The organism is Streptomyces sp. KL109B (assembly GCF_030766935.1).
Taxonomy (GTDB): domain Bacteria; phylum Actinomycetota; class Actinomycetes; order Streptomycetales; family Streptomycetaceae; genus Streptomyces.
Map to the genome: position 1 here is coordinate 744,403 of NZ_JASERL010000002.1, position 57,671 is coordinate 802,073.

A 57,671-nucleotide genomic window follows, 5' to 3' on the forward strand; every position below is an offset into this window, starting at 1 on the left:
CGGCGACGAGCGCCGCGCCATGACCGACCTGGAGGCACTGCTCCCCGGGTCCACGAAGCCGTACGTCGGGAAGGCCGCGTTCCGCGAACTGACCGGCCCCGACGGGGAGTCGCTGCCCACGCGCGACCGCGCGAGCTGCTGCATGTTCTACACGCTGCGCCCCGAGGACACCTGCGTGACCTGCCCGCGCACCTGCGACGCGGACCGCATCGCGAAGCTCACCGCGACCACCGCGGCCTGAACCACCCTTTCGGGTGAGGTAATTCGAACTCAACTCCCGCTTTTCCAGCGGGAGTTCGAGCGTACGGCCGCTTCGCGCGCCCCCGCCCACTCCAATGGCGTTCTCTTGCCCCGAAACCCCCTGCGGGACCGGACGACTGGGCCAATATTGCGCCCGTTCGCCGTATCGCGATGCAAGGGACCCCAGATGAGACTGACCGACATATCGCTGGACTGGCTGCTTCCGGGCGCCGTACTGCTCCTGGGCATGCTGGCGGCGGTCGCAGTGCTCGCGCGCGGCAGGCGCGCCGGGGGCGCCAAGAAGGCCGCGGGATCGTCGTTCTCCGACGAATCCTGGGAGCGCAGCGAGGAGCGCCGCAGGCGCAAGGAGGCCGTCTACGGCACCGCCTCGTACGTGCTGCTGTTCTGCTGCGCGGCGGTCGCCGCCGCACTCTCCTTCCACGGGCTCGTCGGCTTCGGCAAGCAGAACCTGAACCTGTCCGGGGGCTGGGAGTACCTCGTCCCGTTCGGGCTCGACGGCGCCGCGATGTTCTGCTCGGTGCTCGCGGTGCGCGAGGCCAGCCACGGCGACGCCGCCCTCGGCTCCCGGATACTCGTGTGGACGTTCGCCGGCGCCGCCGCCTGGTTCAACTGGGTGCACGCGCCGAGGGGATTGGGCCACGCGGGCGCCCCGCACTTCTTCGCGGGGATGTCCCTCTCGGCCGCCGTCCTCTTCGACCGCGCCCTGAAGCAGACGCGCCGCGCGGCGCTGCGCGAACAGGGCCTGGTGCCACGGCCGTTGCCGCAGATCCGGATCGTACGGTGGCTGCGCGCGCCCCTGGAGACGTACAACGCCTGGTCGTTGATGCTGCTCGAAGGCGTGCGCACGCTGGACGAGGCGGTGGACGAGGTCCGCGAGGACAAGCGGGTCAAGGCGCAGGACCGGATGCGGCAGCGCGAGCACCAGAAGCTGGAGCGGGCCCAACTGAAGGCGCTGAGCCGGGGTTTCGCGCCGCGCGGCGGCCGCCAGGTGGAGGTGGAGGCCGGGTCCTCGGCCGCCGGTTCCGGGCAGGGCGGCGCGGAGTCCGCCATATCGTCGGCGACCCCGCCTTCGGAACTGCCGCAGGGGGCACCGGCACCGGAGCAGCTTCCGGTGCGCGCCCGGCCCTCGCTCCAGGCCGTCAAAGGGATCCGCAGGTCCCGTGACTCCCGTGATCAGCAGGCGCCCGTCACCGTCGATCTGACGGCGGAGGACGACACGCAGGCGCTGCCCCGGCTCGACTCTCTGGAGCAGAAGCTCAAGGACCTTGAGCAGCAGCTCGGTTGAGCCCGTCCGTGGTACGGCGGCGCCGCGTCCTCACACGGCGCCGCCGTCCAGTTCGAACCAGACGACCTTCCCCGTGGCGTCCGGTCCGAGGGCCGCGACGCCCCAGGCGTCCGCGAGCGACTGCACCAGGATCAGTCCGCGCCCACTGGTGCCGTGCGTACCGTCGTCGGCGTGCGGTACGCGGGGCGTCGGCCTGCGGGAGACGAAGTCACGGACCTCGACCCTCAGCGACCGCGGCCCCACGGTCGCCGTGAGCTCCGCCTCGCAGTCCGTGTGCACCAGCGCGTTCGTCACGAGTTCGCTGGTGAGCAGCTCCGCAACCTCCGATCTGCCCGGCCTGCCCCAGTGATGGAGGAGTTCGCGCAGCGCGCGCCTGACCTCCGGGACGGCCCGCAGGTCCGCCTTGCCCAGCTTGCGCTTGAGTTGTCGCGGCGGCCCGTCCGCCGGATCCGCTCTCTCTGCCGCCGCCCCCTCCTCGTACGTCATTGAGCCCCTGTCGCCCATTCGGGCGCCCCCTCGTGACTGCCGCTTCATGACCCCCGCCCACACGCCGATCTCCGATGCCTTCCTGGCTTGACCCCTGCTTGCCACTCGGCCTGTTCTTCGAACGCGTACACGGGGATGGATGCCCCGCTGCCTGATCGACACGCTTGTTGATTGCTCCACCATTTACTGGGGGTGCCCGGCATCGTGTCGGGGAAGGAAGCGTGGGGACGACGCCGGGGACAAGCACTGGAGGAGCCGCCGTGCACGACGACCGACACCTCGTGGAAGGCCGACTCGACCGGGCGATGCGCCAGTTCGTGCGGCCCGCGCAGTACGGGGCGCGGGTGCCGCTGAGCATGAGCGTGTGGCACGCGCCGGGCGAACCGGTGCCCGTGGCCGAGGCCCTGGAGGGCACGTACGAGCCGTTCGAACCCGGCACCGCGTGGGGAAAGCCGTGGTCCACCAGCTGGTTCCGCCTTCAGGGACGGGTGCCCGAGGAGTGGGCGGGGCGGCACGTCGAGGTGGTCGTCGACCCCGGGTTCAGTGGGCAGGGTCCCGGGTTCCAGGCGGAGGGGCTGCTGTACGACGCGTCCGGTGTCCCCCTCAAGGGCATCCATCCGCGCAACCGGCATCTGACGGTCGCCGCGCGTGCCACCGGTGGGGAGCCGGTGAGTCTGCTGCTCGAAGCGGCGGCCAATCCGACGGTGCTGCGGGACTTCGAACCGACCCTTCTCGGTGACGTACTGACCGCAGGGGATCGCCCCAACTACCGATTCCGCGCTGCCGACTTGGCCGTACTCGACGAGGAGGTCTGGCACCTCGTGCTCGACGTCGAGGTGCTCTCGGAGTTGATGGGCGAGCTGGAGGGCGACCGGGGCAGGCGGCACGACATCCTGCGCGCCCTTGAGCGGATGCTGGACGCGCTCGATCTGCACGACGTGTCCGGTACGGCGTCGGCGGGCCGCGCCGAGCTGGCCGAGGCCCTCGCCCGGCCCGCGCACGCGAGCGCGCACCGGGTGTCGGCGGCCGGGCACGCGCACATCGACTCGGCGTGGCTGTGGCCGCTGCGCGAGACGGTCCGCAAGGCGTCCAGGACCTTCGCGAACGTCACGGCGCTCGCCCGCGACTATCCGGAGCTGGTCTTCGCGTGCTCGCAGGCGCAGCAGTACGCCTGGGTGAAGGAGCACCAGCCGCACATCTGGGAGCGCATCAAGAAGGCCGTGGCGGACGGGAATTGGGCGCCGGTCGGCTCGATGTGGGTGGAATCGGACGCCAATATGCCGGGCGGCGAGGCGCTGGCCCGGCAACTCGTCCACGGCAAGCGGTTCTTCATGGACGAGCTGGGCGTGGAGACGGAGGAGATCTGGCTGCCGGACTCCTTCGGATACACCGCCGCGTTCCCGCAGTTGGCGAAGCTCGCGGGCGCGAAGTGGTTCCTGACGCAGAAGCTGAGCTGGAACCAGACGAACAAGATGCCGCACCACACGTTCTGGTGGGAGGGCATCGACGGCACCCGCGTCTTCACCCACTTCCCGCCCGTGGACACGTACAACGCACAGTTCCACGCCGCCGAACTGGCCCGCGCGGAGCGGAACTTCGCGGAGAAGGGCGCATCGAACCGCTCCCTCGTGCCGTTCGGCTGGGGCGACGGCGGGGGCGGTCCGACCCGCGAGATGCTGGAGAAGGCGCGCCGCCTCAGGTCCCTTGAGGGCTCCCCCAGGGTCGACATCGAGAAGCCGGCCGCGTTCTTCGAGGCGGCGTACGAGGAGTACGGCGAGCGGGCCCCGGTCTGGTCCGGCGAGCTGTACCTGGAGATGCACCGCGCCACGTACACCACGCAGGCGAAGACGAAGCAGGGCAACCGCCGCTGCGAACACGCCCTGCGCGAGGCCGAGTTGTGGTGCACGGCCGCCGCCCTGCACGACCCGTCGTACGCCTACCCGTACGACGCCCTGGACCGGATCTGGAAGACGGTGCTGCTGCACCAGTTCCACGACATCCTGCCGGGCTCCTCGATCGCCTGGGTACACCGCGAGGCCCGCGAGACGTACGCCCAGGTCCTCGCGGAACTCGACGAGATCACGTCCGATGCCGTACGCCGCCTGGGTGGCACGGAGCCGTCCGCCCTCAACGCCTCCCCGTACCCGCGCAGTGAAGTCGTCGCGCACGACGTCCGGTTGGTGCATGTGAACGTCGACGGGCTCGGCGCCCGCTCCCTCGCCGAGGCCGCCGGGCACACGCGCGGACCGGGGGCGCACGCGGCGGCGACCCGCGAGACGGACTCCATCGTCCTCGCGAATGAACACCTCACCGTCACCGTCGACAGCGACGGACTCCTCACCTCCGTACGGGACTTGGCGCACGGCGGCCGCGAGACCCTCGCCCCCGGAACCCGCGGGAACCTGCTCCAGCTGCACCCCGACCACCCCACCCAGTACGACGCCTGGGACCTGGACGCCCACTACCGGCACACCCGCACCGACCTCACCGGGGCCGAGTCGGTGGAGCTGGTCGAGGAGGGCCCGCTGCGCGTCTCCGTCCGCGTCACCCGCTCCTTCGGGAAGTCCCGAATCACGCAGGAGTACCGGCTCGCGGCGGGCAGCAGGCGCCTTGAGGTGGTCACGGACGTCGACTGGCAGGAGTCGGAGAAGGTCCTCAAGGCGGCGTTCCCGCTGGACGTGCACGCCGAGCGGTCCTCCGCCGAGATCCAGTTCGGCCACGTGAACCGGCCTACGCACGCCAACACCGGCTGGGACGCGGCCCGTTACGAGATCTGCGCCCACCGCTGGCTGCGTGTCGCGGAGGACGGCTACGGGGTCGCGCTGCTCAACGACTCCACGTACGGCCACGACGTGACCCGCACCGAGCACGTAACCGGGAACGGCGAAGTCCTCGGTACGAACGTCCGGTTGACCCTCCTTCGCGCCCCGCACTCCCCCGACCCGGAGACGGACCTGGGCACGCACCGCTTCACGTACGCGCTGCTCCCGGGCGCGAGCACCGGTGACGCGGTGGCGGAGGGCCTCGCACTGAACCTGCCGCTGCGGATCGCTCCCGCTCCGGCCGCCGTGACGCCGCTGGTCACGGTCGACAACCCGGCGGTGACGGTGGAGTCCGTGAAGCTCGCGGAGGACCGGAGCGGGGATGTCGTGGTGCGGCTGTACGAGTCGCGGGGCGGGCGCGCGAAGGCCACGCTCACGGCGGCGTTCCCGGTGGCGGGCGCCGACGAGACGGATCTCCTGGAGCGCCCGCTGCGCGCCGCCGACACCTCCGCCGCCGGACTCGCCCTGTCGCTGCGCCCGTTCCAGATCCTGACGCTGCGGCTGCGGCCGGTGTGATCCGGTCCCGTACGCGCGGATGCCCGGCCCCGCGGAAGGCGGGACCGGGCACCGGCGGCGCGTACCGCGCCTACAGCAGGTGAATCCCCAGACCCACGTCGAGGTCGAGGAGGGCGTCCAGGTCGATGTCGAGGACGGCGGCCAGGCCGGCGTCGACGTTCACCTCGGCAGCGAGGTCGGCGTCGACGTCGACCCCCGCGTCGAGGTCGACATCGGCGGCCAGGGAGGTGCCGAGGTCCGCGTCGATCCGGGAGACCACGGCGCTGTTGAGCCGCATCGAGCCGCCGCCGAGGTTGAGGACGGCGCGCGTCGAGCCCTCGTGCGACTGGACGACCTCGGCGTCACTGAGGTCCACGGAGCCGATCGCGACGTTCCCTTGGGCGCCGACCCTGGCGTGGACCACGCCCGTACGGACGTCGACCCTCAGATTGGTGATCGCGACCGTCCGGTCGGCCTTTCTGAGCTGAAGACCGCCGGCGAGGTTGATCGTGCCGCCGGTGAGCCTGCCGTGGTCGTGCTGGATGTTGCTGCCGGAGGCGACGCTGAGAACCACCCCGGCGTCGGCGTCGATGCTGGACACGTCCGCGGCGGCGGCCGCTCCGCCGACGGCGGCGACGCTCACGCCGTGGGCGTCGAGGTCGAGAGCCGCGGCCAGGTCCAGACGCAGCAGACCGTCGCTGACGACAGTGGTGTCCGCCGGCGCCTGGGTGCTGGCGGCGGGGGCACGCTCGGGAGTGGCCGCGAGCGCCACGGGGGCGGTGAGGCCGGAGGTGAGCAGGACGGCGACGGCCACGGTGGTGGCGCGACGGTAAGCGGTCATGCGGGTCACGGACCTTTCTGGGGAAACGGTGTGAGGGTCACCCCAGATCACTTCCGCGCCGGCCATGCCTCCGATCGGTGCGGAAGGCCAGTCCACCCGGACGGCCGACCGGCGCGCCTCCACGCGTCCGGCGGGGCCGGATGTTAAGGCCGCGGCATGTTGCGCAGGTTGGAGCGGGCCATCTGCACCATGCGGCCCACGCCGCCGTCGAGGACGATCTTCGAGGCGGACAGGGCGAAGCCCGTGACCATCTCGGCGCTGATCTTCGGCGGGATGGACAGCGCGTTGGGGTCGGTGACGACGTCGACGAGCGCCGGGCCCTTGTGCTTGAAGGCGTCCTTCAGCGCGCCCGCGAGCTGCTTCGGCTTCTCGACGCGGACTCCGTAGGCACCCGCGGCGCGCGCGATCGAGGCGAAGTCGGGGTTCTTGTTGGTGGTGCCGTACGAGGGGAGGCCGGCCACCAGCATCTCCAACTCGACCATTCCCAAAGAGGAGTTGTTGAAGAGGACGACCTTCACCGGCAGGTCGTACTGGACGAGGGTGAGGAAGTCGCCCATCAGCATCGAGAACCCGCCGTCCCCCGACATGGAGACGACCTGCCGCTCGCGGTCGGTGAACTGGGCGCCGATGGCCATCGGCAGCGCGTTCGCCATGGAGCCGTGCGAGAACGAGCCGATGACGCGGCGCCGTCCGTTGGGCGAGATGTAGCGGGCGGCCCACACATTGCACATGCCGGTGTCGACCGTGAACACGGCGTCGTCGGCGGCGAGTTCGTCGAGGACGGACGCGACGTACTCGGGATGGATCGGCGTGTGCTTCTCGACTTTCCTCGTGTACGCCTTCACGACGCCTTCGAGCGCGTCGGCGTGCTTCTTCAGCATCCGGTCGAGGAACTTGCGGTTCGACTTCGGCTTCACGCGCGGGGTGAGGCAGCGCAGCGTCTCGCGTACGTCGCCCCACACCGCGAGGTCCAACTTCGAGCGCCTGCCGAGGTGTTCGGGCCGCACGTCGACCTGGACGATCTTCACGTCCTTCTGCGGCAGGAACGCGTTGTACGGGAAGTCGGTGCCGAGGAGGATCAGCAGGTCGCACTCGTGGGTGGCCTCGTACGCGGCCCCGTACCCGAGCAGGCCGCTCATGCCGACGTCGTACGGGTTGTCGTACTGGATCCACTCCTTGCCGCGCAGCGCGTGGCCGACCGGGGACTTGATCTTCTCGGCGAACTCCATGACCTCGGCGTGCGCGCCGGCGGTGCCGCTGCCGCAGAACAGGGTGACCTTGCCGGCCTCGTCGATCAGCTCCACCAGCTTCTCGATCTCGGCGTCGCCGGGGCGGATGCTGGGCCGGGACGTGACGATCGCGGTCTCCGTGGAGCCCTCGGGGGCGGGCTCGTCGGCGACGTCGCCGGGCAGTGTCACGACGCTGACGCCGGACTGTCCTACGGCGTTCTGGATGGCGGTCTGCAGGACGCGCGGCATCTGCTTCGGGCTGGAGATCATCTCGCTGTAGTGCGAGCACTCGGAGAACAGCCGGTCGGGGTGGGTCTCCTGGAAGAAGCCGAGGCCGATCTCGCTGGAGGGGATGTGCGAGGCGAGGGCGAGGACCGGGGCCATGGAGCGGTGGGCGTCGTAGAGCCCGTTGATGAGGTGCAGATTGCCGGGCCCGCAGGAGCCGGCGCAGGCCGTCATCTTGCCGGTGACCTGCGCCTCCGCGCCCGCGGCGAAGGCGGCGGTCTCCTCGTGCCGGACGTGCACCCAGTCGATCGCGTCGTTGCGCCGGATCGCGTCGACGACCGGGTTGAGGCTGTCGCCCACGACTCCGTACATGCGCTCGACGCCCGCGCGGACGAGGATGTCGACGAACTGCTCGGCGACGTTCTGCTTGGCCATGACTCACGCGCCCTTCGGAACCCGGTCTCTGCGTTGCTTCGCGCTTGCTTCGCGCTTCTTCGCGTTTTTGCGTGTTTCTTCCGGGTTCCATGAATTCATACGGGGCGTGCTCACGCCTCCCAGACGGCCGCGGCGGTTCTGTCGTCGGCGTATCCCTTCACGCGGACCTGGGCGTCCGCGAGGAAGTCGGCGAGGCCCGGTGGATCGGCGTCCGCCCACCTGGTGGCCAGGTGCGCGGCGAGGGCCGGCTCGCCGCGCAGCGGTTCGGCGAGGCCCGGTGAGCAGAGCAGCAGCGTGTCCCCCGGTCGGGCGACCGAGGCGCGGAACCGGAAGGCGTCGCGGGGTGGCGGGGGCGCGGGCTCGTACGGGCTCGGCGGGGTGGTGATGTTGAGGTCCATGGTGAGCTGGTCGACATCCGGGGCCTCCTCCTCCGCCGGCGCCGAGGACCCGAACCCGACGACGGGAGCGCCCGCGCTCCGCTCCGGCACGCTCGGCTCTATGTCCCGCCACTCGCCGTCCCGCAGCCGGAACAGGCCGCCACCGCCGACGCCGAAGAACACGCGGGTGCGGCAGGCCGGGTCGGCGGGCAGCAGCAGGCACCGGAGCGTCGCCGCGTACTCCTCCGGGTCGAGGCCCTGTTCGGTGGCGCCGGCCCGCAGCTTGCCGAGGCTGCGGTCGGTGAGCCGGTGCAGCCCGGACTTCAGATCGCCCCGGCGCCCCGCCCGCACGTCCTCCGCGAGCCGCTTGTGGCTGAGCCCCACGGCCCGGCCGATCCACTCGCAGGCCTCGGCGGCGGCCCGGTGCGCGCCGGGCACCGCGCGGGCGCCGGTGGCCATCGCCACGAGGATCAGCGCGCTCGGCCCGCTGCCGAACCGCGCGACGATCAGACTGTCCCGCCGCGCCTCCCCCCGGTACCGCGCGGAGTCTCCCCGCACGGACACCGCCCGCAACGTCGACGCCCCGCACCGCGCCCCATCCAACACGGTGTCCGCGACCAGCCCCTCCAACCCCTCCGGATCCGCGGCCGGCAGCGCACTCGGCTCGGGATCGTAGGTGGGCGGCCCGTCCCCGACGTACGCGGGACGCGACAACACCTGCGGCTCGGCTTCACGCCGCGGCACGTCCGGCGGCACCTCCGGCAGGGGCGCGTCCGGTGAAGGCACCGACACCTCCGACAGGGGCGGCACCGCTTCCCGCCGGGGTTCGGGCACGGGCGGCGCTTCCCGGGGCGGGGGCACCTGCGCGGCAAGTGGAGCGGGTTCGGACGGGGGCGGTGGCGCCTCCGGGCGGGGTGGCGACACCGCAGACGGCTCCGGTGCGGGTGGGGACGCATCCGGTGCCGGCGCCCCGTCCGGCGCGGCCCCGGGCGCGGGCGGGGACGCGTCCCGGTGGAGGCCGGAGGCCACCGCTCCGGCCGAGCTGAAGCGGTCGTCCAGGGTGTCCGGTGCCGGGGTGGGGCCGGTGTCCTTGGCGGCGGCCTCGTCCTCGTACAACTTCCCCCACCAGTCGTCCTCTTGGTCCTGGCGGCCGGTGTGCCTCTCCCCCTGTTGACTCATGCCCTTATTGTCCACGTCTCGGGCCGTACGAAAATGGCGCATCGGGAAAATCCGTCACCCGATCCGGTCCACCGGAAGCCCCGGCGAACCGGATCGGGTGAGGGTCCGAACTAGCGCACGTCGTACGCCCGGGTCACGGTCTGCGTGACCGCGTTGCCCTTGCTGTCGGTCAGGCGGACCTTGAGGGTGACCGGCTTGCCGGAGGCGCCCGCGTGGTCGACGGTCGCCGTCCACGTCCCGCCCGTACGCGAGGTCACCGCCTCGGTCCAGGTCTCGCCGCCGTCGTACGAGTAGGAGAGCGCGGCCTCCGTCAGGGCGCCCGGCTCGTAGCCCGCGTGGCCCGTCGCCGTCAGGGCGATCCGCTGGCCGTCGCGCGCCGCGAGGGTCTTCATGTCGTCCTCGGGGAACGTCATGCGCGGGAAGAGGAGCGGGATGCCCTGGGAGTGGACGGACTCGTCCAGGTGCGAGCGGAACGACCACGTGGTGGAGGTCGACGGGGAGCGCAGCCAGGTCTTGGAGCTGTTCAACTTGGCCGTGTTCAGGGTGAGTTCGTACGTCGCGTCGGCGGGCGGGACCGTAAAGACGCCGTACGGCCAGCCGTTGCGCCCGACGGTCTCACCGTTCCGCTTCAGCTCCACGTTGCCGATGTCTCCGAACGAGCCCTGGACGCCCAGGTGTTGGCCGTCACCCCAGAATCCGGGCGCGACGCCGATCAGGTTGCCCTGGCGTTCCGCGGCGAGTGCCTGCCCGCCCGCGCTGTCGAGCGGCGCCGTGGGCGCCATCGCGCCGCCGTACCACTTCTCGGCGCGGGTCTCCCCCTTCTCGTACGTCCGCACGGGGTCGATCATGAACTCGCCCCAGGGGAAACTGCTGGACACCTGGTGGCCGTAGCCGGTGGCGCCGGGCGAGTACAGCTCGGTGCGGGTGGACGGCGCGGCGACGAGGGCGATGTCCCCGAAGGAGGTGGTCAGGCCGCTGGGGCGGGTCACCGACGGCAGGTCGACGTAGTCGGTCGCGGCGCCCATCGCCCGGTACGTGGCCGTGTTCGTGGCGAGGGACCGGTCCGCGACCCGGTAGGTGCGCTCGGCGCGGAGTTGGCCGGTCTCGGGGAAGGCGAGCGTGTAGACGTACGGGCTCTTGGCCGTGGCCTTCCAGCGCAGCGTCGTGGTCGTGCCCGCCGCGATCCGCGCCGCCAACTCCCCTCCCTCGGCCGCCTCCAGGGCCAGCACCGGTATCGGCGCGCCGACGAAGCCGACCGCCGGGTACCAGCGGCCCGCGGCCTCCCGGTACAGCACGACCGCCTTGACGCCCGCTTTGACCGCGGCCTGCGCGACCGCGCTCGCGGATCCGCCCTCGGGCAGCTTCACCAGCGCCAACCTGCCCTTGGCCGCGCCGAGTTCGGCCGCCGTACCGGATCCGGCCGAGACGATCTCGGCGGTACCCGCGCCGTCGAGGTTCGAGGAGTTCGTGGAGCCGGTCACCGGGTGCAGCTCAGGGCCGCCGCCCACCACGCCGAACTCGCTGATCTGCGGCGCGGCGGCACGCCAGAAGCTGGCGAACTCGAAGTCTCCGTCGCGGACTTGGCCGCGCACGTCGGCGTAGTAGCCGCGCACGGTGCGCGAGCCCTGGATGCTGGCGGCGTGCAGCCAGTTGTCCTTTCCGAAGGTGCGGGCGAATCCGAGGGTGGCGCCGCGGATCTCGCTGTCCCGGTCGGTCGTCCGCACGCTCAACTTGTGGGCCTCGCGGGCGTCGAGGACGACGGTGGTGTCCTTGGTGAGGTTCAGCTGCGGGCGGGCCATGAAGGTCGCCGAGTCGACGAGCGTGCCCTCGGCGGCCGGGGTCGCGACGAACGCGGACAGGGCGTACGCACCGCGCCTGACCTGGTACGTCTGCTCAGCAGCCGCGTCGTTCACGCGCCGCTCGCCGGACGCGTCGTCGGTGCCGACGAGGTCGATCGAGGAGGCTCCGGTGGCCGGTTCGCCCCGGCGGTCGACGACCTTGACGCGGAGGGTGACCGTCTCCGGCTGGACGTAGAGGGAGAAGGGGGTGGTGAGGTGGGTGCCGCCGGGTCCCGTGGCGAGGACGCGGCCCGTGACGTCGCCGTACTGGGCCTGCTTGAGGTACGCCGACGGGTCGACGGTCAGCGGGACCTGGGCGGTGCCGCCCGCGGGGACGGTGACCGTGCGGGCGCCGAGCCGGGCGACGGGCGACTTCACGGCGGAGCCGTCGTTGCCCGTCACCGCGTCGACGGCAAGCCCCAACTGCACCGCCTTGTCAGTGGTGTTGGTGTACGGAACCTGGACCGTGGTGCGGTCGTCGCGGCTCTGCGGCCAGTCGAAGGCGCCGCCCTGCACGGCGTCCGCGCCGAGGACCTGCTGGTCGACGGCGGCCTTCGCGTCGAGTCGGCCGCCGCCTGTCTCGCGTACGTCGCCGGGGATGTCGGCGTCGGCGGACGCGACGAGCGCCTGCTTGAGCCGGGCCGCGTCCCAGTCGGGGTGGCGCTGCTTGACGAGGGCGGCGGCGCCCGCGACGTGCGGTGTCGCCATCGACGTACCGCTCATGGACCGGTACGCGTAGACGCCCCGGCCGCCCGCTGCCGCCGCCTTGATGGCGACGCCGGGCGCGGCGATCTCCGGCTTGAGGGTGTGGGTGCGCTGGACGGGGCCCCGGCTGGCGAAACTCGCGGTCGCGTCGGCGCTGTCGACGGCGCCGACGGTGAGCACTTCGGGGACGCAGCCGGGCGAGGACACCGTGTTCGTGCGCGGGCCGGAGTTGCCGGCCGCGATGACGAAGAGGGTGTTCTTCGACGAGCGGGCGAGTTCCTGGGTGGCCTGGGCCATGGGGTCGGAGCAGTCGAGTTCGGCGGGGTTGCCCAGCGACATGGAGACGACGTCGGCGTCCTGGTCGACGGCCCACTGCATCCCGGCGATGATCCATGAAGTGGCGCCGGAGCCACCGTCGTTGAGGACCTTGCCGTTGAGCAGGGTGGCGCCCGGGGCGACGCCCTTCTCCTTGCCGTCGCTCGCGGCGCCGGAGCCGCCGACGGTGGACGCGGTGTGGGTGCCGTGGCCGTCGCGGTCCTCGGCGGTGTCGGAGTCGGTGAAGTTCTTCGACTCGGCCACCCGCCCCTTGAGGTCGGGGTGTTCGGTGTCGGCGCCGGTGTCGAGGACGGCGACCTTGGTGCCCTTGCCGTCGTAGCCCGCGGCCCACGCCTCGTCGGCGCGCACCTGCTTCGTGGAGTCGGCGAGCAGCGACGTCACCTTGGCGTCGAGCCACAGCTTCTTCAGGTCACCGGCCGCGCGGGAGCGGGGAGCCGAGACGTCCGCCCAGAAGTCGGCGGCCTGCTTCTTGTCGGCCTTCAGGGCGACGCCGTCGACCGGGGCGAGGACGGGGCCGCGCTCGGCGCCGCGCGGAGTGGCGGGCACGGCGCGGGCGACGTCCACGGACGTGTCGTACGTGGCGATGAGCGGCAGCTTCGCGCTGTGCTGGTCGTCGTAGCCCTGCCGGATCAGGCCGGTGACGTTGAAGAGTTCCTCGTCGACGCGGCCTGCGGCGAGCGCCCGCGCGGCGCCGTCCGGGTACACATACAGGTCCTTGCCGGCCTGCCGGGTCTGGAGCAGCGGAGTGCTCCCGTCCGGGGCGGACAGGGCCGTGGCGGTGGGCCGTCCTTCGGCGTCGGTGGTGACGGCGACGCGGTCGCCGGTGACCAGGGTGACCGTGACCGCGGAGTTCTTGGCGGCCGTCGCGGGGCCGCCGACGAGCGGCCGGTGGTCGGCGTCCGGGGCCCTCCCCTGCGCGGCCCCGGACGGGACGGCCGCGCCGACGGCGAGGGCGACGGCGACCGCCGTGCCCAGGGCCGCACGCGATATCGGGCGCATCGCTCTCCCCAAGTGGATCGCTCTCCCCAAGTAGAAGGTGGCCCAAAGGGCGCATTACCAGCGGGTGTTGATGCTGTGGTGGCGCCACATTGGCAGAGTGCCGACCGGTAAAGGGAAGATGGGAGAGGCGGGAATGTGCCGTGGCCGCTTCCCGCCACGGGGGGCGTTGGAACAGCGCACGGGCGGTTCACACGGGCGGTTCACTGGGGAGGGAATCGGCGCATGCTGGACGCGATCGGTCTGGACGAGGGGCACGAGGCGGCGTACCGCGCGCTCGTCGCGGTGGGCGCGGCCGACATCCGCGACCTGGCGCGGCGGCTCACCCGTGCCGAGCACGACACCGAGCGGGCGCTGCGCCGCCTGGAGCAGCACGGGCTCGCCGCCCAGTCCTCGGCCCGACCCGGCCGCTGGGTGGCGGCGCCGCCCGGGGTCGCGCTCGGCGCGCTGCTCACCCAGCGGCGGCACGAGCTGGACAAGGCGGAGCTGGCGGCGGCGCTGCTCGCCGAGGAGTTCAGGGCGCAGGCCACCGAGCCCGCGGCGCACGACCTGGTCGAGGTGGTGACCGGGGCGGCGGCCACGGCGCAGCGGTTCCTGCAGATCCAGCTGGGCGCGACCGAGGAGGTGTGCGCGCTCGTCACCGGCAACCCGATCGCGGTGACCGCCGGGGAGAACGACGCGGAGCTGCAGGCCGTCAGCCGGGGCGTCGACTACCGCGTCGTCATCGAACGCGAGGTGCTCGCCACGCCGTCCGGACTCTCCGAACTGGCGGCGGCGATCGGCCGGGACGAGCGGGTGCGGGTCGTGGACCGGGTGCCGACGAAGCTGGTGATCGCCGACGGGACGCTCGCCATGGTTCCGCTGGCCCGCCGCTCCGCCGAGCCGGCGGCGCTCGTGGTGCACGCGAGCGGGCTGCTCGAAACGCTCAGCGGCCTGTTCGAGGCGGTGTGGCGGCAGGCGCTGCCGCTGCGGCTCGGGGCGGCGGGCGAGGTGGCGGAGGCGGACGCGGACGGCCCGGACGGCCTGGACCTGGAGATCCTCTCCTTGCTCCTCGCGGGCCTCACCGACGCCAGCGTGGCGAAACAACTCGACCTTGGCCTTCGGACGGTGCAGCGGCGGGTGAAGCGGCTGATGGAACTGGCGGGCGTGACGACGCGGCTGCAGCTGGGATGGCACGCGTACGAACGGGACTGGGTGGCCCGCTGAGCCCACCGAGTCCACTGAGCCCACTGAGCCCGCTGAGCCCACCGAGCCCTCCGAGCCCTCCGAGTCCACTGAGCCCACCGAGTCCACCGAGTCCACCGAGTCCGCTGAATCCACTGATTCCAAGGCGCCCGCTGAGTTCTCATTGAGGCGTTGATGACCTGCGCTTTCGCCGCGGCTGGGGGACCCTGTGGACATGGGAGCGTGGGAACTCCTGCTGGTCGGCTCCGTGATGGCGCTCGGCCTGTGCGGGGTGATGGTGCCGGGCGTGCCCGGGTCATGGCTGGTGTGGGCCGCGGTCGCCGTGTGGGCGCTGCGGGATCCGAACGGCCTCGCCTGGGGGGTGCTGGTCGGCGCCACCGTCGTGCTGCTCGCCTCGCAGGTGCTGCGCTGGCAACTGCCGCCGCGCCGGCTCCGGCAGGCGGGCGCGACCCGGCGCCTGGAGGTCTGGGCGGGGGCCGGGGCGCTCGTCGGGTTCTGCGTGCTGCCGGTGATCGGGGCGATTCCGGGGTTCATCGGCGGGATCTACGTATCGGAGCGGCTGCGGCTCGGGGGCCACGAGAACGCGGTGGCGTCGACGCGGACGGCGATGCGGGCGGGCGGCTCGAACGTGCTGGCGGAGCTGTTCACGTGCCTGCTGATCGTGGGGGCCTGGCTGGGAGCGGTGATCTGGGGCTGAGCGGCGTCGATCGGAGGGCGCCGGTCGGCCGACTTTGCCGAACGTTTACTCTTGGGAGATCGTCCACGCTGGAGACAGACCTCGCATGCACTCTCTGACCCTGGCCGCGTCCGCGGAGCCCACCGGCGGCCTGGCGGGCTGGGCCGCCGACCTCATCGGCAGCCTCGGCGGCCCGGGGGCCGGACTCCTGATCGCCCTGGAGAACCTGTTCCCGCCACTGCCCAGCGAGGTCGTCCTGCCGCTGACCGGCTTCGCCGCCAGCATGGGCACGATCACGCTGATCTCGGCCATCGCCTGGACGACGCTCGGCTCGGTCGTCGGCGCGGCGGTCCTCTACTGGATCGGCCGGGTCATCGGCCGCGAGCGGATGTACGCGCTGTGGGCGCGGATCCCGCTGGTGAAGGTCTCCGACCTGGAGCGCACGGAGGCGTGGTTCCAGCGGCACGGCACGAAGGCGGTGCTGCTGGGCCGGATGGTGCCGATCTTCCGCAGCCTCATCTCGATCCCGGCGGGCGTGGAACGGATGCGGCTCCCGGTGTTCCTCGCGCTGACCGCGGTCGGCTCACTGGCCTGGAACGCGGCACTCGTCCTCACCGGGTACTGGCTGGGCGATCAGTGGGACCTCGTGGAGGAGTACGTCGGGGTGCTCTCGAAGGTGGTGCTCGGGGCGGCGGTGGTCGCGGTGGTGGCGTACGTGGTGGTGCGCTGGCGCGGGCGGACGAAGACGAAGGCGAAGACGAAGACGAAGGCGAAGCACCGCGCGTAGGATCTTCCGGTCGAGTCGAGGAGACCCGAGCGGCACAGGTGCAGGGACAGGGGCAGGGGCAGGGGCAGGGGAACAGATGGACGCTGTGAGGGAGTTGCCGGCTGCCGGTCCCGTGCGGCTGTGGCTGGTCACGACGGCCGGGGACGCGCACGTCACGGACACGGCCGGGGTACTCGACGCCGAGGAGACCCGGCGCGCCGCCGCCTTCCACCTCGACCGGCACCGGGTGCGCTACATCGCCGCGCATCTCGCGCTCCGCGACGTCCTGGGCGAACGGCTCGGCCGCTCCCCCGGCGACGTACGGTTCACGCGCCTCGACTGCCCCGGCTGCGGCGGCCCGCACGGCCGCCCGGCGCTCGCGGACGCCCCCGACCTGCACTTCTCCCTCTCCCACAGCGGTGACCTGGCCCTCGTGGCGGTGGCCTCCGCGCCGGTCGGCGCCGATGTGGAGGAGCTGCCTTCGGCCGAGGTCGCGGCGGACCTCACGACGGTGCTGCACCCGCGCGAGCGCGACGAACTGGCGGCCCTCGGCACACCGGAGGAGCTCAGGCGCGCGATGGCCCGCGCCTGGGTCCGCAAGGAGGCCTACCTGAAGGGCCTCGGCACGGGCCTGGCACGCGGCACCGACCGCGACTACGTGGGCGTACGGGCGGACTCCCCCGGCGCTCCGGACGGCTGGACGCTGCACGACGTGCGGGTGCCGGAGGGGTACGCGGCGGCGGTGGCGCTCAGCCCCGGGATCGAACAGCCCCCTCCAGCTTGAGCAACTCCACCTTCCGCTCCATGCCGCCCGCGTACCCGGTGAGCGAGCCGTCGGCGCCGATCACCCGGTGGCAGGGCCGCACGATGAGCAGCGGGTTGGCGCCGACCGCGCCGCCGACGGCCCGTACGGCGGCGCGCGAGGCGCCGATCCGGGCGGCCACTTCGCCGTACGTGGTGGTGGCCCCGTACGGCACGTCGTCGAGCGCGCCCCAGACCCGCCGCCGGAACTCGGTGCCGCCTTCGGGCCTCAACTCAAGCTCGAACTCCTTGAGTTCACCGGCGAAGTAGGCGTCGAGCTGCCGCTCGGCCTCGACGAACCGCCCGGGATCACGCACCCACTCGCTGCCTCCCGCACCGATGACCCGGCCGCCCTTCTGGCCGGGGACGGAGAGGGAGGTGAGGGCGCCGGAGGAGTCGCAGGTGAGCAGCAGCTCCCCGAGCGGACTGTTCAGGGTCGTGCAGTAAATGACGTCGGTACTCACAACTGTCCTTCTACGATGAGGTGTTGACGCGCGTACGAGCGCCAGGGGCGCCACGCGTCTTCGGTGGCGAGATGCTCGCCGGGCACGCCCACGTCGGGGTCGCCCAGGGCGCGCAGCCGGATCAGGGCGGCGGTGCGCGGGGGCATGCCGGGCAGCGCGCGCAGCGTCGCGTCGGCGTCGTCGCGGTCGGCGCCCGGGTCGAGGCGGAGCGCGCCGGTGTGCAGCGCGTGGGCGAGCGCGCCGAGCGTGCCCGGCTCGTCGACGAGCTCGCCCGGGACGGGGAACAGCCGGTCGACGGTGCCGCTGGGCGCGTCGAGCCGCTTTCCGTACCGCTCGACGAGGCGTGCGGACTCCGCGGGCCCGGCGACGAGGCGCAGGGCGAGTTCGTCGGGGTCGGCGGCGCCGGGCGAGCGCAGTCCCGGGCGGGCGGCGACGAGCGGGGCGAGCCGGGGGTCGAGGCCGAGGCGTTCGTCGATGGCGTACGGGTCGGCGTCGAGGTCGAAGAGTCGGCGCAGGCGGCCGACGGCCGTGGTCAGATCGCGCAGATCGGTGAGCTGTATGCGGGCGTCGAGCCAGCCGCCGCGGTGCTCGGCGCGTGCGCCGGGCTGGTCGTGGGTGACTTCGTCGACGTGTACGACGCCGGTGCCGTACGGCAGTCGCAGCGCGCGCCGGAAGCCACGCCGGCCGGGGGCGCCGGTCAACTCCTCGACTCCGGGCAGGAGTTCGCGTCCGAGCTGGTCGAATACGGGGCCCGCGCGATAGGCGCCGCGGTGGGCGAGGCGCAGCGGGATGCCGGCGGCGGGGGCGGTGGCGCGGTGCTTGTCGGGGGCGTCGGCGCGCAGTTGGGTGGGGGTGCGGGCGTACACCTCGCGGATGGTGTCGTTGAACTGCCGGACGCTGGCGAAGCCCGCGGCGAAGACGATCTCCGTGACCGGGAGTGGGGTCGTCTGGAGCAGGATGCGGGCGGTGTGGGCGCGCTGGGCGCGGGCGAGTGCGACCGGGCCCGCGCCCAGTTCGGCGGTGAGCTGGCGCTGCACCTGGCGCGGGCTGTAGCCGAGCCGGGTGGCGAGCCCGCCGACGCCCTCCCGGTCGACGATCCCGTCGCCGATGAGGCGCATCGCGCGGCCCACGATGTCGGCGCGGACGTTCCACTCGGCTGATCCGGGCACGGCGTCCGGCCTGCACCGTCGGCAGGCGCGGAAGCCGGAGCCCTGGGCGGCGGCGGCCGTGGCGTAGTAGCGAACGTTGCTCCGCTTCGGGGTGACCGCGGGGCAGCTCGGCCGACAGTAGATCCCGGTCGTCTCGACGGCGAAGAAGAACTCCCCGTCGAAACGTGCGTCCCGGCTGCGTACGGCCTCGTAACGCGTGTCTTCCTCGGTCATGGTCACGCCCCCAGTGTCCCCCGGGCCACGCCACCGGGCTGGCGGAAATCGGACCCGGTGTTACGGCTCCGCCTTTACCTTGTGCCGGGGTCGAGGTGTGCGGCGGGGGCGGCCTGCGCCGGGGTCTTTGACCTGTGCCGGGGGCGAGGTGTGCCGCGGGTGCGGCCTGCGCCGGGGTCTTTGGCCTGTGCCGGGGTCGAGGTGTGCCGCGGGTGCGGCCTGCGCCGGGGTCTTTGACCTGTGCCGGGGTCGGCGCGTGCCGCGGGTGCGGCCGGTACCGGGGGCCTCGTCCCGTACCGGGGCGACGCCTGCCACCGGTGCGGCCGGTAACGGGGTCCTTGCCCCACCCGTACCGGGGTCGGCGCCGGCCGTCCTGTGCACGCGGCACCGTGCGCCGCCTTGCCCACCCTGCCGCCCCAGGCGGCAGATTGCCCAAGGCGGGTGGCGTCGACCGCGACGGGTCGGGAGCCGTGGGCGGGGGCGGCTGGCCGAGGTTGGGGCGCGGCGCCCCGTCGGTCCGACGCCCCCGGAGGGGGCGGGTGGGTGGGAGATGGGCGGGCGGCGGCCCCGAGGCCCGCGGGCGCCGATCACCACAAGTGAGCACTCCGGGCCCAACCACCGCGAGCGGCCCATCCGGTCCCGATTGCCACGGTCGGGCCATCCGGTCCCGATCGCCGCGAGCAGCCCATCCGGGCCCGATCACCCGCCACGGTCGGGCCATCATCCGGGCCCGATTGCCACGGGTGGGCACATCGAGCCCCTGCGGCGATTGAGCAGCGGGGTCCGGGGCGGAGCCCCGAGGCGTAGGAGGACGAGGGCCCGGTGGGCACATCGAGCCCCTGCGGCGATTGAGCAGCGGGGGCCGGGGCAGAGCCCCGAGGCGTAGGAGGACGAGGGCCGGGTGAGTTCATCGAGCCTCTCAGCGGAGTCCCGGGGTTAGGGGAGGTGGCCACGTTTGGCTTGGAGGGCGGCCCGCCCCTCGACCCCGCGCCGCTTCCACACCTTCCGCAAATCAGCCCGCAACCTCGCATCCGTCCGCGCCGCAAGCCGCTCGTTCTCCCGCGACAACTTCCGGTAACTGTCCAGCCGCCGCTGGTGCAACGCCCCGTCCTCCAACGCCGCGAGCACCGCACACCCCGGCTCAACCGTGTGCGCACAGTCGTGGAACCGGCACTCCTCCGCCAGCTCCGCGATCTCCGCGAAGACCTGCCCGACGCCACCCTCGGCGTCGTACAGCCCAACCCCACGCAGCCCCGGCGTATCAATGAGCACGCCACCCTCCGGCAGCACGAACAGGTTCCGGGTGGTCGTGGTGTGTCGGCCCTTGCCGTCCATGTCACGGACGGCGTTGACGTCCATGACATCCGCGCCGATCAGCGCGTTCGCCAACGTCGACTTCCCCGCCCCCGACTGCCCGAGCAGCACGGACGTACCACCGGCGACCACCGCCCGCAGCACCTCCGTCCCGCCCCCGTCGAGCGCGCTGACGGGCAGCACCTGCACCCCGGGCGCGGCCGTCTCGACATCGGCGACGAGGTACGAAAGGCCGACCGGATCGGGCACGAGGTCGGCCTTCGTCAGGGCGACCAACGGCAGCGCGCCCGATTCCCAGGCAAGCGCCAGGAACCGTTCGACGCGGCCGAGGTCGAGCTCCGCCGCGAGGGACACCGCGATGATCGCGTGGTCCACGTTCGCGGCGAGGATCTGCCCCTCGGACCGCTTGGAGGACGTGGACCGCACGAAGGCGGTGCGGCGCGGCAGATATGCCTGTACGTAGCGGGGATCGCGGCCGTCCGGATCGACGGCGGCCCAGTCGCCGGTGCAGATGACCTTCATGGGGTCGCGCGGCACGACGTACTCGGTGTCGGCCCGCACCACCCCTTCCGGCGTGGCGAGGTCGCACTGCCCGCGGTCGACGCGCAGCACACGGCCGGGCACGAGGCCGCGCTCGGCGTAGGGGGCGAACTCGGTCGCCCAGTGATCGTCCCAGCCGTACGGGACGAGGGCAGCACTGGTGAACCCAGGAGAAGACAAGGGGTGACCCTTCGAAGGGTGGCCCCGGCGAAAGCGGAAAGGTCAGGTCAGCCGGTGGCCACGGAGGTGGACTTGACGAACTTCGGGATGCGGGCAGCGCCCGTCGCGACGACAGCCATCGGTCGACACCTCCTTGATCGCGGATCACACCGCTCATGGATCACACGACTCATGGATCACACGGCTCGTGAATCACACGGCTCGTGGATCACACAGCTCGTGAATCACACGGCTCGTGGATCACTCACACGTCGACGTCCACGCAGACGTGGACGACGCCGACGACGCTACTCACCGGCACCACCCACCCGCCACCGGTTTTTCACGAGGTGCCCCCCGGAGTCGGTGGACGCCACACACCGTGAACACGCACCATGACACGGTGTCACTTCCCCATCAGCCACATCAACCACATCAGCCCCAAGCGGCCCAACAGACGCCGCTGCCCCGCCACATGGTCGTGTGCGGCGACGACGCGCTCGCCGAACGGCTCGCCGCGGAGCTGCGCGAGCTGTACCGCGCCCAGGTCACCATCGTCGTACCGTCGGCGCGCGCCGCGGGCGAGTTCGCCCAGGAAGGCGGCGGCCGGATGCGGGCCGCCGCGCTCCTGAACCGCGTACAGGCGGCGATGAGCAGGCTCTCGCCGTCCGAGGGCGACTCGCTCGCCGGGCAGACGCCGCGCGTCATGGAGGCCGCGGTGCTCGGCGAGGACGCGTTGACGGACGCGGGGGTGGCGCGGGCGGACGCGCTGGCCCTGGTGCACGACGACGACGAGACCAATATCCGCGCCGCGCTCGCGGCCCGCCGCCTCAATCCCCGGCTGCGTCTCGTCATCCGGCTCTTCGACCGCAAGCTCGGCCAGCACCTCGCCCAACTCCTCGACCAAGCAGCCCTGTTGGCGCAGCCGGGCCTCGATCCGGAGGCCCTCGACAACACCACGACCATCCTGTCGGACGCGGACACGGCCGCCCCCGCGCTCGCCGCGACCGCCGTGGCGGGGACCGGCAAGGTCGTGCAGGCCGACGGGCTGCTGTTGCGCGCGGTCGAGCGCGGGCCCGACGGCCGGGTCCGGGGGCGCCTCGCGACCTCGGGGCTTTGCACGCTCGCGCTGCTCTCGTCGTCGAACAACGACCCCACGGACACGGCGGGTTCGGACTCCTCGGGGGCGGGCCAGGAGGAGCCGCTGCTGCTGCCTGACGACGAGGCGGTCCGTACGACGACGGGGCGCGGCAGCCTGATCCTGGACACGGTCACGCCGGAGGAGTCCGCGGCGCCGCCGCACCGGCTCGCCGCGCGGACGCTGCCGTTCGGCCAGCTGTTCTCGCGCCGGGTGCGCTGGACGCTGGCCGGGCTCGCGGTGTGCGTGTTCGGTCTGGCGCTCGCCACGTGGGCGACGACCGAGTCGCATCCGCTGGGCGCCGGTTATCTCACGCTGCTCGACCTGCTCGCCATCGACGATCCGGCGATGGGCCAGCCGCCGGCCCGTCAGGTCATCCAACTCCTCACCGGATTCGCCGGGTTGCTGCTGCTGCCGGTGCTGATGGCGGCGGTACTGGAGGCGCTTGGCACCTTCCGCAGCGCGTCCGCTCTGCGCCGACCGCCGCGCGGCCTTTCGGGGCACGTCGTGCTGCTCGGCCTCGGCAAGATCGGCACCCGGGTCCTCGCCCGGCTGCACGAACTCGGCGTCCCCGTGGTGTGCGTGGAGGAGAACCCGGAGGCCCGCGGCATCCCGCTCGCCCGCCGCCTGCGGGTGCCGACCGTCATCGGCGACGTACGGGACGAGGGGGTCCTGGAGGCCGCCAAGGTGCACCGGGCGCGCGCCCTGCTCGCCCTCACCAGCCTCGACACCACCAACCTGGAGTCCGCCCTGTACGCCCGCTCGATAAAGGCGGACCTCCAGGTGAGCCTGCGTCTGTACGACGACGCCTTCGCGACCGCCGTCTACCGCACGCTGCGCGCCGCCCACCCGCGTGCCCTCACCCGCAGCCGCAGCGTCACGACGCTCGCGGCGCCGGCCTTCGCCGGGGCGATGATGGGCCGGCACGTGCTCGGCGCGATCCCGGTGGAGCGGAAGGTGCTGCTGTTCGCGGCGCTCGACGTGGCGGGGCACGCGCACCTGGAGGGCCGTACGGTCGCCGAGTCGTTCCGGCCCGGCGCCTGGCGGGTGCTGGCGATCGACTCCACGGCGCCGGAGGAGCGCGAGTCCGATCCGGGGGCCGCCACGAAGGAGGACCGGGGGCCCGCTCTCAACTGGGAGCCGCGTCCGGAATACGTGCTGCGCCCCACCGACCGCGTCGTTCTCGCCGCGACCCGGCGGGGTCTCGCCGAGCTCCTGGGCACGCAGACCGCGCCGTCGGCGGCCTCCGCGGATACGTCCCGGCAGTGAGCCGGGGGCCGTCGGGCCCACTGTCGGCCCACTGACGCCGCTGACGCTGTACCCTCGCCCTACTGTCCGTTTCGACCGTTTTGCACTTATGCGGAACTTAGGGAAGGTGCTCGCCCGTGGCCAGTGGCCTCAACGCCGACACCGTCGGTCCGGTGGACGTCGCCGTGCTCGCCTTCGAAGGCAACCGGTTCAACGGCGACATCGCGCCCGCACTGCGGGACCTCCAGAAGGACGGGACCGTGCGCGTCCTCGACCTGTGCTTCATCCGTAAGGCGGCCGACGGCTCCGTCGATGTCGTCGAGCTCGGCGACCCCGAGGTCACCGAGTTGTTCCAGCAGGTCGCCGACGTACGGTTCGACCTGCTCAGCGACGAGGACCTGAAGACGGTCTCCGACAACCTTCCGGCCGAGTCCTCCGCGCTCGTCGTGGCCTGGGAGAACACCTGGGCCGCGCGCCTCGGCGCGGCGGTCCGGGACTCGAACGGGCAGGTGCTGTTCCTGGAGCGCATCCCGAGAGAGACCGTCGACGAGGCCATCGAAGCCCTCGCCACGGCCTGACACGCCTGTACCCACACCTACGTACGACATCACAGAGGACGGTCAGCATGCCGCAACGATTCGGACGGCCCGGACTCCTGGGCACCGTGGTACGCACCGCGGCGATCTCCGCCACCCACACCGCCGTGTCGGGCGGCGTCAGGCGCAGGCAGGCGGACCGCGCGATGCGGCGCGACATGGAGGCGCAGGCCTACCAGCAGCAGCCCTACCAGGAACCGACGGCCTATCAGCAGCCCGCGCCGCAGGCCGCGTCGGCGCCGGGCGGCACCGACCGGGTGTCGCAGCTCACCGCGCTCGCCGATCTCAGGGCCCAAGGGCTCCTGACCGACGAGGAGTTCGCGCGCGAGAAGGCACGTGTCCTGGGCAACTGAGCGTGCCCCCACGGCGTACCGGCCGGCCCACCGCCCCACACGGTGAGCCGGCCGGAGTCTTGTTGCGGTGGGCCGGTCCTACGTCTCGGGGCTCCGCCCCGGACCCCGCGGGCTATCGTCCGACGGCGGGGCTTGAAAGACGGAACCCCGCGCCACCCGCAACGCAGAGGCTTGATTGGCAGGCCGGGGGGGAAGTGGCCGGTCAGCCGCGCAGCGCTGACGCGAAGATGGCCGGGAGCTTCGTCGGGGACGGGGACGTCGTGTAGGACGTCAGGCGCTGCATCGTCGTCAGGCCCGTGCGGTTCGTGACGTAGAACGGGGGGCGGGGGGACAGGGAGGGGGAGCCGGTGAAGAGGCCGCGGGGGGACGGGGCGAAGGGGGCGCGGACCACCGTCTTCTCGATGTCCTCGAGCATGAACGCGTTGTGCACGAAGCCGATGCCGCTGCCGATGTCCTGGCGGGTGTTGCCCGGGAAGGCGCCCCACGGCGTGTAGCCGAGCAGGAAGCCGAAGGCGGACCAGACGTTGACGCCGAGCGTGCCGTAGCGCAGCCCGGCGATGGCGTCGGCGACCGCGCCGGAGTGGGTGCGCTCCGTCTTCGGGTGGACGATCAGGGTGGCGCCGAGCGTGCCGGGGAGCTTGTCGTTGGCGAACTCCGTGGCCGCGGCGAGGAAGTGGGGCGCGTCGGTGCCGGGGAGGCGGACGACGCCGAGGGTGCTCGCGAACACCTCGTCCGTGATGAGGACGTCTTCCATGCCCTCGATCTCGGGGACCAGGACCCGGCACGAGTCGTCGGCGCCGAGCCGCTCCGCCGCCGGGTGGGCGTCCGTGACCTTCGCGACGCGGTCGGCGGCGCCCGGGTAGTAGTCGGGGCGGGGCGGCAGTTCGCGCAGGACGCGACGGATCTCCGTCAGGAGCTTCTCCGTGCCGTCCCACTCGCGCGGGACCACCAACACCTGCGTGGCGATGCAGTTGTGGCCGGAGTTGTTGAGCTTGCTGGTGACGATGTGCTCGGCCTGGAAGCGGAAGTCGGCGTCGCTCCACGGGCCCGGCGCCACGATGCAGGGGCTGACGCCGCCCAGCTCGCTGGTGAACGGCTTGTCGTTGAGCGGGGTGTCCGCCTCGCGGCGCTGCGCGGCCTGCTCGTCCGTGCCCCACACGATCGCGTCGTGGGTGCGGTCGCTGCCCGTGACGTGGATGGTGTCGATGTCCTCGTGCTGCGTGAGGTAGGCGCCCTCGGCGGCGCCGCCGTCGACGAAGCGGACCCAGCCCCGGTCCACGTACTCGGCGAAGACCTTCTCGAAGTGCGGGCGCAGATAGGCGTTGACCGGGTTCATCTTGGCGATGACGACCTCGCCCTCCGCGTACAGCTTCTGGAGGATGTCGAGCGGGGTGATCGCGGCGACGTTGCCGGCGCCGAGGACGAGCGAGACCGTCGGCTCGGCGGAGCGGCCCCGGTACTCCCCCGCCGCGCGGGCGACGACCTGTTCACGGGTGGTGCCGGGCAGCGTCCACACCTGCGCCGAGAAGCCGTTGAGCAGCAGCCGGTCGGAGGCGAGGGTGGGGAAGACGTCGACGACGGTGCGGCCCTCGTGGCTGCGCACGGACTTGGGGTCGACCGGGTCCTTGCCCGCGGCGATCCGGCGCAGCACGTGCAGGTAGGCGCTGATCGGCTGGGCGAGGGCCCAGGGCGCGGTGATCCAGTCCTCGGCGGCCCACTCGGAGGTCTCGGAGTACCCCTTGGCGGCGGCCGCGTCGGCGACCATCGCGGCGGCGCCATCGGCGATCCGCGGCAGCGTCCGCTCCAGGAGTGCGATGCGCTCCTCCAGCGGGGTCACGGTCCAGGACGGTGCGTGCTCGCGCAGGTCGCGGACGGCCTGGTCCAGCGGTGAGGTGTCGAGTGCTGCTGCGGCGCTCACGGTCAACTCCTTGGGAACGCGGGTGCGATGAGGGGGGACTGAGGGAGGGACTGAGGGGGACTGAGGGGGGGGGACTGAGGGGGATCGTTCCGACGATCATGCCATCCGAGGTAACCCCGGGTAAGGGCAGGTTGCGTGACGGAGGCTCAGGCGGTCAACCGTGCACGGTCGCGCTCCGGGTCGATCAGGGCGAACGCGAGCACGGCGCCGATCGCGACCAGCACCCCGGTCACGAGCACGGCGTACTGGTACCCGGCGTCGCCCTGCGCGTCGACGAGGGCGCCGACGGCGGCGGGCGCGAGCAGCCCGGAGACCGTGACCAGCGCGTTCATGAGGCCGAGTGCGCCGCCGCTGCGGGCGGCCGGGGCGAGTTCGGCAACGGTGGTCGCGGCCACGGTCGCGTACGAACCGGCGAAGCCGAAGCCGAGGGAGACGAGCACGGTCTGCGCGGGCACCGAGCCGACGAACGGCACCAGCACACAGCACACGGCGCCGATCGCGAGCATGAACCCGCCGACCCAGCCGCGGGCCTTCCGGCTGCCGACGCCGCGCCGCATGAGCCGCCCGGTCAGCGCGGCCTGCCCGAGCAGGACGACGGCGCCGACGGCCCAGGGCAGGACGACCAGCTTGCCCGCGGTGGCCGCCGAGTAGTCGAGGGCGTTGCGCAGGTAGGACGGCATCCACACCAGCATGAGCGCCACGGACCAGTAGCTCATGAAGTACGCGAGGGTGGAGCCGATCCACGTACGGCTGGCGAAGATCTTCCGGTACGGGACCTTGGGCGCGGCAGCGGCCTCGTCGGCCACCGCCTTGTCGGCCACCGCCTTCGCGCCGTCCGTGGTGTGCCCGCGCGGGCTGTCCTTGCCGAACACCGACCACAGCACCGCCCACACCACGCCGATCGCGGCGAGCACCCACAGGGCCGAGCGCCAGCCGTGGTTCTGGATCACCCAGGACAGGCTCGGCGAGGAGATGATCACGCCGAGCGTGATGCCGATGGTGAGCAGCGCCGCGGGCAGGTTCCGCTTGTGGTTGGGGAACCAGGACAGCGTGGCCTGCTGCGCGACCGGGAAGGCCGGGCCCTCGGCCGCGCCGAGGAAGATCCGCGAGCCGATGAGCACGGCAAGGCCCCCGCCGATGGCCGCGGGCACCTGCGCCACCGACCAGAGCACGGCCATCACCAGGAGCAGCAGCTTGGGCGAGACCCGGTCGGCCGCCATCCCCACGACGATCGCGGCGACGGAGAACAGCAGGAAGAACGCGCTGTTGGCGAGCCCGAACTGGGTGGCGCTCAGGTGCAGATCGGCGCGGATCTCGTCGGCGGCGAGCCCGAGCACGGACTTGTCCGCGAAGTTGACCATCATGAAGACCACGAGGAGCGCGGTCACCGTCCATGCGCGGCGGCTCTCGCGCGGGGCCGGGTCGACTCCCGTGTCGCGCACGGCGGGTGCGGTGGTCACGACAGCGGTACCCCGGCGATCGCGATGCGCTCCATGACGCGCTTGGCGGGGAAGTAGTCGTTGACCGCGTAGTGCTGGACGGCGATGTTGTCCCAGATCGCGATCGAGTCGGGCTCCCAGTGGAAGCGGATCTGGAACTCGGGGATGCGCGCCTGGAGCACGAGGATGTCGAGGAGTTCGCGGTTCTCCTCCTCGGACAGGCCCTTGATGTAGCGGGTGAACGGCTCGTTCACGTACAGGGTCTTGCGGCCGCTGCGCGGGTGGCGGACGACGACGGGGTGCTCGACCTGCGGCCAGTTGGCGCGGAAGGCGGCCTTCTGCTCGTCGTTCATGAGCGCGCCCCAGCTGGCCTCCCAGTCGTGGACCGCGACGAGGTTCTCGATCCGCTCCTTGAGGTCGTCGGGCAGGTTGTCGTACGCGGCGCCCATGTCGCACCACATCGTGTCGCCGCCCGCGGCGGGCACCTCGATGGCGCGAAGGACGGCGCCGAGCGAGGGGTTGACCATGAAGGAGTGGTCGCTGTGCCAGATGTTCTTGTTGCCGGCGGCCTTGGCGTCCTTGGCGAGCCGGGACAGGCCCACGGTCTCGGTCTTCGGGAAGAACGGGTTGGGCTCGGGCGGGCCCCAGACGGCCGAAAGGTCCAGGTGGTTCTCGGAGTTGAAGCCGCTCTGGCCGCGGAAGAAGATCACCTTCCATTCGAGGAGGGCCTGGCGGAGCTCCTCGGCGAGTTCGTCGGTGATCGGCTTCGTCAGGTCGACGCCGCTGAGCACGGCTCCGAAGTGCGGGGTGAGCGGGTTGACCTCGAACAGCTTGTAGTCCACCTGCTCCGCGCCCGGCGCGAGCCGGTCGAGCGTGCGTCGCCCGTAGCGCATCAGGGGCTTGTCCAGTACGGGCTTGGGGTTCTCGACGGGGGCCGTCGCGACGTCGTGCATGGGGGTCCTCCCAACAGCGAACGCTATTACGTAACCGGCAGTATCGATATTGAGATGCGGCGGGGCAAGGGGTCTGGGGTGATGGATTTCAGGAAAGTGCTCGCGGGTGCCGATGGGGCGCCGCGGGGCGCCGTGCGGGCAGCGCGCGGGCAGCGCGAAAGTCGCGCCGGGGGCGTCAACTCGCCCGGCGCGCAAGGGAGATCGGAAGGTGACGCCCGGTCCGCGGCCGGTTACGGGCTACGGCCTGACGTCGACCGCCCTGCCGATGAGGTCGACCACGGAGTCGACCAGCTCCTTGTCCGGCGTCCGCATCTCGGCGACGAGCCGGAAGATCAGCGACGAGGCGATGAGGGTCGTGACGTCGACGATCGGCGCGTCTGCGCGCACGTCGCCGCGCGCCATGCCGCGCTCCAGCACGTGCCGCGTCTCGCTCGTCACGCGCGTCACGTACGCCTGGAACGCCTCGCGCCCCGCACCCGCCTCCGCCGCAGCGCTGATCACTCCGGCGAGCAGGCGGCCGACGCCGGGCTGCCGGTACGCGCGCACGCGCTCCGTCAGTACGGCGCGCAGCTCGGCCCTGAAGTCCCCCATGTCGGGCACCGCGAGCGCCCCGACGCGGGACTCGGCCGCGGCGATGATCAGGTCCTGCTTGGTGGGCCAGCGCCGGTACATGGCCGGTTTGCTCACGCCCGCGCGGCTCGCCACGGCGTCCATGGTCAGCGCGTCCATGCCCTGCTCGGCGACCAGCTCGACGACGGCTTCGAGCACCGCCTGCGTCACGTGCTCCTGACGCGGCCGCCCGGGCCCCCTGCGCGCACGCTGTACCTGCTCATCGGCCATACGGAGACCCTACAGGCGTGCGGCTCAGGCCAGTTCTGCCCGCAGCACGTGCTTGGTGATCTTCCCGGAGGGCGTACGGGGAAGGGCGTCGCGCAGGATCAGTTCGCGCGGCACCTTGTAGCGGGCGATCCGCTCCTCCAGCCACGCCCGCACCCCGGCCAGTTCCAGGCCCGCGCCCTCGCGCGGCACGACGAACGCGACCACCGTCTCGCCCCACTGCGGGTGCGGGCGGCCGACGACGGCGACGTCGAGCACGTCCGGGTGCCCGCGCAGCGCGCCCTCGACCTCCTGCGACGCGACGTTCTCGCCGCCGGTGATGATCACGTCCTTCATCCGGTCGACGAGCGTGACATAGCCGTCCTCGTCGATCCGCCCCAGGTCACCGCTGCGGTACCAGTCCCCGGCGAAGACCTCGGCGGTGGCCACCTCGTCGTCCAGGTAGCCGAGCATGCGGGTGTCGGTGCGCAGCCAGATCTCGCCGCTCTCACCGGCTCCGGCGTCGCTCCCGTCGGGGCGTACGACGCGCAGGTCCACGCCCGGCATGCCGCCGCGCCCGATCGAGCCCGCCTTGTCCGCGTGCTCGGCCGGGAGCAGCGAGGCACCCGCGGGCCCGGTCTCGCTCATCCCGTACACCTGCTGGAAGTTCTCGGTGCCGTACGCCTTCATGAGGCGGCGCACGGTGTCGGCGTCGAGCGGCCCCGCGCCGTAGAGCCACGCGCGTACGGACGACACGTCGTACGTCGCGTAGTCGGGGACCGCCTGGGTCGGGGCGATGAGCGCGATGGGCGCGCCGAAGAGGGCCGTGATCCGCTCGCGCTGGATGGTTTCGAGCATGCCCCGGGGCTCGTACTCGCGCTGCAGGACGACCGTGCCGCCCGCGAACAGGGTGCCGAGCGTCATGTTGTTGAGCGGCGCCGCGTGCCAGATCGGCATGCAGATCAGGAAGCGCTCGTCGCCGCGCATCGACATCGTCGCCGCCGAGTACGCGGCCGTGAGCGCGGCCGTACGGTGCGAGTGGACGCAGCCCTTGGGGGTGCCTGAGGTGCCGGACGTATAGAGGATCTCCGCGATCTCGCCGTCGGGGCGGTCATCGGCCGCGTACGGCTCGGCCGCCGCGACGAGCGCCTCGAAGGCGTCGGCAGGCAGCTCGCCCGCCGGGGTGTCGGGGTGGCTGACCAGCCAGCGCACGTCCACGCCCGGGTCCGCGGCGGTGGCGCGCCCGCCGAGCTCCGCGTCGACGACCGCGAGCCGCGCGCCGCAGTGCTTCAACTGGCGCGCCACCTCGGCCGCCTGGAGCTTGTGGTTGAACGGTACGAGGGTGGCCCCGAGGCTCCAGGCGCCGAAGGCGGCGAAGAGGAAGGCCGGGGTGTTGTGGGTCATCACCGCGAGCCGGTCGCCCGGACCGAGCCCCGCCTCGCGCAGCACGGTCGCGGCGCGGCGCGCGGCGTCCCCGAACTCCCGGTAGCTCCACCGCTGTTCGCGGTAGACGACGGCTTCCTTGTTACTGCCCGAGCGAACGGCGCTGTCCAGCAGGGCGCTGAGGTGCATCGCATTCTCCTGACGAGCCCGAGGGGCCCGGAACCGACCATGGCGTGAAACTCTGAATGATGGTTCACTGCTTGCATGGCCTACCGCAAGACCCCAGCCGAAATTCAGCGGCTCGAAGCCGCACGGGAACACCTCGTCGCGTGCGCCACCTCCGTCGTCGCGGAGGTCGGCTGGGCGCAGGCGTCCGTCACGGCGGTCGCCGACGCGGCCGGGATCGCGGCGGGCTCCGTCTACCAGCACTTTCCGTCGAAGGCCGCGCTCGCGGTGGAGGTGTTCCGGCGCGCCGCCGCGCGCGAGGTGGCCGTGGTCGGCGAGGTGCTGCGCGGGGACGGCGACCCGGTGCTGCGGCTGCGGCGCGGGGTGGAGGTCTTCGCCCGCCGCGCGCTGGAGAACCGCGGCCTCGCCCACGCCCTGCTCGCCGCCCCCGCCGACCCCAAGGTCGCCGCCGAGCGCATCGACTACCGGCGCCGCTACCACACCCTGTTCGCCGAAGTCGTCCACGAGGGCATGGCGGCGGGCGTGTTCCCGAAGCAGAACGGCGAGCTCACGGCGGCGGCGCTCACCGGCGCGATCGGCGAGGTGCTCGTCGACCCGCTCGGCGGCGCCCGCGACGAGACCGCCACCGGCGACCTGATCGCCGAACTCACCGCCATGGCGCTGCGCTGCGCGGGCGCGCCGACCGCCTGACACCTTTTACGTTTCTCACGTCCACGGAGGTACGCACCATGCAATCGAACCCCTCGGTGACGCACGAAGTGACCAACCAGGCACCGCCGTTGACCGGTCACGACGCCGCCGACGACCCCGTACTCCTCGAAGGCGTCCGCCGCGAGGGCGCCGAGTGGCACATCGACGAACTGCACCGCTTCGGCCGTTACGTCGGCAGCGATGAGGCCCGCCTCTGGGCCGAGCAGGCCAACCGCCACGAGCCCGAACTGCGCACCCACGACCGGTACGGCAACCGGGTCGACGAGGTCGACTTCCACCCCTCGTACCACTCGCTGATGAGCGCGACGGTCGCGGCGGGCGCGGCGGGTTCGGCGTGGGCGGACGAGCGGCCGGGCGCGCACGTGGCGCGGGCCGGCACCTTCATGCTCGCCACGATGCTGGAGCAGGGCCACATGTGCCCGGTGTCCATGACGTACGCGGTGGTGCCCGCGCTGCGCCGCACCCCCGAACTCGCCAAGGTCTACGAGCCGTTGCTGACCAGCACGGTCTACGAGCCGGGCCTGCGGGCGCCGTTGGAGAAGCGCGGGCTGCTCGCCGGGATGGGCATGACGGAGAAGCAGGGCGGGACGGACGTCCGCGCGAACACGACGGTGGCGGTGGAGCAGGCGGACGGGACGTGGCGGCTGCGGGGCCACAAGTGGTTCACGTCGGCGCCGATGAACGACGTGTTCCTGGTGCTTGCGCAGGCGCCGGGTGGGCTTTCGTGCTTTCTCGTGCCGCGTGTGCTGCCGGACGGCTCGCGCAATACGTTCCGGATCCAGCGGCTCAAGGACAAGCTCGGCAACCGTTCCAACGCGTCCAGTGAGCCGGAGTTCGACGACACGGTGGCGTGGCTCGTCGGAGACGAGGGCAAGGGGGTGCGCACCATCATCGACATGGTGACGATGACGCGCCTCGACTGCGTGCTGGGCTCGGCGGCGCACGTACGGGAATCGCTGGCGCAGGCGGCGCACCACGCCCGCCACCGGTCGGTGTTCGGGGCGAAGTTGATCGACCAGCCGCTGATGCGGAACGTCCTCGCGGACCTGGCGTTGGAGTCGGAGGCGGCGACGACGCTGGGCTTGCGGCTCGCGGGCGCGGCGGACCGTGCGCAGCGCGGGGACGCGGGTGAGCGGGCGTTTCTGCGGCTCGCCACGGCCGTGGGCAAGTACTGGGTGTGCAAGCGGCAGCCGGGGGCGGTCGCCGAGGCGCTTGAGTGCCTGGGCGGCAACGGTTATGACGAGGCGTCAGGCATGCCGCGCCTGTACCGGGAGGCGCCGCTGAACGGGATCTGGGAGGGCTCGGGGAACGTCAACGCGCTCGACATGTTGCGGGCGTTGGCGCGGGAGCCGGAGTCCTTGGAGGCGTTCCGGGCGGAGGTCGAGGCGGCGGCCGGGGCGGATGCGCGGCTGGACGCGGCGTGGCGGGAGCTTCAGGGCGAGTTGGCGTCGGCGGAGGACGCGCAGGTGCGGGCGCGGCGGGTCATCGAGCGGGCGGCGCTGGTGCTTCAGGGGGCGCTGCTGGTGCGGCACGCGCCGGGGCCGGTGGCGGACGCGTTCTGCGCGAGTCGCCTGGCCGGCGGGGGCGGGTTGGCCTACGGAACGCTTCCCGCCGGAACCGACTTCGACGCGCTTCTGGGCCGCCTCCCGGCCTGACCCCGCTCCACGCCGGGCAGCGGGGTCGCCCCGGTTCGCGGCTCAGGATCGCCAGGTGTCGTGGTGCGTGACCTCGGCGGCGGGACGGCGTGGTGCCGGGCGGAAGCCGTGCCCTGTCGGGTGGGCGACTGCGAGCAGCCCGGCCTGCCGGACCGTGTCGGGAAGCCCCAGGACGCGGGCGGCGTCGGCCTCCCTTCCGAGGTGAAGCGTGGTCACGGCGCTGACCAGGTTCTCCAGCCGCAGGGCCAGCATGAGGCTCCATATGGCGGGCCAGATGGAGCCGTAGTACACGCTGTGCGCGGCGTGGCCGACAGGGTCGGGGAAGCCCAGATCGGTGAACCGGGCCTCGAAGTCCTCTGGTCCGACTGCCAGGCAGGGCACGACGAGGACGGGTGCGCGGTGCAGGTTGTCGGCGAGATGGGCCGACGCCTCCCACAGCCGGCGGCGGCGCGCGTCGCCGTCGGCCGCTTCCCGCATGGCCGTCAAGTAGGGGCCGGCCGCCTCGCGGTAGCAGTCGGCGAGCGCCGCGCGGAGTGCGGGGTCGGTGACGAGGATCCACTGCCACAACTGGTTGTTGGACCCGTTCGGCGCCTGGAGAGCTGTGTCCAGGGCACGTTCGACGGAGGCGGTGTCGACGGCCCTGTCCCAGTCGAGCCGCTTGCGCACGGAACGGGTGGTGGTGAGCATCTCCCTGGCCGTCGGGAGGCTGCGGGGCGTCGGACTGTCGGGCACGGCTGCGGACATGGGCGTGCTCCTTGCGATGGAACGGGACGGGTTCAGCCGGTGGTGCCGGTGGTGCTGGTCGTGCTGGTCGTGCTGGTCGTGCTCTGTGGATGCCAGGGGTGCTTGTCCCCGTCGACCTTCGGGAGTTGGTACACCACGATGTCCACGGGGTGGTCCACGGGGAGCGCCCCGTGCGGGTCGCCGGGGGCCAGCACGACGAGGTCCCCCGCGCGGACGTGATGCTCGGCTCCGCAGATCCAGTAGTCGGCGTCGTGGAGGAAGTAGAAGATCTCCCACATGTGGCGGTGGAAGTGCCGGTCCTCGGTGAAGTGAGCGGGGTGACGGGCGAGCAGGATCGCCGTCCGGTCGGCGGGGACGGGCAGGTCGAGGTCGTTCAGGGTGAGGACGGCGCGCCCGTTGGGGCGGTGCTCGAGGGGAACTTCGGCTGCGCGGACAACACGCATGGCAGTCCTTTCACTGGTACGAAGCTGTGGGACGCGGAGGCGGGACGCGGAGGCGGGACGCGGAGGTCAGAGTGCGTCGAGGCGGTCGGCGACGTCGTTGAGGAGCTCGACCCCGCGCGCGTACAAGGCCAGGGCCAGGCTTTCGGTTCCGTCCTGACGCAGGTGGAAGGGCATGACGCTGGCCATGTGGCAGGCCTCGGCGAACAGGGCCCGTAGCTGCCAGTGGGGTTCCTGGCGCAGTGGCTCCCAGGCGTCCAGGGCGGCGAGCAGTTCTTGGTGGACCCGCTGGTAGGCGACGGCGAGTCGAGGGGCTGTGAAGGTCAGAGCGAGCCGGGTGTCCTCGTGCCGCAGCCGGTAGTGACCGGCGTGCAGCAGGTCGTAGAGCGAGTGGCACGAGTGGAAGAGCTTTCCCACGTCGTAGGCGATGTCGTAGTTCTCGGCTCCTCGCGGGTCGACGAGCAGGAATCCGGGGCGGGCGGGGCGGACGAGGATGTTGTCGAAGTGCAGGTCGCCGTGGATGCGCAAGAGACGCGGCGGCTCCAGCACGGCCAGCTTTGGGTGGTGGGCGAGGCGATTCGCCAGCGGCCAAAGGTTCTCCCTTTCGCGGTTGTTGACGACGACGGTCGGGCTGCGCCACAGGCGCTGGTACTGGGGCAGCCGGCGTGCGGTCTCCGCGACGCGGCCGGTCACCCGGTCCAGATGGATGCGGCGGGCGTAGTCCTCGCGGGGGCCGGGGACGCGCCGGTACACGCGGTCGTCCAGCGTCCGCACCACCTCGACCAGGACCGACACGGCGGCCTCCGGGGTGATGCGGCCGTCGAGCAGAAGGGTCCGGAGCGTGGGCAGGTCGTGGTACGAGAGGTCGACCGAGCCTTCGTCCTCGCTCAGGATCTGCGGGAAGAGGCGGCGCGCCGCGGGATCCAGCGAGCGCAACCAGGCGACTTCGTCCGCGAGTTTGGCCCGGCCCGCCCCGCCGGCCTGCTTGCGCAGCCGCGGTGCGCCGCCACCGGCGGGCAGCAGCTTGTACGTCGTGGCGTGGGAGCCGCCGCCCATGGGCGCGACATCGAGCCCGGCGGGGCGTCCGTCGTCGGCCGAGGGAACGAGGCGCAGGGCTCGTGGCCGCAACGCGCGTATGGAGTTGGTGGCGTTCAGGATCGCGGCGGTGGGACTGGAGTGGAGGTCCGCCGTCGCCGCCAGGGAGTCCGCTTCCATGGCGGACAGCCGACTGGCGAAGGCCGCCGCGTCGTCGGCGGCGAGCAGGGCCATGCCGCCGAAGACGTACTCGGACAGCAAGTCCTGGTCAAGGGAGGTCAGTTGATATCCGTTCTTCTGCGTCGCGCGCAGACGGGCGCGAACCACGTCCTGGCCGGCGGGGGCGTCCCGGCGTACGAGCACCGCGGTGTGGGGGTAGGCGGCGAGGAGCCGGGCGCTGTCGAGGAGGGATTCCGCCCGATCGTCCGCGAGCAGGATCCGCCCGGCTCCGTTGTGGAACGCGCCGGCAAGAAGGTGCAGGTCCGACCGGGCGGTGGACCTGGTGAGACGCAGGCTGTGGACACGGCTGACCGTGGGGAGTCGGGCGAGTTCCCGGTACTGGCCAGGGGGCGCGGCGGACGTCTCAAGAGGCTGAGGTTGAGATTGAGATTGAGATGGCGAGCGGCGTTGGAGGACAACGACGTGCAGAGCGGCAGGGGCAGCGTTCATTGCAGGCTCTTTCCGCGAGCGCCCGAATGTGGGGGTGGGCGTGGCGCGTCTTCGATCCTTCCGGGAACGAGGCATGGACCGATAGCAGGTATTTCGCCCAACTACTCCTAACTTGCGTCGTATTAGCCGATGTGGGGGACCTGCGACCGCTCTCACCAGTACCGATAAGTGGAGTGACACTTCTGAGCGGTGAGCCGTGTGTGACAGCCGGTACCGAAGGGGCACGTGAGCCCCACGTCCATGACGCAAACACACCCGGTCACCGGGACCCTCCGCGCGCCCTGACGGCCAACGTCACACGCTTCGGCCCGCCCACCACCAACTACGGCTCCCCACCCCTAAGCGGATCTGGTGAAGTCGGCTGCGGGTTGGGGAGGCGTCGTGTGGGAGGGACCGCCCGAGGTCGCTGACCTGCTCGAATGCAATCCCGTCACCGTTCGTGCGGCGGTCCACCGCGTCAACGACGGCGGAATCGAGGCGCTGCCCGACGCTCCGCGTGCAGGCCGCCCGGCGAAGGTGCTGGGCGATAACGACCGCGCCGCGCTGGCCGAGCTGTTGGACCACTCCGCCGTGACCGGGTCACCTGGACGGTTCCGGCCCTGCGCGACTGGCTGCGCGAGCAGCGCGGAGTGGAGATTTCCGCCGACTGGCTGTGGGAGCTGTCGCGCCGCGACGGCTTCCGCTGGAAACGCACCCGCGACAGCTTGCGGCACAAGGCCGACCCCGTCCTCCAGCAGGCCGCAAGGCGGCGCTGGGGGACTTACGGACTTACGGACTTACGGACTTACGGATGGAGGCGCACGCGGGCGGGCGGGATCTGATCTTCCTGGATGAGTCCGGGTTCGCCCCGACGATGCCCACCGGTTACACATGGTCGCGGGTCGGACAGCGGGCGGTGGTGCCGAAGGAGGACACCAAGGACCGGCGGGTGAACGTGCTCGGCGCGCAGGTCATCGGCATCGAGCCGGACCTAATCTGGCAGTGCACCAGCGGCAGGGTCGACGCCGGGATGCTGCTGGAGTTCGTCCTGGTTCGTCTGGCGGGCCTGGGCGGCGGGGCGGCCGTGCTGGACCTGGCCGCCGATGGCGTCGGTATCGATGCCCCACCGGTCTGGGAGCGGCGCCGGCCGTGCACGATCGTGCTGGACAACGCATCCGCGCACGTGGCCAGGGCGTTCAGGGCCGACGCCGTCAGCTGGCGAAGATCGGGATCGATTTGTTTTATCTGCCGCCGCGCAGCCCGGAGTTGAACGGTATCGAGCTGATCTGGCGCCAGGCGAAGTACCAGGACTATCCGCAGCGCGTCCAGACCAGCGTCGATGCCATCGGTCAGGCCGTCGACCGGGCCATGGCACGGCAACGAGACCAAGTCCGGCTCTCCGCAAGGAGCGTCGGCCAGACCTCCTAGTGCGGATTCCCCAGGAAGGGGAAGTCGGGGCGAAGGTCGGTGTGTGGGCGCAGCCCGTCGTGCGGCGCGGCGCCCCGGGTCAGCTGGGCGATGCCCATGTTGATGACGTCGTCGATGAGGTTTCGGCCGTTGGGGAATCCTTCGGCGCTGGTGTAGTCGTAGGTCAGGAGGTCGGGGAGCAGGCTCTCCGCGAGAGTGGCTGCCTGGTCCTTGGGATGGCCTGCGTGCTCGAAAACGTGGGTGAACTTGTCGAGGAAGCGTTCGCGGTCTCGGGAGGGTTCCTGCTGGTTCCAGACGCGTTTGTCGTCGTCGCTCTGGTTGAAGTTGGCGTCGATTCCGGGTCGCCCGGCCCGGTCGCCCTGGACCAGGCGGCCGTCGTGCGGCACCAGGACCCGGGCCCAGACCCCGACGTGCGGGTTGGGGCCGAGCGCGCTGTTGGGTACTTCCAGCACGATGGCGAACACGTTCTTGTCAGCGAAGAAGTCCGTACCGGTCCACTGGAACTTGTCACTGGCGCCGACAGGGTCGGCGAAGAACGGGTCGCTGCGGAGCCCCGCGAAAAACCTGTAGCCGTTGGCCTCGGTGATCTGCGGTTCGGAGCCGAAGGTCACGGGTGCGTCGGCGAGGATCGTGTCTCCCGCGCCGGGATTGGCTGCGCCCTCCCGCCCGGTCGCCCGTTGCAGGCTGGCGGTCTGTGTGTGATCTCGTACCGGGGAGAAGCGGATGCGGAAGGCGATATCGGTGACCGCATCGCCGTCGGCGTCCACGCCGAGCTCGTACACCGACTCGTGATCGACGGCGTCCTCGGTGAACGGCGAGGTCGGATTGATATTGACCACCAGGATGGTCTTGCTCGCGTCGCCCGGCTTCTGAAACGCGTAGAGATCGGTGATGTGGCTCCTGGGGTCCGTACTGGTGGGGCTGATACCCAGGCCGGAAACATGGTGCGCCATGTGGAGGCTCCTGTCGGGTGGCGTGGAAGTACCGGTGGCGGAACGAGGACGGTTCGCCGCGGCACACGCTCAGCTCCGGCGGAGCGCCCTCCCTTCGTCGCGACGATCCGCCGCTGCCGTGCGTGCGCTCCGCTGTGCTCCTCGTGGCCCGTGGAACACCGACAGCCACGATCTTCCTGTCCACAGTGAGCTGTACATCCGTCAACCGGCGTAGTTGCTGTAAGTCACGGGGCCGCATGAGCAATGGCGCATGCCGACGCGGGCAGGCCCGCCAGGCGCAGCACCTCGTCGGCAGCCTCAACCGAGATACCCACCCCTCGTGGCGTAACTTCCCAACGCAACCAACTTCACCGGACCCGCTTAGCGGTCGACGTCACACGCCCTGACCAGCCCACGCCACCCACAACTCCCCACCCCTGGCGGTCGGCGTCACGCGCCTTGGGCAGTCTGCCGCCTGGGGCGGCAGGGTGGGCAAGGCGGCGCACGGTGCCGCGTGATGAAGGGGGTGGCCCCGGCCACGGTGTGCCGGAGGCAGGGGGACGGGGGCCGAAGCCCCCGGAGGGGGCGGGCGGGTGGAGATGGGCGGGTGAGCCCGAGGTGGACGTTGTTGCTGGGGCGGCGTGGTCGGGGGGGCGGCGCGGCGTGAGGCGGCGCGGCCATGGGGCGGCGCGGACGCGGGGCGGCGCGGACCCGTGTCCGAGGCCGCGCCGACGTCACCCGCCCCCCGGGTAACCCGCGGGACGCACCGCCCCCGGGTAACCCGCGGAACGCACCGCCCCCGGTCACCCGCCGGACGCGACCTCGCAGGTTGTGCCGCCCGCCGCGCACCAGTGCGTACGCCCGCCCACCAGGTGGAGTTCGAGGTCGGCCGTGGACATGCCGGCCTGGTCGAGGGCGGAGCGCAGGGCCGTGGGGGCCGGTTGGGGTGGGAGGCCGAGGACGCCGATCACCACCACGCCCTGCCGCGCCTCCACCGACGCGATCTGCCAGTTGCGGCCCGCCGCCCACTTCTCCGCCACCGGCTTCGCGTCCGCGGCGAGCGCCCGGTCCCGCCACACCGAAGCCGTGCCCGTGGCCAACGGCACCGCGATCAGTACCAGCACCCCGGTCACCGCCACCAACGTACGGCCGTGGAACTCCCCCACCCGCAGCCCGGACTCCAGCGCCGCGCCCCGGACCCCGTACACGAGGAAGATGACGGTTCCCGTGGCCACGATCGCCGCGACGTTCGTGGCGAACAGCAGCCCCGACTCGAACGCGTCGTGGAAGCGGCCCACCGTGATCAGCAGCCCCGTGACGGCCAGCGGCGGCACCAGCGAGATCGCGATCGCGACCCCCGGCAGCGTGTCGGAGATGTCGGCCCGGACGAGGGCGAACGCGCCCACCGTCCCCGTGGCGAGCGCCGCGAGCAGGTCGATGAGGCGCGGGCTGATCCGCGAAGACACCTGCGAGTTGGACGCGAAGTCGTCGGGCGGCGCCGCGATCCACCCGAGCAGCATCCCGATCGCCACCACCGCGAGCGCCCCGCCGAGCACCAGCAGCACGCACCGTACGACCTGCGAACGGTCCGCCAGCACCAGCGCGAGCGCGCTGCCGAGGATCGGTGTCATCAGCGGGGCCACGATCATCGCCCCGATGACCGTGGCCGTGGAGTCGCCCACGACTCCCGCGCCCGCGATCACGGAGGCGAGCACGAGCAGTCCCCAAAAGCGGGTGGAACTGGGGCTCTTGACGCCGCGTTCGATGAACAGCGTGTCCGTCATACGGTGCACCGTGGCAGCGTCGACCGACCCCAATGTCATGGGTTTCATGGTGTACCTCGCCCGCCCGCTTCAGACGGCCGTCGGCGCGGACGGGGGCGCCCCCGGCGATCCTCCCCCGGCATCGTCCTCCGCCCCCACGAACTCCACCACCGCCAGCAGGAACAGCAACGACAGCGCGATGCCCACGACCACCCACCCGGTCGGATAGGACCACAGCAGATACACGAGGAGCGCGAGCACGATCAGGGCCGCGACGATCCACTTGCGGTGGCGGCGCACGAACGGGCCGACCGGCCCCGTGCGGAATCCGGCCCGGTCCGCGGTGAGCCGCGCCCCGTCGATGCCGGAGATCCACAGCCCGCGCACAAGGCCCGCCCGCTTTCCGCGCCCCGTGAGCCACGCCGCGATCGCGACGACGACGCCGAGCGCCACCACCATGCGGACCATCGTGAACAGGAAGTGCGTCATCGTGTCGTAGACCGCGGCGGCCGCGTCCTGCGAGACGCTCGCGGGCAGCCGGTCGAGGTAGATCACGCGGAAGACGCGCAGGCCGATGGCGAGCAGACCGCAGCTCACGGCGGCCGCGAGGGCCGCCGTCACGAGCGCCCTGCGGCGGCGTACGGCGAGCAGCACACCACCGGCGACGAGGACGAGCGCGATGATCGGCAGCCAGTTGCCCATCACCTGGAGCAGCCTCATGTACGTCTTGACCTTGCCGATGTTCTCGTTCGTGACGAGCGTGTAGTCCGTGTGGACCTCGGGGATCTTGCCCGCGACGGTGAGTCCTGAGTCGACGAGGCGCTGTTTGACCTGGTCGACGACCGGGCCGAGGTCGAGGGTGACGGTGTCGCCGCCCTCCAGCTTGACCGCTCCGCCGCCGCTGCCGGTGAGTGCCTTGTCGAGGGCGCTGTGAGCCTTGCGGTTGGTCTGCTCCCAGATGTTCTCGAAGGCGTCGGACGCGACGACGGCCTGCGCCTTGTCCTGGACGAAGCTGCGGACCGCGCTTTCCAGGGAGTCACCCAGTTTGCCGAGCGACTTCTCCACCAGTGGCCGGTCGTTCGTGTCGACTTCGGAGAGGAGGGACTGAAGGTCGATCCGCTGCATGATCGCGTCCGTGGCCCGGCCCGCGACCGCCTTCTGGGTGTCGGGGTTCGAGGCGAGCGGGCCGACGGTGTCGACGTAGCGGTCGGTGTCGCCGACCTCGTCGGCCGCCCAGGAGGCGACGATGCCGAGCGGCGCGAGGACGCAGCCGATCACGATGAGGACGACGGCGAGGAAGGACCTGCCCCGGTGCCGCGCGGGGCCGCTCGCGGCCTCCAGTTCGGCCACCCGGCCGCGCAGCCGGGCGAGTTCGGCCTGTTCGGCGGGCCCCATCGGCGCCGTTTCCTCCGCCACCGCTGCCTCCTTTTCGACGCGCGAGCGCGCGCTGTTTTGAATGCCAGGGGAACCGCTGCGCCGCCCGAGGGCGAGACGGGCCGTGCCAGACGGGTGACGAATTGACGAAATGCGGGAGGTGGGAGGGCGGGTGATACTGCACCGACAGCAACGGGCCAGGCAGGCCGCCCCCGGACCCCCGACCGGAGAGCCTCATCGTGGAACCACAGAACTCGCCCTACAGCCAGCAACAGTCGTACGGACAACAGCAGTCGTACGGACAGCAGCAGTCGTACGGACAGCAGCAGTCGTATGGGCAGCAGCACTCCTACGACCAGTCCTACGGCCCACCCGAACCCGGCTATGCCCCCGAGCCGCGGCCCCGCCTCGACGCCGGGAAGCTGTGGGCGGGCGGGCTGATGACCGCCGTCATCGCCGCGCTCACGGCGGTGGTCGCCCTGCTCCTCGTACGGGGTGTGCTGGACGTTCCGGTGTTCGCACCGGAGGGCGACGGCCTGATGGGCAACGCGACCACCGGGGCGCTCGCGGGCGGCGCGGCCGTCGCGGCGCTCGCCGCGACCGCACTCCTGAACCTGCTGATCGTGGCGACCCCGCGCCCCGAGCGCTTCTTCGCCTGGATCATCGGGCTCGCGACGGCGGTCATGGTGCTGCTGCCGTTCACGACCGATCTGACGTGGCAGGCGAAGCTGGGCACCGCGGGCGTGTATCTCGTCATCGGCATCGCGATCGGTTCGCTGCTGTCCTCGGTGGCCAGGGGCGCTGTGCGCCGCTACTGAGCGCTCGCGGAAAATTTGCCTGGCCGCGGCCGTACGGGCCGCGTTATCGTCGACGTATGAACGTCATGGGGCGCCATCTCACCACCGCAGCCGCGCGAGCGACCAGCTCGCCGGTTGCCGCCGCCTGACGTCTCACCCCTTCCCACCGGCGACCGGAAACGGCCGCCGGTTTTTTGCTGTCCCGACACGCCCCGCCCGGCCGTTTTCGGTGCCTCCGCCCTTTCCACGCGTTCCACGCGAAGGAGTCACCCCATGCGTACCGAGGACGTCGTCCGTACCTTCATCGAGTTCTACGAGGACCGCGAGCACCGCCGGATCACCGGTTCGACGCTGCTGCCGCCGCCCGGCGACCCGGTCCTGTTCACCACCTCCGGGATGCATCCGCTCATCCCGTACCTGGAGGGCCGCCCCCATCCGCTGGGCCGGCGGCTCGTCAACGTACAGCGGTGTCTGCGCACCACGGACCTCGAAGAGGTCGGCGATCCCACGCATCTGACGGTCTTCGAGATGCTCGGCTCGTGGTCGCTCGGCGACTACGAGGGGCCGCGGAGTTTGGAGTGGGGGTACGAGCTGCTCACCGAGGGGTTCGGGATCGATCCGCGGATGCTGTACGTGACCGTGTTCGGCGGCGACGAGCAGACCGGGCCCGATCTCCGCTCGCGGGAGGTGTGGGAGCGGCGCGGGGTGCCGGTCGAGGAGACCGTGGAGGACAACTGGTGGCCCAACAGGTCGTCGACCGGGCCGTGCGGACCCGACTCGGAGATCTTCCTGTGGACCGGGGGCGAGGACACCCCGCCGGAGTCCTCGCCGACGAAGGACGAGCGCTGGGTGGAGGTGTGGAATCACGTGACGATGCGTCACCGGCGCCTGGACGACGGCTCGTTGGAGCCGCTGCCGCAGCGCAACGTCGACACCGGGCTCGGCCTGGAACGCCTCTCCACGCTGCTGCGGGGCGGGACGTCGGTCTTCGAGTGCGACGTCTTCGATCCGTGGCGGCGGCTGCTGCCGGGGCTGTGGCCACTGGAGGAGTCGCCGTTCCGGGTGGTGAGCGACCACCTCCGCTCGTCCGTCGTGATCCTCGGCGACGGGGTGCGGCCGTCGAACACCGGTCAGGGGTACGTGCTGCGGCGCCTGCTGCGACGGGTGCTCACCGTGCTGCGCCGCGAGGACCCGCACCGCACGCTCGGCGATCTGCCGGACGAGCTGGTCCTGCACACCCTGGACCACTTCCGGCAGGACTCCGTCGACCCGAGCGACGTACGCCGGATGCTGCTCGACGAGGAGGAGCGCTTCGACCGGCTCCTGGAGCGGGGCGGGAAGGTGCTGTCGCGGCCGCGGTTCCGGGGGCCGCTGACCGAGGACGACCTGCGCTATCTGCACGACACCCACGGGCTGCCGCGCGAGCTGGTGCTGAACCTGCGGGAGCAGTGACCGCGGAGGGGCTGCCCGGACCGCTACACCGGCAGCCCCTTCGGCTCCTTCACCCGCTTCATGATGATCTGCGAGTTCACCTCGGTGACCCCGTCGAGCGCGGTCAGCTCCTCGATCCACAGCCGCTCGTACGCGGCGAGGTCGGCGACCGCGATCCGCAGCAGGCAGCCGGGGCTGCCGAACAGGCGGTAGGCCTCGATGACGTCGGGGATGTCCTGGAGGGCGTGCTCGAAGGCCTCGACGGAGGCGCGGTCGCGGCGCACCTCGATGGAGACGAGGACCTCGAAGCCGCGGCCGACGGCGTCCGGGTCGACGATCGCGCGGTACCCCTGGATGACGCCGTCCTTCTCCAGCTGCCGCACCCGGCGCATGCACGGGGACGGGCTCAGGCCCACCCGCGCGGCCAGGTCCTGATTGCTCAGTCGCCCGTCCCGCTGGAGCTCACGCAAGATATGCAGATCGATCCGGTCCATGACGCAATCATGCACCACGCCGACCGCGATCATCGGCGATGATTCGCAATCCAATTGCGTAGATCACGATTTATCCTTGCTGGAGATCGAACAAACACTCCCACAAGGCAGGCAGGTCACCTTGGCACGCATCACCCTCATCAGCACCGGAGGCACCATCGCCAGCCGCTGGCAGGGCAGCGGTTACGCCGCCGACGCCGGCGGCGACACGGTGCTGGCCACGGCCGCACTGCCGGAGGGTGTCGAGGTGAGCGTCGTCGACCTGTTCAACGTGAACAGCTCGCGGATGACGACCGAGCTGCAGCTGACCCTGCTGCGCGCCGTGCGCGAGGTGCTCGCCGACCCGGAGGTCGACGGCATCGTGGTCACGCACGGCACGGACACCCTGGAGGAGTCCGCGTTCCTGCTCGACCTGTACCACGACGACCCGCGCCCGGTCGTCCTCACCGGCGCCCAGAAGCCGCTCGGCGACGCCGAGGGCGACGGCCCGGGGAACATGTACGACGCGCTCCAAGTCGCCGCGAACGTACGGGACTTGGGCGTGCTCGTCGCCTTCGACGGGAAGGTGCACGCAGCGCGCGGCACCGTGAAGACGCAGACCCTCGCCGCGGACGCCTTCGCCGACCCGTCGGCCCGGCCGCTCGGCCGCCTCGGCTTCGGCCGCGTCGACCTGCGCCACAAGCCGAGCCGCCCGACGCCGCTGCCGCGACCGGAGGCGGAGGCGGGCGCGGCGATACCCCGCGTCGACATCGTGATGCACCACTCCGACGCCGACGCCACGCTCTTCAATGCCGCCGTCGAGGCGGGCGCGCGCGGCATTGTGCTCGTCGCCACCGGCGCCGGGAACGCCACGCCCGAGCTGGTCGACGCGGTCGACGCCGCCGTACGCCGCGGGATCCTGGTCGCCGTCTCCACCCGCGTGCCCGCCGGGCCGCTCGCCGAGATCTACACGGGCGGCGGCGCCGTGGACCTGGTCGCCGCGGGCGCCGTGCTCAGCGGCACACTGCGCGCGGGCCAGACCCGGATCGCCGTCCTGGCCGCCCTCCTCGCGGACGTCTCCCCCGCCGCCCGCCCCGACCTGCTGCGCCGCCTCATCGACGCGCCGGACCCGCACACCCCGGACGCCGGTTCCGGAGCCGGGGCGCTCGGCGACGAACAGGCCGCCGCTTAAGCGTTTTCTCCCCGCCCTGATCTCCAACTGCCCTTCTCCTGTTAACTTTTGAGGAGGACAACGGCGACGGTGGCCAAGGGGGCGGTCCGGTGCAGCGGGGTTCGGCGTGCCTGGTGTTCGATGTCGAGCTGCCGCCCGGGGAGCCGCGCGACTGGAGTCCGGGGCCGTTGCCCGCCGTGCTCGCCGACGCGGCGGCCGACCGGGACTGGCGCCTGACCTACTTCGAACCACGCGTCGGCGCCTCCCTGTTCGGCACCGATGAGCGGCCCGCGCGCTGGCACCTGCGCCGCCCGCCGACGGGCCCCGACCCGGAGATCGCCGCCCTTGAGCTGCTCCGCGTGCCGGAGGCGGCGGGCCTCGGCTCCGACCGGCACGGGCTCGCCGTCCTCCACGTACGCCTGGCCACCGACCCACTCGCCGAGCTGACCGCACTGGCCGACCTGGAGCGCCAACGCACCCGGTTCCAGGGCCTGTTGCCCGACGGCGTACGGATCGAAGAGGACGCCTCGCGCGCCTGGACGGTGGCGCACGCCACCTTCGCCGAGGGGGAACCGCCGCAGGTGATGCCCGACTCGTACGCGGAGTGGCGCGGCCGGGACCAGTGGCTGTGGCTGCTCGCCTCGAAGACCCCGCTCGACCGGTTCGCGCCGGACCCCGAGGACACGGAGCTGTTCGCGGGGCGGGTGCGGTTCTCGGCCGACTGGCAGGCGCTGGTGCTGCGCGACGGCGCCGCGTTCGTCGGCACGAGCCCCGACCCGGGCGGCGACGACACCTTCCACGCCACCGCCGCCCACCACGTCCACACCCTCTACCTGGACGTCTTCCTGCTGGCCCGGCTGCAGTTCCTCGGCGCCAACGCGCTGGCGAACGAGCTGTCCGAGGTGCGCGCCCGCGAGTCGGACGCGGCCCGGCTGATGCGACTGGAGAAGCGCCTCGTCGAGCTGCGCCACGCCCTGTGGTCCACGCACATCACCTCGCACGACAAGTCCAATGAACTCCTGGAGCGGTTCCAGCGGCAGCGCCGCCTCGACCAGTTGCTCTCCCACACCGGCTCGGGGCTCGCCGACACGGCCCGCTTCGTGGAGGCGGGCCGCTCCCGCCGCACCTCGCTCGCGCTCAGCCTGCTGTCGGCGGTGGGGCTCCCCTTCGGGATGGCGTACTCGGCGGCCGCCGTGTGGGGCAGCCCCGGCGGCTGGGCGCTGCTGGCCAGCACGGCGGCGGCGCTGGTGGTCACGGTGCTGCTGTTCGTGCTGCTGCCGCCGCTGCGCGGGCTGTTGTCGGACACGACCTGGCACGGGACGGGGGACTGATCGCCGTGGTGCTTGTCGCGCTCTACCGTTCGGGGCCGCTGCGGCAGCGGCTCGCCAAGGGCTACAGCGTGTACGTCCCCGATGCCGGGCCCGGCAGGGGCGCCGCCGAACTGGTCGCGGCGCTGTGCGCCAACCCGCCGCTGCTGCCCGGCGCCGCGCCGGGGGCGCAGGGGTGCGGGGTGCACGGGGATCCGCGGACGCCGGGCGCGCTGTGGGTGGACACGGGGCGGGTGTCACTGCACGATCCGGCGGCGCGCGCGTACGCGGCGGGCGCGCTCGCGGCGGCCGTCGCGCACGTCGCCGGGATCGTGCGGCAGCAGGGCGGAATGCTCATCCCGTCCGGCTGGCAGCATCACCCGGAGGCCGCCGCGGGGCTCTGCGCCGATCTGCACTCGGTGGAGGTGCTCGGCCCGGTGCAGCGGGAACTCACGGCCAACCTGGTGCGCGAGCACACGGCCGCCCTCGCGGCGCTGACGGGACGTCAACTGTACGGTCCCGCAGGGGTGTCGGCGGGTGGTTCGGCCCGGCTGTCGCGCCGCTTCGACCAGGTCGGCACCCGCTACCTGGACTCCTGCTCGCCGGAGCACCTGGAGCGGGTGCGGGTCCGGCTGCGCCAGGAGGAGCGGCTCAGCGGGCTCGATGCCATGGACGTCAACCCACTGGGCGAGAGCGGGGCGGGCGCGGCCGGCGATGTGACGGTGCGGCTGCTCGACGCGCAGGTCACCGTCGCGTCGGCGATGGCCCACGCGCTGCTCGTGCAGGCGCTGTCGATGGCGGCGCGGGACATGGAGCGCACGGGGCGGCGGGCCCGCCTGATACCGCAGCAGGTGATCGAGCAGAACCGGTCGAGGGCCGTCGCCCACGGCCTCGCCGCCGAGTTCCGGGTCGACCAGGGGCCGCCGAAGAACAACAAACCGAGGAACGACAAACCAAGGAACGACAAGCCGAGGAACGACAAGCCGGGGGACGAGAAGCCGGGGAACGACAAGCCGGGGAACGGCGACAAGAACGCGAAGGCGGGCCGGGGCGACGGCGGGCCGCCGGCCACCGTGCCCGCCGTCCGCGCCGCGCTCGGCATGCTGGAGGAACTGATGCCGTTCTTACGGCAGTTGGACGCCACCGCCGAGGAGTTGGGCCCGCTGCTCACCGGCCTCGAACTCGCCGACTCGACCGCCGCCGCGTCCGACTTCGTACGCAACGAGAACGACCTGCTGGCCCACTGGCAGGCCCACGACGCGACGGCCCTCGCCCCCGAGCGCCTCACCCAGGGCCTCGGCATGCCCGACTGGCTGACCACGGACCACCTGGGCGCCGTCAACTCCGCACTGGCGCCAGGCAGTTCGTCGGCGGCGCGGCTGTGGCTGGCGGAGCGGCTGTCCGGGGAATCGTCCGCGGCGGCCTCCGCGACCTCGGCCCGATCCGACAAGCCGCGCCAAAAGGCGGCGCCGCAACGGGAGTTGACAGCCATCGACGCCGACGGGCTGCTCGCCCGGCTCGGCGAGCCCGATGTGCGCCCGCGCGAGGCCGTCGACGCACTGCGCGCCTACTGCCTCGGCGAGGGCGAGCTGGACCTGACCCGGCCGCTGCGCTCCCGCAGCCGTGAGGACGCCCGCGCGCTGCGCCGGCTGCTGCGGCCGCGTGCCGCGCAGCGGGTGCGGTGCGCGGCGCCCATCTTCTCCTGGGACGACGAGGCGGCGCCGCGCGCCGTACGGGGCGCGGGCGAACGCGGGGTGGCGCTCCTGGAGTGGGACGTCGCGGCGCAGGACGTGGCGCGGGTGCGGGCCGGGCTGCGCTCCGTGGGGCGGCCGCCGGGCGGCATCCGGCACGTGCTCCTGACCGACACGACGTACACGGCGGGCGAGGGCGAGCGGCGCGGCAAGGTCGAGGTGCTGCTCGTCGCCCCGCGCAAGGAGGCGAACGCCGGATGACCGCGCCCACAGCCGTATCCGCCCCCGTGCCGGTCACCCTCGACCTGCGCGGCTTCCGGCGGATCCCGCGCTCCACCGACGAGTGCGCCGCGCTGTGGCAGCGCATCGAGCCCGCCGTCCTGACGGTCGACCCTCGGGTCGGGCCGCGGGTCCTGTTCGACCTGGGCGAGGAGGGCGAGGTCGGGGTCTGGTTCCTGGACCCGGCGGCGGCGCCCCTGCCGCTCGCGCCCGCCACCCGCTTCGCGGTGCGCGGCGTGCTCGAACCGCCCGAGGTGCGGCACGCCTGCACGACCTGCCGGGCGGCGGGCACCACCACGTACGCGCCCTATCGCTGCTCCGGATGCGACCAGGAACGGCGGCCGGGCCGGGTGTGCGAGGCCCACGCGCTGTTCATCGAGGGCGGCCTGCGCGCCTCCTGCGGGGCGCACGCGCCGCACTGCCGGTGCGGGACGCGGGCCGTGGCCTGGTGCGGCGGCACCCGCTGCCGCACCCGCAAGGCGTGGTGCGCGACGCATCTGCGCCGCCACCCCGGCGATGCCACGGTGGTGTACTGCCACGACTGCTACGCCGACCGCTTCCCGGTGTGCGAGCGCGGGCAGTGCGAGGGCACCGGGTACATCCGCTGCGAGCACCGCACCCTCGCGTCGATGAGCCCGTGCGGCCGGCAGATCTGCGCCGAGCACGCCCAGCGCTGGCAGGTCTACGGCCCGTACAGCCGCGGCCTCGCCCTCTGCTCGCGGCACCATCAACGCCTGCGCTCCACCTCGCCCGAGGGTCTGATCGACATCGTGCTCGCCGGGACCGTGGCCCGCGGCGGCGGCCATCGCGGCAGGTCGGCGAGTCGCCGAAGGGTGGAGCTGCCGCGCATCAGCATCGTCCGGCACATCCTGATCAACACCCGCCGCACCGTCCTCGACATGGAGTCCATCGACCGGCTCTTCACGGACCTCCAGCGCACCCTGCGCGCCCGCGCCGCCGACAAGAACGCGAAGGACGACACGGCCGCCGCCGCGGTCCGCCTCATCGACCGGCACGCCGCGTCGCGCCGCGAGGACATCGAGCGGTTCCGGGAGCAGCACGTCGAGGGGCGCGGCCACTTCGACCGCATGGTGCAGCAGCTGCGGCGCGGCGGTCAGCGGGAGCTCGCGGGCGCCGTGACCTTCTCGGACTACCGGCCGCGCAGCCGGATCCTGTTCGTACGCGTGCCGGGACGGCTGCGGAGCGCCTTCCTCGGTCCCGGCGGGGCGACGGTGAAGGACCTGGAGCGACGCGTGGGTGTGGACATCAAATTGGAGCGCGGATGACGGCCCTCAGGTGCACGGCGCAGGACACCCGTCTGGTCACGGCGGGCGGCCCAGGACTGGTCGGCGACAACCGGATCGCGGTGTCCGACGCCCGGCTCGCCGCCGAGTCGGCCGGGGTGCTTCAGGTCGACGGCCTTGGCGCGCGCCGCTCCGTCGCGGTCCGGATCGTCCCGGCGCCCGGCGTGCCCTCCGATGTCGTCGTGGCGCCCACCGGCCTCGTACAGGAGCACCGGATCAGGGCCGACGAGGGCTGGGACCTGATGGCCGCCGACGCGCCGGCCCCGGCCGTCCTGGAGCTGGAGCTGCCGTCGGGGCCCTCGCTCGACGAGGCGGCGCTGATGGTGCGCGGGGCGCCGCTGCTGTGCGGGCATGTCTTCGTGCACGGGTACGACGGGGCCGCCGATGTGTGGATCGACGTGTCGGGCACCCTCTTCCGGGTCCGCCGGGCCCTCGACCACGCCGGGCAGCAGCTGCGGGGGCTGCTGCGGGTGGGCGGGGACACGACGCTCGCGCTGTTCGCGCCGGGCGACCGGGGCGGCGTGGACGTCGTGGTGCTCGCCGACTGCAGCGGCTCGATGAGCATCCAGGACATTCCGGCGCAGGTGGAGGGCCGCTGGCTGAGCCGGCTGCGCGGCAACGCGACGATCTCCCGGATGGACGCGCTGCGCGACGCGCTCCTGTCGATGGTCGACACCCGGGTGCGGTACGCGGGGGTGGGCGCGCGCTTCGCCCTGGTGAAGTTCGACCACGAGAACGCCACCCTGTTCCCCTCGGGCGACGGCATGGCGGAGGTGTCCGACGCGGCGAGCATCGCCCAACTCCGGGGCGCCATCACCCTGTTGAACCACCGCACCTCCGGCACCGACATCGGCAAGGCGCTGCACAAGGCGGGCGAGCTGCTGCACCGCTACGGCGCGCCGGGCAACGAACGGCTCGTGGTCCTCGTCAGCGACGGCGCGAACTGGGCGCCGGTGCCCGAGGAGCGCAGCGGCGAGTCGGTGGCGGCGACGCAGGACCCGGTCTCCCTGATGGAGGACCTGCACGCGGGGCTCGGCATCCGGCTGCACGCGGTCGGCATCAGCGACGAGACCCTGTTCGGCCGCTGGTGGCAGGGGCAGCGCTGGTCCCGCGAGGGCTGGACGCCGCAGGCCCACCCGAGCATGGTCCCCGACCATCAGATGCTGGGCGAGCTGGTGACGGTCGCGGGCGGCGACCGGCAGCGCATCGGCGGGCTCGATGTCCTGGAGGAGTACTTCGCCGAGCTGGGCAGCGGCGTCGTCCGCACGGTCGGCCCGCCGATGCCGCCCCGCCTTCCCCAACTCCAGCTCTCCGCCGAGGAGTTGATGGCAGGGCCCGCCCGGCGCCCGGCCGCCGACCCGCGGCAGCGGCGCGCGTGGGAAGCCGCCGTGGAGGAGGCCGTCGCCGCCTACAGCCGGGTCTGCGAGGCCTCCCGGGCGCGCCTCGGCTTCCAGCTGCTGCGGTCGTCGTCGCCCGCGGACTTTGGACGGCTGCGCCAACAGTGCGCGAACCGGGCCGAGTTCACGTCGTGGATCTCGGTGACGTACCAGGTCTTCAACGAACGGCTGCACGCGCCGCTGCGGTACCCGAAGAAGGACCCGTCGGTGCTCGAACTGCCGCAGCTGGCCGGGCCGTTCTGGGACGGCCGGATGTCCCAGCTGCACGAGCTGCGGAACTTCTACCACCACGACCGGGACGTGGAGCAGCGCAGCGAGCAGAACCGCAGGGCGGGCGAGATCATCGTGCGGCACACCGGCAGCTACGACCCGGACGAGTCGGACACGGCGGCCTGGCAGACGTTCCAGCTCGGGCTCGTGCGGGACCTCGCGGCGCTGCTCGGCGAGGCGCACGGGGTGCTTGAGGCGGCCCCGGAGCCGGTCGCCGCCGCCCCCGCCGTCGAGCCGGAGGAAGCGGCACACCCCGCCGGTCCGGCCGAGCCGGTGGGCGGGGTGCGCATCAAGTCACAGGGTTACGACTAGGACCCTGGACGAGTGGATCCCTGGTGATCCCTGGTCGGGGCTACGACTGCGGGACGACGCCCGGCGTCTCCACGGCCTCCTCGTTCGGGGCGAGGCTGTCCATGAAGGAGCTGACCGAGAAGACGGCGCGGCCCGCGCCCGCCGGACCGTAGCCGGGGGGCGAGGAGAGGCCGTGCTCGTCCATGGCGTTGCGGTACGCGTCGAGCAGCCGGATGTGGTACTCCAGCGGCGCGCCGTTCGGGTTCTCCTTGCCGAGCGGGGTCGTCGGCTCGGGGCACCACGTGGTGAAGCGCGGCGTGATGCCGTTCGACATGAAGAAGTTCAGGCCCTCGGTGGTGGAGGCGATGGCCTCGTCGACGGTCTTGAAGCCGAAGGGCTCGGCCATCTCGACACCGGCGACGAAGTTCGGGATCACGTTGCGGGCGCCGAAGACGTCGCGCGATTCGAGGATCCGCTTGTGCCACTCGTCGCGGCCGACGTACCGCTCCTTGCCCGGGCAGTACATCTTGAACAGGTACTCGTCCCACACCTCGAAGTTCGGGTGGTAGATCTGGACGCCGTAGTCCTTGAAGCGCTGCACGTCGTCCTTGGGCAGCGCCTGGGCGACGACCTTGCCGATCCAGCGGCCCGGGAAGTGCTCCTCGATGGCCTTGGCGTAGCGCCCGTAGAAGTCGGCCTCGTCCAGGCCCTGCACCTTCGACGTGATGGCGCCGCCGGTGAGGGTGTACGCGGTGGACGCCTTGGCGGTGTCGTACTGGTTGATGATGTCGAGGGCTTCGAGGACCTCGTCGACGTCCTTGACGCCCGTGTACGGCCGGCCGGCCGCCTTGTGCTGGCGCCAGTTGTGGTTGATGTCGCAGTACTGGCACTCCTCCTTGGCGCCGAAGTACTGGCAGACCCGGAAGGCCGTCAGGTAGATCAGGTAGCCCCACTGGATCGTGGGGGCCACCTCCATGACCGACTTCCCGTTGGAGAGCTTGTGCCGGTAGTACTCCGGCATCGGCGGCACGCCGACGTCGGAGATCCGCTTGCCGTCGAGGTACAGGCCGAGCATGCCGTCCTCGTTCGCGGCCACGCGGTACGGCGACGAGGGGTTCACGCGGACCGAGACGACCGTGCGGCGCAGGTCGTAGGGGCCGCCGGTGAGGACGATCTCCTCGGGCGGGCGGCGCAGCGCGGCCTCGCCCAGCTCGGGGAGCGTGCCGTGGTCGAAGGAGAAGATGAAGTACGACTTCGGCTTGACCTCGCCGTCCTCGTTGTCGCTGAGCGCCGACGCGTCAAAGGCCACGCCGCCCCTCAGCAGGTCCTCCTTGAAGACCGCTTCCTTCGGAACGTGCGGGAAGCGCTCCATCAGGTCCTCTACCAGCGCCGTACGGCTCTGCATCCCGTTCTTCCTCCGACCCTCTGCTGTTCTACGGTTCGCACCCTCACGGTACGCCTTGGCCGCCGGTCAGCCCTGCCGGGTCCCCGCTCGGGCCACGATGTGGGCCGGTGCGGTGATGCCCGTGGGCAGCAGCGGGTCGGCGGTGGGGGCGCCCCAGCGGGCGGTCAGCGGCAGCGTCCCGGCCCACAGGCCGAGCCCGGCGTCGGCGGACTCGCCGTCGTCGGGCGCGCCCGAGCGGATCTTTACGGAGGCCTCTTCGAGGGAGAGCGCGAGGAGAGAGGTCGCCGCGAGTTCCTTGCGGTTCGGCTGCCGGGCGTACGCCCACTGTCCCGGGGTGGCGTGCTCGGTGAGGCGGCGCAGCCCTTCGAGCTTCTCGTCCGGGTCCGTGAGCACGCGCGGCACGCCGTGGATCATGGCGCTGCGGTAGTTCACGCCGTGCTCGAAGACGGAGCGGGCGAGGACGAGCCCGTCGACGTGCGTCACCGTCACGCATATCGCCGCGTCCGGGTGGGCGGCGAGACTGCGGCTGGCCACGGACCCGTGCACGTACAGCGACCGCTCGTCACGCCCGTACACGGTCGGTACGACGACGGGGGCGCCGTCGACCAGTACGCCGAGGTGGCACACGAAGCCCGCGTCGAGGATCGCCTCAAGGTCGGCGCGGTCGGTGCGGGCCTGCTCCCGCAGGCGGTGGTGGGTGGTGCGGGGGGTTTGCGGGAGGGTGCGGGGCAGGTCGGTGTTGGTCATGCGCAGGCACGGTACTCCGGGGGTGTGGCGGGGAGTTCGGTGAGGTCGGCCGGGCCTGCGTCGCGGGGCTCTGCCCCGGACCCCGCGCCTCAAGCGCCGGCGGGGCTTGAACGGCCCGCCCGGCGCAGGGGGTTGCGGGGCGTGGTCCAATTTCCGCACGCCGCACTCGCAGAAGGGCATCACGTGCCGACCATCACCAACTGGGCCCGCAACATCACCTTCGCCGCAGACCGGCTGCACCGGCCGGACACCGTCGACGAGTTGCGGGCGGTCGTCGCCGGAAGCGCGCACATACGCGTACTCGGCAGCGGCCACTCGTTCAACCGGATCGCCGACGTGGACCCGGAGCGCGGCGGCACGCTCGTGTCGCTGGCCGCGCTGCCGAGCCGTATCGACGTGGACCGCGCGGAGCGCACCGTCACGGTCGGCGGCGGTGTGCGCTACGCGGAGTTGGCCGCCGCCCTGCACGCGCAGGGCCTGGCCCTGCCCAACATGGCGTCGCTGCCTCATATTTCGGTGGCCGGTTCGGTGGCCACCGGTACGCACGGCTCGGGCAATGGGAACCGGTCGCTCGCCGAGTCCGTGCGGGCCGTGGAGCTCCTGACCGGGGACGGGGAGATCGTCACGCTCGCGCGGGGCGACGTCGGCTTCGAGGGCGCGGTCGTGTCGCTCGGCGCGCTGGGAGTCGTGCTGTCGCTGACCCTGGACGTGGAGCCGACCTTCGAGGTCGCGCAGCACGTCTTCGGTGAACTGCCCTTCGCCGGGCTGGACTTCGCGGCCGTGTCTTCGGCGGCGTACAGCGTGAGCCTGTTCACGGACTGGCGGGGGCCGCGCTTCGAGCAGGTGTGGGTCAAGCGGCGGGTGCCGGAGGCCGTGGACTTTCCGTGGGCCGAGCCCGTCGGCGAGGCGCGGCATCCGGTGCCGGGCATGTCCGCCGTGCACTGCACCGAGCAGTTCGGCGTGGCGGGCCCCTGGCACGAGCGACTGCCGCACTTCCGGGCCGAGTTCACGCCGAGCAGCGGGGACGAGTTGCAGTCGGAGTATCTGCTGCCGCGCGAGCACGCGGTCGCGGCGCTGGCCGCGCTGGACGCGGTGCGGGAGCGGATCGCGCCTGTGGTGCAGGTTTGTGAGGTGCGGACCGTCGCTGCCGATACGCAGTGGCTGAGCCCGGCGTACGGGCGGGACACCGTCGCGTTCCACTTCACGTGGGTGGCGGACGCGGAGCAGGTGCTGCCGGTCGTGTCGCTGGTCGAGGACCGGCTGCGGGAGTTCGGGCCGAGGCCGCACTGGGGGAAGGTGTTCACGGCCGATCCGGCGCAGGTCGCCGAGCGGTATCCACGTGCCGCGGACTTCGTGGCGCTGGCCGAACGGCTCGACCCGGAGGGGAAGTTCAGTAATGGGTTCGTGCGGGGACTGTTGCCGCGTCGTACGTGACGACACTTTTGAAAGCCCTTTCTCCAACCCCTTGTCGAAGTCCGCTGGCCGCTCCTAGCCTGACGGCATGAAGCGCACGTCCCGCGACATACGGACGGCGAACCGGTACGAGGTGCTGCGCCGCTGCCTCGGCCGATCCGCTGTCTCCCGGCAGGAGTTGGCCGCCGAGACGGGCCTCAGCTCGGCGACCGTGGCCACGCTCGTCGGGGAACTGGCCGACCTGGGAATACTGAGCCCGGTCGGCTTCCAGGACTCGGCGGGCGGGCGGCCCCGCGGGCTCGTCTCCGTCGACGCGGGGCACGGTTCGCTCGTCGGCGTGGACGTCGCGGAGACGTATGTGCACGCCGAGTTGTTCGACCTGAACCTGCGGGTGGTGGGGCGCGCCGACCGCGAGCTGCGGCCCGGTGCGCACGAGCCCGGGCACGTGGCCGCCGTCATCGCCGACGCGGTCCGCGCCGTGCTCGACGCCAACCCCGGTGGCCCGGTGCTCGGCGCGGGCGTCTGCATGCCGGGGCTCGTCGACCGCGAGGGCGGCATCAGCGTGTACGCCCCGAACTGGGGCTGGCGGGACGCGGTGCCGCTGCGCGAACTGCTCGCCGAACACCTCGACGTACCCCTGTACCTGGACAATCCGCTGCGCGCGGCCACCGTCGCCGAGCTGTGGTTCGGCGCGGCGCGCGGGCGGGACGACGCGGTCGTGGTCAACCTCGGCACCGGCGTCGGCGCGGGGCTCGCGCTGGGCGGGGCGCTGCACCGGGGTGTCACCAACAGCGCCGGTGAGTGGGGGCACACCACGCTCGTGCTCGACGGGCGGCCGTGCCACTGCGGGGACCGGGGGTGTGTGGAGGCGTATGTGGGTGCGCCCGGGATCATGCGCAACTTGCGGGAGCTGCACCCCGGTTCGGCGCTTCTTCATGCCGGTGACCAGACCGCGACCATCGGGGCGGTCGGGCGGGCCGCCGGGGAGGGTGTGGTGGAGGCCCTCGATGTCGTGCGGGAGACCGCGCGTCATCTCGGTCCTGCCGTGGCCGACCTCGTGAATCTGCTCAATCCCGAGGTGGTGGTGCTCACGAGTTGGGTGGCGGCGGCGTTGGGCGGGCCCCTGTTGGGTGAGGTCCGTGAGGCCGTCGCGCGGCACGCGTTGGCGGGGCCGTTCGCCGCGACGGAGGTTGTTCTTTCGCCGATTCCCACGGATCCGGTGAGTCTGGGGGCGGCGACGTTCGCGTTGGAGGGCGTGTTGCGCGGCGACGGGGTTGACGCCGCGGGGCTCCGCCCCGGACCCCGCGCCTCAATCGCTGGCGGGGCTTGATCAATCTAAGGAGACTCATGTCCATTGCTTACGTAACCGACCCCTCCCCCGGCACCGGCGCTCTGCCGCCCCGCGCCTGGTACGCGGAGTCGTCCGCGAAGCGCCTTTCCCTCAACGGGAGTTGGAAATTCCGGCTGTCGGAGACCGCCGACGCCCACGACACGTCCTTCGCCACCGGCGGGTACGACGCCGGGGACTGGGCGGAGTTGGCGGTCCCGGGGCACTGGGTGATGCAGGGCGACGGGGCTTTCGGGGCGCCGGTCTACACGAACGTGCTCTACCCCTTCCCCGTCGACCCGCCGCACGTCCCGAACGAGAACCCCACCGGCGACCACCTGCGCACCTTCGACCTCCCGGCCGACTGGCCCGCCGACGGCTCAGCGGTGTTGCGGTTCGACGGCGTGGAGTCCTGCGCGAAGGTGTGGCTGAACGGTACGGAGCTGGGCGAGTTCAAGGGCAGCCGGCTGCCGCACGAGTTCGAGGTCGGCGAACTCCTCGCGCCCACCGGCAACGTACTCGCCGTCCGCGTCCACCAGTGGTCGGCCGGGTCGTACCTGGAGGACCAGGACCAGTGGTGGCTGCCCGGCGTCTTCCGTGACGTGACCCTGCTGCACCGCCCGGCGGGCTGCGTCGGCGACTTCTTCACGCACGCCTCGTACGACCACACCACCGGCCACGGCACGCTCCGCGTCGAGAGTGACGTGCCGGGCCGGGTCACCGTGCCCGAGCTGGGGGTCGACGTCGCGACCGGGGAGTCGGTGACCGTCGCCGTCGAGCCGTGGACGGCCGAGACGCCGCGCCTGTACGA

General features: G+C 72.2%; 46 protein-coding genes and 1 pseudogene (2 of these 47 only partly in view). 25 read left to right on the forward strand and 22 right to left on the reverse strand.

Annotated features, from left to right (window positions below; translation table 11 throughout):
* Both RBJ65_RS09140 and RBJ65_RS09145 read left to right on the forward strand, forming a co-directional pair.
* Positions 1–241: the 3' portion of a (2Fe-2S)-binding protein gene (locus RBJ65_RS09140; RefSeq protein WP_306321554.1), read on the forward strand. Its footprint begins 614 nt before the window's first position; 241 of the gene's 855 nt are visible here — the last part of the coding sequence; its start codon lies beyond the left edge, outside the window; its stop codon occupies positions 239–241.
* Between the two features lie 186 nt (positions 242–427).
* Positions 428–1,546 (forward strand): DUF2637 domain-containing protein, encoded by a 1,119-nt coding sequence (locus RBJ65_RS09145; RefSeq protein ID WP_306321555.1) that lies wholly within the window; start codon positions 428–430, stop codon positions 1,544–1,546.
* A gap of 30 nt (positions 1,547–1,576) precedes the next feature.
* Here the strand turns inward: RBJ65_RS09145 and RBJ65_RS09150 are convergent, their stop codons facing one another.
* Complete coding sequence (locus RBJ65_RS09150) at positions 1,577–2,032, reverse strand: ATP-binding protein (RefSeq protein WP_306321556.1); 456 nt, start codon at positions 2,030–2,032, stop codon at positions 1,577–1,579.
* A 260-nt stretch (positions 2,033–2,292) separates the two neighbouring features.
* Between RBJ65_RS09150 and RBJ65_RS09155 the strand changes: the two genes are divergently transcribed.
* The gene (locus tag RBJ65_RS09155) at positions 2,293–5,370 is read left to right on the forward strand and encodes a glycoside hydrolase family 38 C-terminal domain-containing protein (RefSeq protein WP_306321557.1); all 3,078 of its coding nucleotides are present in this window, start codon (positions 2,293–2,295) and stop codon (positions 5,368–5,370) included.
* A 70-nt stretch (positions 5,371–5,440) separates the two neighbouring features.
* On the opposite strand, the gene RBJ65_RS09160 is transcribed toward RBJ65_RS09155, so the two are convergent.
* The 4 genes from RBJ65_RS09160 to RBJ65_RS09175 form a co-directional block, all read right to left on the reverse strand.
* A complete protein-coding gene (locus tag RBJ65_RS09160) occupies positions 5,441–6,190 on the reverse strand; it encodes a hypothetical protein (RefSeq protein ID WP_306321558.1) in 750 nt (249 codons plus the stop codon).
* A 143-nt stretch (positions 6,191–6,333) separates the two neighbouring features.
* Complete coding sequence (locus tag RBJ65_RS09165) at positions 6,334–8,079, reverse strand: pyruvate dehydrogenase (protein WP_306321559.1); 1,746 nt, start codon at positions 8,077–8,079, stop codon at positions 6,334–6,336.
* A gap of 110 nt (positions 8,080–8,189) precedes the next feature.
* Positions 8,190–9,635: a protein phosphatase 2C domain-containing protein gene (locus RBJ65_RS09170; protein WP_306321560.1), complete on the reverse strand. Its 1,446-nt coding sequence runs from the start codon at positions 9,633–9,635 to the stop codon at positions 8,190–8,192.
* Between the two features lie 110 nt (positions 9,636–9,745).
* Positions 9,746–13,513: a S8 family serine peptidase gene (locus RBJ65_RS09175; RefSeq protein WP_306321561.1), complete on the reverse strand. Its 3,768-nt coding sequence runs from the start codon at positions 13,511–13,513 to the stop codon at positions 9,746–9,748.
* Positions 13,514–13,735: 222 nt separating this feature from the next.
* Here RBJ65_RS09175 and RBJ65_RS09180 point away from each other — a divergent pair, with 222 nt between their 5' ends.
* From RBJ65_RS09180 to RBJ65_RS09195, 4 genes are all read left to right on the forward strand, one after another.
* Positions 13,736–14,716 (forward strand): helix-turn-helix domain-containing protein, encoded by a 981-nt coding sequence (locus RBJ65_RS09180; protein ID WP_306321562.1) that lies wholly within the window; start codon positions 13,736–13,738, stop codon positions 14,714–14,716.
* A 193-nt stretch (positions 14,717–14,909) separates the two neighbouring features.
* Positions 14,910–15,392: a DUF456 domain-containing protein gene (locus RBJ65_RS09185; protein ID WP_306321563.1), complete on the forward strand. Its 483-nt coding sequence runs from the start codon at positions 14,910–14,912 to the stop codon at positions 15,390–15,392.
* 85 nt (positions 15,393–15,477) lie between these two features.
* Positions 15,478–16,158: a DedA family protein gene (locus tag RBJ65_RS09190; protein WP_306321564.1), complete on the forward strand. Its 681-nt coding sequence runs from the start codon at positions 15,478–15,480 to the stop codon at positions 16,156–16,158.
* A gap of 76 nt (positions 16,159–16,234) precedes the next feature.
* On the forward strand, positions 16,235–16,921 hold the full coding sequence (locus RBJ65_RS09195) for a 4'-phosphopantetheinyl transferase superfamily protein (RefSeq protein ID WP_306321565.1): 687 nt from the start codon (positions 16,235–16,237) through the stop codon (positions 16,919–16,921).
* Here the strand turns inward: RBJ65_RS09195 and RBJ65_RS09200 are convergent.
* The 3 genes from RBJ65_RS09200 to rsgA form a co-directional block, all read right to left on the reverse strand.
* Complete coding sequence (locus RBJ65_RS09200) at positions 16,887–17,402, reverse strand: methylated-DNA--[protein]-cysteine S-methyltransferase (RefSeq protein WP_306321566.1); 516 nt, start codon at positions 17,400–17,402, stop codon at positions 16,887–16,889. The two genes, RBJ65_RS09195 and RBJ65_RS09200, sit on opposite strands and share 35 nt — an antisense overlap.
* Positions 17,399–18,784: a DNA-3-methyladenine glycosylase 2 family protein gene (locus RBJ65_RS09205; protein ID WP_306321567.1), complete on the reverse strand. Its 1,386-nt coding sequence runs from the start codon at positions 18,782–18,784 to the stop codon at positions 17,399–17,401. Before RBJ65_RS09205 ends, RBJ65_RS09200 begins: the two co-directional genes overlap by 4 nt.
* Positions 18,785–19,720: 936 nt before the next feature.
* Positions 19,721–20,818, reverse strand: a complete 1,098-nt coding sequence (rsgA, locus tag RBJ65_RS09210; protein ID WP_306321568.1) for a ribosome small subunit-dependent GTPase A — start codon at positions 20,816–20,818, stop codon at positions 19,721–19,723.
* Positions 20,819–21,272: 454 nt separating this feature from the next.
* On the opposite strand from rsgA, the gene RBJ65_RS09215 reads away from it, so the two are divergent.
* From RBJ65_RS09215 to RBJ65_RS09225, 3 genes are all read left to right on the forward strand, one after another.
* Positions 21,273–23,204, forward strand: a complete 1,932-nt coding sequence (locus RBJ65_RS09215) for a TrkA family potassium uptake protein (protein WP_306321661.1) — start codon at positions 21,273–21,275, stop codon at positions 23,202–23,204.
* A gap of 116 nt (positions 23,205–23,320) precedes the next feature.
* A complete protein-coding gene (locus RBJ65_RS09220) occupies positions 23,321–23,761 on the forward strand; it encodes a DUF6325 family protein (protein ID WP_306321569.1) in 441 nt (146 codons plus the stop codon).
* A gap of 47 nt (positions 23,762–23,808) precedes the next feature.
* Positions 23,809–24,132, forward strand: coding sequence for an SHOCT domain-containing protein (locus RBJ65_RS09225; RefSeq protein ID WP_306321570.1), 324 nt, complete (start codon positions 23,809–23,811; stop codon positions 24,130–24,132).
* A 202-nt stretch (positions 24,133–24,334) separates the two neighbouring features.
* Here RBJ65_RS09225 and RBJ65_RS09230 read toward each other — a convergent pair whose 3' ends face one another.
* From RBJ65_RS09230 to RBJ65_RS09250, 5 genes are all read right to left on the reverse strand, one after another.
* Positions 24,335–26,050 carry an aldehyde dehydrogenase family protein gene (locus tag RBJ65_RS09230; RefSeq protein ID WP_306321571.1) on the reverse strand — a complete coding sequence of 572 codons (1,716 nt, stop codon included), beginning with the start codon at positions 26,048–26,050 and terminating at the stop codon, positions 24,335–24,337.
* A 146-nt stretch (positions 26,051–26,196) separates the two neighbouring features.
* On the reverse strand, positions 26,197–27,510 hold the full coding sequence (locus tag RBJ65_RS09235; RefSeq protein WP_306321572.1) for an MFS transporter: 1,314 nt from the start codon (positions 27,508–27,510) through the stop codon (positions 26,197–26,199).
* Positions 27,507–28,442, reverse strand: a complete 936-nt coding sequence (locus RBJ65_RS09240; RefSeq protein WP_306321573.1) for a TauD/TfdA family dioxygenase — start codon at positions 28,440–28,442, stop codon at positions 27,507–27,509. The genes RBJ65_RS09235 and RBJ65_RS09240 overlap by 4 nt, the downstream gene beginning before the upstream one ends.
* A gap of 237 nt (positions 28,443–28,679) precedes the next feature.
* Positions 28,680–29,282, reverse strand: coding sequence for a TetR/AcrR family transcriptional regulator (locus RBJ65_RS09245; protein ID WP_306321574.1), 603 nt, complete (start codon positions 29,280–29,282; stop codon positions 28,680–28,682).
* Positions 29,283–29,306: 24 nt separating this feature from the next.
* Positions 29,307–30,830: a class I adenylate-forming enzyme family protein gene (locus RBJ65_RS09250; RefSeq protein ID WP_306321575.1), complete on the reverse strand. Its 1,524-nt coding sequence runs from the start codon at positions 30,828–30,830 to the stop codon at positions 29,307–29,309.
* Positions 30,831–30,905: 75 nt separating this feature from the next.
* On the opposite strand from RBJ65_RS09250, the gene RBJ65_RS09255 reads away from it, so the two are divergent.
* Together RBJ65_RS09255 and RBJ65_RS09260 are read left to right on the forward strand one after the other, a co-directional pair.
* A complete protein-coding gene (locus RBJ65_RS09255; protein ID WP_306321576.1) occupies positions 30,906–31,517 on the forward strand; it encodes a TetR/AcrR family transcriptional regulator in 612 nt (203 codons plus the stop codon).
* A gap of 38 nt (positions 31,518–31,555) precedes the next feature.
* A complete protein-coding gene (locus RBJ65_RS09260) occupies positions 31,556–33,193 on the forward strand; it encodes an acyl-CoA dehydrogenase family protein (RefSeq protein WP_306321577.1) in 1,638 nt (545 codons plus the stop codon).
* A gap of 42 nt (positions 33,194–33,235) precedes the next feature.
* On the opposite strand, the gene RBJ65_RS09265 is transcribed toward RBJ65_RS09260, so the two are convergent.
* From RBJ65_RS09265 to RBJ65_RS09275, 3 genes are all read right to left on the reverse strand, one after another.
* Complete coding sequence (locus tag RBJ65_RS09265) at positions 33,236–33,937, reverse strand: nitroreductase family protein (protein WP_306321578.1); 702 nt, start codon at positions 33,935–33,937, stop codon at positions 33,236–33,238.
* A 32-nt stretch (positions 33,938–33,969) separates the two neighbouring features.
* A complete protein-coding gene (locus RBJ65_RS09270; RefSeq protein ID WP_306321579.1) occupies positions 33,970–34,380 on the reverse strand; it encodes a hypothetical protein in 411 nt (136 codons plus the stop codon).
* 66 nt (positions 34,381–34,446) lie between these two features.
* Positions 34,447–36,081, reverse strand: a complete 1,635-nt coding sequence (locus RBJ65_RS09275; RefSeq protein WP_306321580.1) for a phosphotransferase — start codon at positions 36,079–36,081, stop codon at positions 34,447–34,449.
* A 587-nt stretch (positions 36,082–36,668) separates the two neighbouring features.
* Between RBJ65_RS09275 and RBJ65_RS42075 the strand changes: the two are divergent.
* The 3 genes and pseudogenes from RBJ65_RS42075 to RBJ65_RS09285 all read left to right on the forward strand — a co-directional run.
* Positions 36,669–36,902, forward strand: a pseudogene (locus tag RBJ65_RS42075) (winged helix-turn-helix domain-containing protein); the annotation flags it as partial.
* Positions 36,872–37,330, forward strand: a complete 459-nt coding sequence (locus tag RBJ65_RS09280; RefSeq protein ID WP_306321581.1) for a transposase — start codon at positions 36,872–36,874, stop codon at positions 37,328–37,330. The pseudogene RBJ65_RS42075 and the gene RBJ65_RS09280, both read left to right, overlap by 31 nt.
* Positions 37,297–37,488 (forward strand): hypothetical protein, encoded by a 192-nt coding sequence (locus tag RBJ65_RS09285; RefSeq protein ID WP_306321582.1) that lies wholly within the window; start codon positions 37,297–37,299, stop codon positions 37,486–37,488. Before RBJ65_RS09280 ends, RBJ65_RS09285 begins: the two co-directional genes overlap by 34 nt.
* Here the strand turns inward: RBJ65_RS09285 and RBJ65_RS09290 are convergent.
* The 3 genes from RBJ65_RS09290 to RBJ65_RS09300 form a co-directional block, all read right to left on the reverse strand.
* Positions 37,485–38,441, reverse strand: coding sequence for a DUF4331 family protein (locus RBJ65_RS09290; protein WP_306321583.1), 957 nt, complete (start codon positions 38,439–38,441; stop codon positions 37,485–37,487). The genes RBJ65_RS09285 and RBJ65_RS09290 overlap by 4 nt on opposite strands.
* 782 nt (positions 38,442–39,223) lie before the next feature.
* Positions 39,224–40,204, reverse strand: a complete 981-nt coding sequence (locus RBJ65_RS09295) for a TIGR00341 family protein (protein ID WP_306321584.1) — start codon at positions 40,202–40,204, stop codon at positions 39,224–39,226.
* A 69-nt stretch (positions 40,205–40,273) separates the two neighbouring features.
* Complete coding sequence (locus RBJ65_RS09300; RefSeq protein ID WP_306321662.1) at positions 40,274–41,578, reverse strand: hypothetical protein; 1,305 nt, start codon at positions 41,576–41,578, stop codon at positions 40,274–40,276.
* 218 nt (positions 41,579–41,796) lie between these two features.
* On the opposite strand from RBJ65_RS09300, the gene RBJ65_RS09305 reads away from it, so the two are divergent.
* Positions 41,797–42,375 carry a DUF6069 family protein gene (locus RBJ65_RS09305; RefSeq protein ID WP_306321585.1) on the forward strand — a complete coding sequence of 193 codons (579 nt, stop codon included), beginning with the start codon at positions 41,797–41,799 and terminating at the stop codon, positions 42,373–42,375.
* Between the two features lie 252 nt (positions 42,376–42,627).
* Positions 42,628–43,806, forward strand: a complete 1,179-nt coding sequence (locus RBJ65_RS09310) for an alanine--tRNA ligase-related protein (protein WP_306321586.1) — start codon at positions 42,628–42,630, stop codon at positions 43,804–43,806.
* 23 nt (positions 43,807–43,829) lie between these two features.
* Here RBJ65_RS09310 and RBJ65_RS09315 read toward each other — a convergent pair whose 3' ends face one another.
* Positions 43,830–44,279 carry an Lrp/AsnC family transcriptional regulator gene (locus RBJ65_RS09315; protein ID WP_306321587.1) on the reverse strand — a complete coding sequence of 150 codons (450 nt, stop codon included), beginning with the start codon at positions 44,277–44,279 and terminating at the stop codon, positions 43,830–43,832.
* A gap of 121 nt (positions 44,280–44,400) precedes the next feature.
* On the opposite strand from RBJ65_RS09315, the gene RBJ65_RS09320 reads away from it, so the two are divergent.
* The 5 genes from RBJ65_RS09320 to RBJ65_RS09340 all read left to right on the forward strand — a co-directional run bounded on the left by RBJ65_RS09320 (position 44,401) and on the right by RBJ65_RS09340 (position 51,989).
* Entirely contained in the window at positions 44,401–45,450 is a 1,050-nt protein-coding gene (locus RBJ65_RS09320) for an asparaginase (RefSeq protein WP_306321588.1), read from the forward strand.
* An 89-nt stretch (positions 45,451–45,539) separates the two neighbouring features.
* Positions 45,540–46,760 carry a hypothetical protein gene (locus tag RBJ65_RS09325; protein ID WP_306321589.1) on the forward strand — a complete coding sequence of 407 codons (1,221 nt, stop codon included), beginning with the start codon at positions 45,540–45,542 and terminating at the stop codon, positions 46,758–46,760.
* Between the two features lie 5 nt (positions 46,761–46,765).
* Positions 46,766–48,688, forward strand: a complete 1,923-nt coding sequence (locus RBJ65_RS09330) for a hypothetical protein (protein ID WP_306321590.1) — start codon at positions 46,766–46,768, stop codon at positions 48,686–48,688.
* Positions 48,685–49,992, forward strand: coding sequence for a hypothetical protein (locus RBJ65_RS09335; protein ID WP_306321591.1), 1,308 nt, complete (start codon positions 48,685–48,687; stop codon positions 49,990–49,992). The genes RBJ65_RS09330 and RBJ65_RS09335 overlap by 4 nt, the downstream gene beginning before the upstream one ends.
* A complete protein-coding gene (locus tag RBJ65_RS09340; protein WP_306321592.1) occupies positions 49,989–51,989 on the forward strand; it encodes a vWA domain-containing protein in 2,001 nt (666 codons plus the stop codon). Before RBJ65_RS09335 ends, RBJ65_RS09340 begins: the two co-directional genes overlap by 4 nt.
* A 40-nt stretch (positions 51,990–52,029) precedes the next feature.
* Here the strand turns inward: RBJ65_RS09340 and RBJ65_RS09345 are convergent, their stop codons facing one another.
* Positions 52,030–53,373, reverse strand: a complete 1,344-nt coding sequence (locus tag RBJ65_RS09345; protein ID WP_306321593.1) for a radical SAM protein — start codon at positions 53,371–53,373, stop codon at positions 52,030–52,032.
* A 66-nt stretch (positions 53,374–53,439) separates the two neighbouring features.
* On the reverse strand, positions 53,440–54,120 hold the full coding sequence (locus RBJ65_RS09350) for a pyridoxamine 5'-phosphate oxidase family protein (RefSeq protein ID WP_306321594.1): 681 nt from the start codon (positions 54,118–54,120) through the stop codon (positions 53,440–53,442).
* Between the two features lie 183 nt (positions 54,121–54,303).
* Between RBJ65_RS09350 and RBJ65_RS09355 the strand changes: the two genes are divergently transcribed.
* The 3 genes from RBJ65_RS09355 to RBJ65_RS09365 all read left to right on the forward strand — a co-directional run.
* Positions 54,304–55,554 carry an FAD-binding protein gene (locus RBJ65_RS09355; protein ID WP_306321595.1) on the forward strand — a complete coding sequence of 417 codons (1,251 nt, stop codon included), beginning with the start codon at positions 54,304–54,306 and terminating at the stop codon, positions 55,552–55,554.
* Between the two features lie 67 nt (positions 55,555–55,621).
* On the forward strand, positions 55,622–56,863 hold the full coding sequence (locus tag RBJ65_RS09360) for an ROK family transcriptional regulator (protein ID WP_306321596.1): 1,242 nt from the start codon (positions 55,622–55,624) through the stop codon (positions 56,861–56,863).
* 17 nt (positions 56,864–56,880) lie between these two features.
* Positions 56,881–57,671, forward strand: the start of a protein-coding gene (locus RBJ65_RS09365) for a glycoside hydrolase family 2 TIM barrel-domain containing protein (protein WP_306321597.1). 2,050 nt of this gene lie beyond the right edge of the window; 791 of the gene's 2,841 nt are visible here — the first part of the coding sequence; it begins with the start codon at positions 56,881–56,883; the stop codon falls past the right edge of the window.

Bases quoted from the DNA above. Each gene is read 5' to 3' on its own strand.
- RBJ65_RS09145 (WP_306321555.1), top strand. From the start codon at position 428: ATGAGACTGACCGACATATCGCTGGACTGGCTGCTTCCGGGCGCCGTA.
- RBJ65_RS09150 (WP_306321556.1), bottom strand. From the start codon at position 2,032: ATGACGTACGAGGAGGGGGCGGCGGCAGAGAGAGCGGATCCGGCGGAC.
- RBJ65_RS09160 (WP_306321558.1), bottom strand. From the start codon at position 6,190: ATGACCGCTTACCGTCGCGCCACCACCGTGGCCGTCGCCGTCCTGCTC.
- RBJ65_RS09165 (WP_306321559.1), bottom strand. From the start codon at position 8,079: ATGGCCAAGCAGAACGTCGCCGAGCAGTTCGTCGACATCCTCGTCCGC.
- RBJ65_RS09170 (WP_306321560.1), bottom strand. From the start codon at position 9,635: ATGAGTCAACAGGGGGAGAGGCACACCGGCCGCCAGGACCAAGAGGAC.
- RBJ65_RS09175 (WP_306321561.1), bottom strand. From the start codon at position 13,513: ATGCGCCCGATATCGCGTGCGGCCCTGGGCACGGCGGTCGCCGTCGCC.
- RBJ65_RS09180 (WP_306321562.1), top strand. From the start codon at position 13,736: ATGCTGGACGCGATCGGTCTGGACGAGGGGCACGAGGCGGCGTACCGC.
- RBJ65_RS09185 (WP_306321563.1), top strand. From the start codon at position 14,910: ATGGGAGCGTGGGAACTCCTGCTGGTCGGCTCCGTGATGGCGCTCGGC.
- RBJ65_RS09190 (WP_306321564.1), top strand. From the start codon at position 15,478: ATGCACTCTCTGACCCTGGCCGCGTCCGCGGAGCCCACCGGCGGCCTG.
- RBJ65_RS09195 (WP_306321565.1), top strand. From the start codon at position 16,235: ATGGACGCTGTGAGGGAGTTGCCGGCTGCCGGTCCCGTGCGGCTGTGG.
- RBJ65_RS09205 (WP_306321567.1), bottom strand. From the start codon at position 18,784: ATGACCGAGGAAGACACGCGTTACGAGGCCGTACGCAGCCGGGACGCA.
- RBJ65_RS09215 (WP_306321661.1), top strand. From the start codon at position 21,273: ATGGTCGTGTGCGGCGACGACGCGCTCGCCGAACGGCTCGCCGCGGAG.
- RBJ65_RS09225 (WP_306321570.1), top strand. From the start codon at position 23,809: ATGCCGCAACGATTCGGACGGCCCGGACTCCTGGGCACCGTGGTACGC.
- RBJ65_RS09240 (WP_306321573.1), bottom strand. From the start codon at position 28,442: ATGCACGACGTCGCGACGGCCCCCGTCGAGAACCCCAAGCCCGTACTG.
- RBJ65_RS09245 (WP_306321574.1), bottom strand. From the start codon at position 29,282: ATGGCCGATGAGCAGGTACAGCGTGCGCGCAGGGGGCCCGGGCGGCCG.
- RBJ65_RS09250 (WP_306321575.1), bottom strand. From the start codon at position 30,830: ATGCACCTCAGCGCCCTGCTGGACAGCGCCGTTCGCTCGGGCAGTAAC.
- RBJ65_RS09255 (WP_306321576.1), top strand. From the start codon at position 30,906: ATGGCCTACCGCAAGACCCCAGCCGAAATTCAGCGGCTCGAAGCCGCA.
- RBJ65_RS09260 (WP_306321577.1), top strand. From the start codon at position 31,556: ATGCAATCGAACCCCTCGGTGACGCACGAAGTGACCAACCAGGCACCG.
- RBJ65_RS09265 (WP_306321578.1), bottom strand. From the start codon at position 33,937: ATGTCCGCAGCCGTGCCCGACAGTCCGACGCCCCGCAGCCTCCCGACG.
- RBJ65_RS09270 (WP_306321579.1), bottom strand. From the start codon at position 34,380: ATGCGTGTTGTCCGCGCAGCCGAAGTTCCCCTCGAGCACCGCCCCAAC.
- RBJ65_RS09275 (WP_306321580.1), bottom strand. From the start codon at position 36,081: ATGAACGCTGCCCCTGCCGCTCTGCACGTCGTTGTCCTCCAACGCCGC.
- RBJ65_RS09280 (WP_306321581.1), top strand. From the start codon at position 36,872: ATGGAGGCGCACGCGGGCGGGCGGGATCTGATCTTCCTGGATGAGTCC.
- RBJ65_RS09290 (WP_306321583.1), bottom strand. From the start codon at position 38,441: ATGGCGCACCATGTTTCCGGCCTGGGTATCAGCCCCACCAGTACGGAC.
- RBJ65_RS09295 (WP_306321584.1), bottom strand. From the start codon at position 40,204: ATGACGGACACGCTGTTCATCGAACGCGGCGTCAAGAGCCCCAGTTCC.
- RBJ65_RS09300 (WP_306321662.1), bottom strand. From the start codon at position 41,578: ATGGGGCCCGCCGAACAGGCCGAACTCGCCCGGCTGCGCGGCCGGGTG.
- RBJ65_RS09310 (WP_306321586.1), top strand. From the start codon at position 42,628: ATGCGTACCGAGGACGTCGTCCGTACCTTCATCGAGTTCTACGAGGAC.
- RBJ65_RS09315 (WP_306321587.1), bottom strand. From the start codon at position 44,279: ATGGACCGGATCGATCTGCATATCTTGCGTGAGCTCCAGCGGGACGGG.
- RBJ65_RS09335 (WP_306321591.1), top strand. From the start codon at position 48,685: ATGACCGCGCCCACAGCCGTATCCGCCCCCGTGCCGGTCACCCTCGAC.
- RBJ65_RS09340 (WP_306321592.1), top strand. From the start codon at position 49,989: ATGACGGCCCTCAGGTGCACGGCGCAGGACACCCGTCTGGTCACGGCG.
- RBJ65_RS09345 (WP_306321593.1), bottom strand. From the start codon at position 53,373: ATGCAGAGCCGTACGGCGCTGGTAGAGGACCTGATGGAGCGCTTCCCG.
- RBJ65_RS09350 (WP_306321594.1), bottom strand. From the start codon at position 54,120: ATGACCAACACCGACCTGCCCCGCACCCTCCCGCAAACCCCCCGCACC.
- RBJ65_RS09360 (WP_306321596.1), top strand. From the start codon at position 55,622: ATGAAGCGCACGTCCCGCGACATACGGACGGCGAACCGGTACGAGGTG.